The 54613-nt window shown below is 55.0% G+C and carries 52 protein-coding genes and 2 pseudogenes (1 of these 54 running past the window's edge); 19 read left to right on the top strand and 35 right to left on the bottom strand.

Going from position 1 to position 54613, the window contains the following annotated elements; translation table 11 throughout:
- Positions 1–71 precede the first annotated feature (71 nt).
- The gene (locus DDT52_RS04355; RefSeq protein WP_136155286.1) at positions 72–1079 is read right to left on the bottom strand and encodes a zinc-binding alcohol dehydrogenase family protein; all 1008 of its coding nucleotides are present in this window, start codon (positions 1077–1079) and stop codon (positions 72–74) included.
- Positions 1080–1405: 326 nt separating this feature from the next.
- Here DDT52_RS04355 and DDT52_RS04350 point away from each other — a divergent pair, with 326 nt between their 5' ends.
- The gene (locus tag DDT52_RS04350; protein ID WP_136155259.1) at positions 1406–2227 is read left to right on the top strand and encodes a shikimate 5-dehydrogenase; all 822 of its coding nucleotides are present in this window, start codon (positions 1406–1408) and stop codon (positions 2225–2227) included.
- A 52-nt stretch (positions 2228–2279) separates the two neighbouring features.
- On the opposite strand, the gene DDT52_RS04345 is transcribed toward DDT52_RS04350, so the two are convergent.
- The 4 genes from DDT52_RS04345 to nifL all read right to left on the bottom strand — a co-directional run bounded on the left by DDT52_RS04345 (position 2280) and on the right by nifL (position 7480).
- Positions 2280–2804, bottom strand: coding sequence for a nitrogen fixation protein NifQ (locus DDT52_RS04345; RefSeq protein WP_136155258.1), 525 nt, complete (start codon positions 2802–2804; stop codon positions 2280–2282).
- On the bottom strand, positions 2804–4201 hold the full coding sequence (nifB, locus tag DDT52_RS04340) for a nitrogenase cofactor biosynthesis protein NifB (protein ID WP_136155257.1): 1398 nt from the start codon (positions 4199–4201) through the stop codon (positions 2804–2806). The genes DDT52_RS04345 and nifB overlap by 1 nt, the downstream gene beginning before the upstream one ends.
- Positions 4202–4406: 205 nt before the next feature.
- Positions 4407–5996, bottom strand: a complete 1590-nt coding sequence (gene nifA, locus DDT52_RS04335; RefSeq protein ID WP_136155256.1) for a nif-specific transcriptional activator NifA — start codon at positions 5994–5996, stop codon at positions 4407–4409.
- A gap of 2 nt (positions 5997–5998) precedes the next feature.
- Positions 5999–7480 (bottom strand): nitrogen fixation negative regulator NifL, encoded by a 1482-nt coding sequence (nifL, locus tag DDT52_RS04330; protein WP_136155255.1) that lies wholly within the window; start codon positions 7478–7480, stop codon positions 5999–6001.
- A gap of 333 nt (positions 7481–7813) precedes the next feature.
- On the opposite strand from nifL, the gene rsxA reads away from it, so the two are divergent.
- From rsxA to DDT52_RS04290, 8 genes are read left to right on the top strand one after another with little or no spacing between them, the layout of a single operon-like run.
- The gene (rsxA, locus tag DDT52_RS04325; protein ID WP_136155254.1) at positions 7814–8392 is read left to right on the top strand and encodes an electron transport complex subunit RsxA; all 579 of its coding nucleotides are present in this window, start codon (positions 7814–7816) and stop codon (positions 8390–8392) included.
- A gap of 10 nt (positions 8393–8402) precedes the next feature.
- On the top strand, positions 8403–8945 hold the full coding sequence (locus DDT52_RS04320; protein WP_136155253.1) for an RnfABCDGE type electron transport complex subunit B: 543 nt from the start codon (positions 8403–8405) through the stop codon (positions 8943–8945).
- Positions 8938–10386, top strand: coding sequence for an electron transport complex subunit RsxC (gene rsxC, locus DDT52_RS04315; protein WP_136155252.1), 1449 nt, complete (start codon positions 8938–8940; stop codon positions 10384–10386). Before DDT52_RS04320 ends, rsxC begins: the two co-directional genes overlap by 8 nt.
- The gene (locus DDT52_RS04310; RefSeq protein WP_136155251.1) at positions 10380–11351 is read left to right on the top strand and encodes an RnfABCDGE type electron transport complex subunit D; all 972 of its coding nucleotides are present in this window, start codon (positions 10380–10382) and stop codon (positions 11349–11351) included. Before rsxC ends, DDT52_RS04310 begins: the two co-directional genes overlap by 7 nt.
- A gap of 2 nt (positions 11352–11353) precedes the next feature.
- Positions 11354–12004, top strand: coding sequence for an electron transport complex subunit RsxG (gene rsxG / locus DDT52_RS04305; RefSeq protein WP_136155250.1), 651 nt, complete (start codon positions 11354–11356; stop codon positions 12002–12004).
- Positions 11997–12737 carry an electron transport complex subunit E gene (locus DDT52_RS04300; protein WP_136155249.1) on the top strand — a complete coding sequence of 247 codons (741 nt, stop codon included), beginning with the start codon at positions 11997–11999 and terminating at the stop codon, positions 12735–12737. Before rsxG ends, DDT52_RS04300 begins: the two co-directional genes overlap by 8 nt.
- A complete protein-coding gene (locus tag DDT52_RS04295) occupies positions 12734–12994 on the top strand; it encodes an RnfH family protein (protein ID WP_136155248.1) in 261 nt (86 codons plus the stop codon). Before DDT52_RS04300 ends, DDT52_RS04295 begins: the two co-directional genes overlap by 4 nt.
- Before the next feature lie 44 nt (positions 12995–13038).
- The gene (locus DDT52_RS04290) at positions 13039–13566 is read left to right on the top strand and encodes a flavodoxin (protein ID WP_136155247.1); all 528 of its coding nucleotides are present in this window, start codon (positions 13039–13041) and stop codon (positions 13564–13566) included.
- A 58-nt stretch (positions 13567–13624) separates the two neighbouring features.
- Here the strand turns inward: DDT52_RS04290 and DDT52_RS04285 are convergent, their stop codons facing one another.
- Entirely contained in the window at positions 13625–14317 is a 693-nt protein-coding gene (locus tag DDT52_RS04285) for a UTRA domain-containing protein (RefSeq protein WP_136155285.1), read from the bottom strand.
- A 237-nt stretch (positions 14318–14554) separates the two neighbouring features.
- Here DDT52_RS04285 and DDT52_RS04280 point away from each other — a divergent pair, with 237 nt between their 5' ends.
- From DDT52_RS04280 to DDT52_RS04255, 6 genes are read left to right on the top strand one after another with little or no spacing between them, the layout of a single operon-like run.
- Positions 14555–15619 carry an ABC transporter substrate-binding protein gene (locus tag DDT52_RS04280; RefSeq protein ID WP_136155246.1) on the top strand — a complete coding sequence of 355 codons (1065 nt, stop codon included), beginning with the start codon at positions 14555–14557 and terminating at the stop codon, positions 15617–15619.
- 13 nt (positions 15620–15632) lie between these two features.
- On the top strand, positions 15633–16430 hold the full coding sequence (locus tag DDT52_RS04275) for an alkaline phosphatase family protein (protein ID WP_136155284.1): 798 nt from the start codon (positions 15633–15635) through the stop codon (positions 16428–16430).
- Complete coding sequence (locus DDT52_RS04270; protein ID WP_136155245.1) at positions 16427–17266, top strand: ABC transporter permease; 840 nt, start codon at positions 16427–16429, stop codon at positions 17264–17266. The genes DDT52_RS04275 and DDT52_RS04270 overlap by 4 nt, the downstream gene beginning before the upstream one ends.
- A gap of 39 nt (positions 17267–17305) precedes the next feature.
- Complete coding sequence (locus DDT52_RS04265; protein ID WP_136155244.1) at positions 17306–18091, top strand: ABC transporter permease; 786 nt, start codon at positions 17306–17308, stop codon at positions 18089–18091.
- A gap of 4 nt (positions 18092–18095) precedes the next feature.
- Complete coding sequence (locus tag DDT52_RS04260) at positions 18096–19088, top strand: ABC transporter ATP-binding protein (protein WP_136155243.1); 993 nt, start codon at positions 18096–18098, stop codon at positions 19086–19088.
- Entirely contained in the window at positions 19085–19735 is a 651-nt protein-coding gene (locus DDT52_RS04255) for an HAD family hydrolase (protein WP_136155242.1), read from the top strand. The genes DDT52_RS04260 and DDT52_RS04255 overlap by 4 nt, the downstream gene beginning before the upstream one ends.
- A gap of 14 nt (positions 19736–19749) precedes the next feature.
- On the opposite strand, the gene nifM is transcribed toward DDT52_RS04255, so the two are convergent.
- From nifM to nifE, 10 genes are all read right to left on the bottom strand, one after another.
- Positions 19750–20607 (bottom strand): nitrogen fixation protein NifM, encoded by an 858-nt coding sequence (gene nifM / locus DDT52_RS04250; RefSeq protein WP_168709725.1) that lies wholly within the window; start codon positions 20605–20607, stop codon positions 19750–19752.
- Complete coding sequence (locus tag DDT52_RS04245; protein WP_136155240.1) at positions 20594–21040, bottom strand: nitrogen fixation protein NifZ; 447 nt, start codon at positions 21038–21040, stop codon at positions 20594–20596. Before DDT52_RS04245 ends, nifM begins: the two co-directional genes overlap by 14 nt.
- Positions 21037–21387 carry a nitrogenase-stabilizing/protective protein NifW gene (locus tag DDT52_RS04240; protein WP_136155239.1) on the bottom strand — a complete coding sequence of 117 codons (351 nt, stop codon included), beginning with the start codon at positions 21385–21387 and terminating at the stop codon, positions 21037–21039. The genes DDT52_RS04245 and DDT52_RS04240 overlap by 4 nt, the downstream gene beginning before the upstream one ends.
- Before the next feature lie 61 nt (positions 21388–21448).
- A complete protein-coding gene (gene nifV / locus DDT52_RS04235; RefSeq protein WP_136155238.1) occupies positions 21449–22594 on the bottom strand; it encodes a homocitrate synthase in 1146 nt (381 codons plus the stop codon).
- A 17-nt stretch (positions 22595–22611) separates the two neighbouring features.
- Positions 22612–23802, bottom strand: a complete 1191-nt coding sequence (nifS, locus tag DDT52_RS04230) for a cysteine desulfurase NifS (RefSeq protein ID WP_136155237.1) — start codon at positions 23800–23802, stop codon at positions 22612–22614.
- 34 nt (positions 23803–23836) lie between these two features.
- On the bottom strand, positions 23837–24682 hold the full coding sequence (nifU, locus tag DDT52_RS04225) for a Fe-S cluster assembly protein NifU (protein WP_136155236.1): 846 nt from the start codon (positions 24680–24682) through the stop codon (positions 23837–23839).
- 26 nt (positions 24683–24708) lie between these two features.
- Complete coding sequence (locus tag DDT52_RS04220; protein WP_136155235.1) at positions 24709–25026, bottom strand: hypothetical protein; 318 nt, start codon at positions 25024–25026, stop codon at positions 24709–24711.
- 141 nt (positions 25027–25167) lie between these two features.
- The gene (locus tag DDT52_RS04215; protein WP_136155234.1) at positions 25168–25629 is read right to left on the bottom strand and encodes a NifB/NifX family molybdenum-iron cluster-binding protein; all 462 of its coding nucleotides are present in this window, start codon (positions 25627–25629) and stop codon (positions 25168–25170) included.
- Positions 25626–27014, bottom strand: a complete 1389-nt coding sequence (nifN, locus tag DDT52_RS04210; RefSeq protein WP_136155233.1) for a nitrogenase iron-molybdenum cofactor biosynthesis protein NifN — start codon at positions 27012–27014, stop codon at positions 25626–25628. Before nifN ends, DDT52_RS04215 begins: the two co-directional genes overlap by 4 nt.
- Before the next feature lie 15 nt (positions 27015–27029).
- The gene (gene nifE / locus DDT52_RS04205; protein ID WP_136155232.1) at positions 27030–28406 is read right to left on the bottom strand and encodes a nitrogenase iron-molybdenum cofactor biosynthesis protein NifE; all 1377 of its coding nucleotides are present in this window, start codon (positions 28404–28406) and stop codon (positions 27030–27032) included.
- Between the two features lie 225 nt (positions 28407–28631).
- Between nifE and dld the strand changes: the two genes are divergently transcribed.
- Entirely contained in the window at positions 28632–30377 is a 1746-nt protein-coding gene (gene dld / locus DDT52_RS04200; RefSeq protein WP_136155231.1) for a D-lactate dehydrogenase, read from the top strand.
- Positions 30378–30527: 150 nt separating this feature from the next.
- Here the strand turns inward: dld and DDT52_RS04195 are convergent, their stop codons facing one another.
- The 6 genes from DDT52_RS04195 to DDT52_RS04170 all read right to left on the bottom strand — a co-directional run bounded on the left by DDT52_RS04195 (position 30528) and on the right by DDT52_RS04170 (position 36105).
- Complete coding sequence (locus DDT52_RS04195) at positions 30528–31193, bottom strand: NifB/NifX family molybdenum-iron cluster-binding protein (protein WP_168709728.1); 666 nt, start codon at positions 31191–31193, stop codon at positions 30528–30530.
- A gap of 51 nt (positions 31194–31244) precedes the next feature.
- On the bottom strand, positions 31245–31460 hold the full coding sequence (gene nifT / locus DDT52_RS04190) for a putative nitrogen fixation protein NifT (RefSeq protein ID WP_136155229.1): 216 nt from the start codon (positions 31458–31460) through the stop codon (positions 31245–31247).
- A gap of 58 nt (positions 31461–31518) precedes the next feature.
- Complete coding sequence (gene nifK / locus DDT52_RS04185; protein ID WP_136155228.1) at positions 31519–33084, bottom strand: nitrogenase molybdenum-iron protein subunit beta; 1566 nt, start codon at positions 33082–33084, stop codon at positions 31519–31521.
- Positions 33085–33144: 60 nt separating this feature from the next.
- Entirely contained in the window at positions 33145–34593 is a 1449-nt protein-coding gene (gene nifD / locus DDT52_RS04180; RefSeq protein ID WP_136155227.1) for a nitrogenase molybdenum-iron protein alpha chain, read from the bottom strand.
- Positions 34594–34604: 11 nt separating this feature from the next.
- The gene (nifH, locus tag DDT52_RS04175) at positions 34605–35489 is read right to left on the bottom strand and encodes a nitrogenase iron protein (RefSeq protein ID WP_136155226.1); all 885 of its coding nucleotides are present in this window, start codon (positions 35487–35489) and stop codon (positions 34605–34607) included.
- Between the two features lie 451 nt (positions 35490–35940).
- Positions 35941–36105 carry a hypothetical protein gene (locus DDT52_RS04170; RefSeq protein WP_247595479.1) on the bottom strand — a complete coding sequence of 55 codons (165 nt, stop codon included), beginning with the start codon at positions 36103–36105 and terminating at the stop codon, positions 35941–35943.
- 207 nt (positions 36106–36312) lie between these two features.
- On the opposite strand from DDT52_RS04170, the gene DDT52_RS04165 reads away from it, so the two are divergent.
- Positions 36313–37539, top strand: a complete 1227-nt coding sequence (locus DDT52_RS04165) for a M20 peptidase aminoacylase family protein (RefSeq protein ID WP_136155225.1) — start codon at positions 36313–36315, stop codon at positions 37537–37539.
- A gap of 97 nt (positions 37540–37636) precedes the next feature.
- Here DDT52_RS04165 and DDT52_RS04160 read toward each other — a convergent pair whose 3' ends face one another.
- A complete protein-coding gene (locus DDT52_RS04160; protein WP_136155224.1) occupies positions 37637–39418 on the bottom strand; it encodes a type III effector HrpK domain-containing protein in 1782 nt (593 codons plus the stop codon).
- Between the two features lie 115 nt (positions 39419–39533).
- Entirely contained in the window at positions 39534–40451 is a 918-nt protein-coding gene (locus tag DDT52_RS04155; RefSeq protein ID WP_136155223.1) for a LysR family transcriptional regulator, read from the bottom strand.
- 142 nt (positions 40452–40593) lie between these two features.
- Here DDT52_RS04155 and DDT52_RS04150 point away from each other — a divergent pair, with 142 nt between their 5' ends.
- On the top strand, positions 40594–41772 hold the full coding sequence (locus DDT52_RS04150) for a serine hydrolase domain-containing protein (protein ID WP_136155283.1): 1179 nt from the start codon (positions 40594–40596) through the stop codon (positions 41770–41772).
- Positions 41769–41900 (top strand): hypothetical protein, encoded by a 132-nt coding sequence (locus DDT52_RS21365; protein WP_281728897.1) that lies wholly within the window; start codon positions 41769–41771, stop codon positions 41898–41900. The genes DDT52_RS04150 and DDT52_RS21365 overlap by 4 nt, the downstream gene beginning before the upstream one ends.
- Here DDT52_RS21365 and DDT52_RS04145 read toward each other — a convergent pair.
- The 11 genes and pseudogenes from DDT52_RS04145 to DDT52_RS21120 form a co-directional block, all read right to left on the bottom strand.
- On the bottom strand, positions 41897–42208 hold the full coding sequence (locus DDT52_RS04145) for a type II toxin-antitoxin system RelE/ParE family toxin (protein ID WP_136155222.1): 312 nt from the start codon (positions 42206–42208) through the stop codon (positions 41897–41899). The genes DDT52_RS21365 and DDT52_RS04145 overlap by 4 nt on opposite strands.
- Positions 42205–42468, bottom strand: coding sequence for a type II toxin-antitoxin system ParD family antitoxin (locus tag DDT52_RS04140; protein ID WP_136155221.1), 264 nt, complete (start codon positions 42466–42468; stop codon positions 42205–42207). Before DDT52_RS04140 ends, DDT52_RS04145 begins: the two co-directional genes overlap by 4 nt.
- 79 nt (positions 42469–42547) lie before the next feature.
- A complete protein-coding gene (locus DDT52_RS21130; protein WP_247595478.1) occupies positions 42548–42793 on the bottom strand; it encodes a hypothetical protein in 246 nt (81 codons plus the stop codon).
- The gene (locus tag DDT52_RS21410) at positions 42747–42965 is read right to left on the bottom strand and encodes a hypothetical protein (RefSeq protein WP_136155220.1); all 219 of its coding nucleotides are present in this window, start codon (positions 42963–42965) and stop codon (positions 42747–42749) included. Before DDT52_RS21410 ends, DDT52_RS21130 begins: the two co-directional genes overlap by 47 nt.
- Positions 42962–43678 carry a hypothetical protein gene (locus tag DDT52_RS04125; protein ID WP_136155219.1) on the bottom strand — a complete coding sequence of 239 codons (717 nt, stop codon included), beginning with the start codon at positions 43676–43678 and terminating at the stop codon, positions 42962–42964. The genes DDT52_RS21410 and DDT52_RS04125 overlap by 4 nt, the downstream gene beginning before the upstream one ends.
- Before the next feature lie 399 nt (positions 43679–44077).
- Positions 44078–44158: pseudogene (locus tag DDT52_RS04120) on the bottom strand (IS200/IS605 family transposase); the annotation flags it as partial.
- Between the two features lie 174 nt (positions 44159–44332).
- Positions 44333–44629 carry a hypothetical protein gene (locus DDT52_RS04115; RefSeq protein ID WP_121590335.1) on the bottom strand — a complete coding sequence of 99 codons (297 nt, stop codon included), beginning with the start codon at positions 44627–44629 and terminating at the stop codon, positions 44333–44335.
- A pseudogene (locus DDT52_RS21025) lies at positions 44626–45438 on the bottom strand (VENN motif pre-toxin domain-containing protein); the annotation flags it as partial. The pseudogene DDT52_RS21025 and the gene DDT52_RS04115, both read right to left, overlap by 4 nt.
- Positions 45439–45472: 34 nt before the next feature.
- On the bottom strand, positions 45473–45730 hold the full coding sequence (locus tag DDT52_RS04100) for a hypothetical protein (RefSeq protein ID WP_136155218.1): 258 nt from the start codon (positions 45728–45730) through the stop codon (positions 45473–45475).
- Complete coding sequence (locus DDT52_RS21125; RefSeq protein ID WP_247595476.1) at positions 45717–52553, bottom strand: hemagglutinin repeat-containing protein; 6837 nt, start codon at positions 52551–52553, stop codon at positions 45717–45719. Before DDT52_RS21125 ends, DDT52_RS04100 begins: the two co-directional genes overlap by 14 nt.
- Positions 52517–54613 carry the final stretch of a two-partner secretion domain-containing protein gene (locus DDT52_RS21120; RefSeq protein ID WP_247595475.1) on the bottom strand. The gene runs 3645 nt beyond the window's last position, so 2097 of the gene's 5742 nt are visible here — the last part of the coding sequence; the start codon falls outside the window, past its right edge; its stop codon occupies positions 52517–52519. Before DDT52_RS21120 ends, DDT52_RS21125 begins: the two co-directional genes overlap by 37 nt.

The following is a 54613-nucleotide window of genomic DNA, read 5'->3' as shown; positions in this document are numbered from 1 at the left end:
GCACTTACAGATATTCTTCCCCAAATTTGTGGGGATCCCTCAGACCTACCGGCCCCATAAATTATTGCAGACTAAAACCCTTCAAGAACAATCTTGCCCTGCGAGCGGCCGCTTTCAATCAGCTCATGCGCGCGTCGCAAATTTTCAGCATTAATGATTCCAAAATGGTTGCCCACGGTGGTGCGGAGCGTCCCGCTGTCAATCAGGGTACTCACGCGTTCCAGAATTTCGTGCTGACGAATCATATCCGGCGTCTGAAACAGAGAACGGGTAAACATCAGTTCCCAGTGCAGTGAGATGGCCTTCCGCTTCAGTGGAAGCGCATCGAGCGTCGCGGGATCGTCAATAATCCCGAATTTTCCCTGCGGCGCCAGAGCTTCAACAATCTGCGCATAATGTTTATCAGTTTGGGTCAGGCTGGCCACATAGCGCACCTGCGGAACCCCAATCCTGTTCAATTCTTCCGTCAGCGGGCGGGAATGGTCGATCACCTCGTGCGCGCCCAGAGTCCGTACCCATTCAGACGTAGAGGGCCGTGAAGCCGTACCAATCACCCGTAGCCCGGTCAATTGGCGAGCCAGTTGCGTCAGCATGGAGCCAACGCCTCCCGCCGCGCCAATAATCAGCAGCGCATCGCCTTCTCCAGCATCTTCTTCCACGCCTAACCGGTCGAACAATAGCTCCCAGGCAGTCAGGGAAGTCAGCGGCAGCGCCGCCGCGTCCGCATCGCTCAGCGAAGCCGGTTTGTGGCCGGCAATGCGCTCATCAACCAGACCATATTCCGCATAGGAACCCGGCCGATTGATTGACCCGGCGTAATACACCTCATCACCGGGCTTAAACAGCATGACGGCATCCCCCACCGCCTCGACCGACCCTACCGCATCCCATCCCAGAATACGCGGCTGGTCCGTTGGTGAATTGGTGCGAACTTTGGTATCCACCGGGTTGACTGCAATCGCCCGGATCTTCACCAGCAGGTCATGCGGGCCGGGTTCCGGTTTTGCTACCTCTGCGTCATACAGGGACTGAGAGTTTTGTATCGGTAAACCATGTTGGCTATAGACAACGGCTTTCATCACTGTTTTCTCCAGGCAATAATTTGAAAGATAAGGGGCTGTAACGTGGTGCTTGCTGCCTTGCGTCATGATATGACATGGTGATGCACAGCTTACGTTAGATGAATTTTCCTAATAATAGGTATATTAGATTAAGCCGTTAACGCCAGAAATGAAAACCTGCTTTCACGGCGAAACATAAAAAAGAGGAAGAAAAGAGGAAGCCATGCGTCTAAAGACAGCCGTTTTTCATTGGGCTGATTTATCCAATAATTACACATCAAGTTCGTATAATAGCGATGACCTGAAAAACGGCCGGTTGGATAATACACACAGGACCCGAAACGATGACCCGACACCTAAATAAAGACACCAAAGTTTGCATGTCCCTTGCCGCCCGTCCCAGTAACTTTGGCACGCGTTTCCATAATTATCTGTATGATGCGTTGGATCTGGATTATCTGTATAAGGCGTTTACCACGACGGATTTGGCCGGCGCCATCGGCGGCGTTCGTGCGCTGGGTATTCGCGGCTGCGCCATCTCCATGCCATTTAAAGAGGCCTGCATCCCGATGGTGGACGAGTTAGACGCCTCGGCGAAAGCCATCAACTCGGTCAATACTATCGTCAATACCGACGGTTATCTGAAAGCCTACAACACTGACTATATTGCGATTGCCAAACTGTTGGCGGATTACCGGGTGCCAAACGATCTCGTGTTCGCACTGCGCGGCAGCGGCGGCATGGCGAAAGCGGTGGCGTGCGCGCTGAAGGACGCCGGTTTCAGAAACGGGTATATCGTTGCCACCAACGAAAAAACCGGTAAATCGCTCGCGGCGCTGTACGATTACGAATGGCGTCCCAATACCGAGGGTCTGCGGGCCGATCTGCTGATCAACGCCACGCCGATCGGCATGGCCGGTGGCCCTGACGCCAACAAGCTTGCTTATAGCGAAAGCGAGGTTGACGCGGCCAGGGTGATTTTTGACGTGGTCGCGCTGCCGCCAGAGACGCCATTAATTCGCTATGCCCGCCAGCGAGGGAAAACGACGATCGCCGGTTCTGAAGTCTTCGCCATTCAGGCGGTAGAGCAATTCGCCCTTTATACCGGCATTCGTCCCGACGACGCATTATTCCAACAGGCGGCAGCCTATTCACGCCAGCAATAACCCCCTTTCATTGGGCGGGGATCAAATGCGAAAATTCTCTGGCAATCCGCTTTCATTTCTCCGGCGCGAAACAGAGCTCAACCTCACTACAGCTTTCACAGGATGGCGATCGGCAGATCAGTTCCCCATCCCGTGACAGGCACACCTGACGATAGAAAAACTTTTTCCAGCGCATGTTCTGCGTGTTCATTTCAACCAGCGGCGCAAAGCAGATGCTCATCAGCTCACGCAGTTCGGCCCGCGACGCCAGCCCCAAATCCTGCCATAGATGATTGAAACTCATTGATGCGCCAGCAATTAACCAGTGCATCGGCGCGGCGTCTTCATCCATATATTGCAAAAGCCAATTCGCCAGTTGTTCGCATTCCTGCCGGCGTGGCCGCAGTAACATACTCAGCAAGGCATCCTGCTGATCCAATGCGGCGGGACGTTCTGCCGCCTTCCGTCCCACTCGCCGCAGCAGCCGTTGCCAGTCGTCATCGTTCAGATTCATTTGCGCAGGAAAGCGTGCCAGACCGGCCAGATGATTGTCGACCAGATAGCGCAGCCATGCCAACGGTGTGGGTGGGATTGTCATTATGCCACCCCCTGCTGGTTGACCTCCAACCGGGTACGCTGCATCCGCCATTGTTCCAGCGTTTCGCGTACTGGCTGCCATGCGCCGCTCACACAAGGTTCGATACCTTCCGTTTCCAACCGCTGCCAGGGCGTCAGACCGATACGGGCACAAAATACCGCTTTGACATCCGCCAGCAGGGCAACGAGTTGATCCAGCCGCTCTTCCGGTTCACCTTCCTCGCAGTCCGTCGGGCTTTTGCAGTAGCGCTGAGTGAAGCGTTCGCCCAGCGGGATAATACCCGCGCGGGAAATACTGAAAATATGAAACCGATCCACATGACCAAAATGCCGATCGATGATCTCCCCTTGTCCGGTTGCGACCGCCACCAGACAGGCATCAGGCTCTTCCGATTCTCCCTGCGACGCGATGCTGGCCTGAATGCTCGCCCGGCGAAATAGCGCCGGCAGCCAGGACTCCTGCCGTTCAGGTAATGACGCCAGCGGAAACTCCTGACTACGGTCTTCCCCCAACATCCCTATCGCATCGGCGCGGCACTGTTGGCAATGCGCCATTTGCGGCATATGCCGTCCGCACTGACTGCGCACTTCCCCCAGCGTTTCCTCGTCCGGTTCACGCACGCCTTCCAGGCCAAACCGGGTGCCATGTTCGGGTTTGGCGATCAACGGCATCACGTTATGCAGCACCGCTCCCCACTGCCGCGCCTGCAAACTGACCTCACCAAGATGCGCGGCATTGATTTCCGGGATCAGTACGGAATTCACCTTCACCATAATACCGTGCTCTGCCAGTTTACGAATGCCCTCGCCCTGCCGTTCAATCAGCAGATCGGCGGCGATACGCCCGTTCAGCTTGTCGCCTTCGTACCACAGGCCGTCATAGATTTTTTCGGCAATCACCGAGTCAATGGCATTCACGGTAACGGTGACATGATCGACCCCGATATCCACCAGTCGATCGATGGCATCCGGCAGCATCAGGCCGTTGGTTGACAGACACAGTTTGATATCCGGCAGTTCCGCCCGCAATCCTTCCAGCGTCTTGAACGTGCGGGCCATATTGGCCAGCGGGTCGCCCGGCCCGGCGATACCAATCACCGACAGCTGCGGGATCTGCGACGCGACATATTTCGCTTTGGCAATCGCCTGTTCTGGCGACAGCAGCTCCGAGACAACGCCGGGGCGGGATTCATTACTGCAATCGAACTTACGGTTACAGTAGTTGCATTGCAGATTGCAGGCGGGCGCCACCGCCAAATGCATCCGGGCGTAGCGATGATGGGCCAGCGGAGAGTAACAAGGGTGACGGGACACTTTATCCGACTGTAAAGGAGTAAAATGTGCCGTATTCATCGGCCCGCATGACCGTTTACCTGAAAAAGATGCGTTGTCTGCCATATGCTTAACCTCGGTAATGAGCGACTTCACTTCTTTTTTGCAAACGGCATGCCGGGCGGAGAAAAATAAAAAGTGTTTATTAAATAACGTGTTATGCGTTTTATCCCTACCGCGCCATAACTGACATTGTCCGACAATGTATTGAATGCGACATTCCGTGATTCCCCCGGCGTAAATTACGCTGAGGGGAAAATAGCCGGATAGCTCACATCCTCTGCATATTGATATTCATAATCTGAATACGATACGCCACCTGACGCGGCGTCATCCCCAGCAGGCGGGCGGCTTTGGCCTGTACCCAGCCGGTGCGTTCCAGCGCCGCAATCAGGCGCTGCCGCTCATCCTGAATATTTTCAATGCTGGGTTCATGGTTCATATTCGTGACAACGTCACTGGCGATTTTGTTGCGATTGAACGGCGCCAGCGCGTTTTCTTTGTAATTAAACAAAATGACATCCCGGTCGATCAATCCGTCCTCTGCCATTACCGCCGCACGCTCCAGACAGTTTTCCAGTTCGCGCACATTACCCGGCCAGTCATAGTTCATCAGTAAACGTATTGCGCCTTCACTGATATGCAGTTCCCGTCCCTGCCGTTTACTGAGCTTGGCGATCAGAAACTGGGCCAGATCCTGTACATCCTCAAGCCGTTCGCGCAGCGGCGGTAAAAAAATCGGCATCACGTTCAGACGGTAATAGAGGTCTTCACGAAAATTCCCGGCTCTAACCTCATCCTCCAGATTCCGGTTGGTCGCCGCGATAATGCGCACATCCACACGCAGCGTTTCATCACCGCCGACGCGCTCCATTTCTCCTTCCTGCAAAATACGCAGCAGTTTGGTCTGAAACGATGCGCTGCTTTCGCCAATTTCATCCAGAAACAGCGTGCCGCCATCCGCCAGTTCAAAACGACCTTTACGCTGTTTGACCGCCCCGGTAAACGCCCCTTTTTCGTGGCCGAACAGTTCGCTTTCAAGCAGCGAATCGGGCAGGGCCGCGCAGTTGAATTTCACAAATGGCGTTCCGGCGCGTGGGGAGTTGTAATGAATGGCATTGGCGATCATCTCCTTACCCGTACCGCTTTCTCCCCGGATAAGCACCGTCGTATCCCAGCGCGACACCTGACGCATCAGATCGAAGATATGCCGCATCGGCTGGCTTTTACCGACGATATTGTCAAAACCATACTGCTGCTGAACTTTTCGGCGCAGGCTGTCGCGTTCACTGCGCAATGCCTCGTTCTCCCCTTTAGCATGACCGATTAACCGGACCGTTTGGGCGATCAGATTCGCCACCATTTCCAGAAAACGGGTGCTGGAAGGCAATCTGTCCTCATGCAGCTCCATGGGCTGGGCAGCCAATACCCCGAGCGGCATTTCATCCGGGCCGGGAATGGGCACGCAGATAAAAGGCAAAGCATAGTCATAGAGGTTAAGGCGATCCAAAAAGCGCGGATCGTCCGATACCCGGGGCAAAACCAGCGAAGTCCGCTGGCTCATCACGGCTCCCAGAATTCCCTCACCGACCCGATAGCGGACGCCCCGTCCCCCTTTGATCACCTGCGCCCCCGCCCCCTGCAACGCTTCGATAAACAGCGAGGCGCGGTCTTTATCAAACAGGCAGACCATGCCGTATTGCATAAACGCATGGTCGTGCAACGCCTGGATCATCTCTTCCAGCGTATGCTGCACATCCAGCGAATGGCTCAACGCCACGCTGATTTTATGTAGTGCCACAACCTGTTGCTGTAAATCCAAACGCCGGGAAAGCTGTTCTGTCGTCGGGAAATGTGCCATTTTTATCCTCCCAGGGCTTCGGCGGTGAGGTATAAACCATCAATCGGCAATATGAGCGTCATCAATGTGCTGCCGGATACCGTTTGTTCGGTGGTGACCGCCCCCCGCAGTTGCGACATGATCATCTGTATCAGGCGTAGCTCCATGCATTGTCCGGTTGCCAATATTTCCATCATCGGGCGAGCCGCTTCCTGCACAAAAGGCGGGAGATTATCCGTGACGCTAAAGTACAATCGCTGGCATTGCTGCCTGACCTGGATCGCGATCGTCACGTCATCGTGTATTTTTCCCGTTAACGCCAGACAGCGATCGAGCCACAGACTCAGGGCGGTCAGAATCAGCGTTCGCTGGCTGCGCAGGGTTAAATCGGGCGCGGAACAAGACCATTCCAGCTTGCCGGTCCGCCCCATTCGATACCGGTAAATATCGGCCAGATCCGTCATCATGGCGGTGAGCGAAATGCTGTCCTGCGATTCCTGATGCAAGGTCGGACGACAGGCGGTCAGACGCGAGATAGCGTCTTTCCCTTCGTTCCAGGCCGTGCGCAACGCGACATTATCGACGTCGGGATTCAGCCGCAACGCGGCGGACAGCATGTTTAACGGACAGCTGAGCTGAATTAACGCGGCATCCAGCGTTTCACGGATCGCCGCCATCATTTTGTTGACGCTAATCTGACGCTCAAGCTGGGACCGCCGCTCCTGCGTCATTTGTCGCTGCTGTTCGGTGCAATCGACAATCACCACCAACTGGCGCGGCGGCGCGCTATCGGTAAAGTAGAGACTGGCTTCTTCATTGACGGCGTGCAGCGGCCAGCAGCTCACCGAGAACCACCGCTGGACGCCGCGAATAACCAGCGGCGTCATGGCCGAAGGCTCGGTACGATTCAGGCAATCCAGCAACACCAGCGGCTCCTGTCCGTCACAATCGGCGCTGAGCGTTTTATACGCCAGATTGTCCATCACGATGCTTTGCGGCCCTTCCACCACGACAACGGCCGCCGGAATGTTATTCAGGACGGCGGAAATCAGCGTCATCTGATTACGAACCCGCTGCGCCAGCGCGTAACGTTCACTGATGTCTTTATGCATCCCCAGATAATGCTCAATTTCCCCCTGCGCATTGAAGATAGGGGAAATCGTGATTTCGGCCAGATACAGCGACATATCCTTGCGCTGGTTGATAATCTGACCGCTCCACGAATGGCCCCCTGAAATCGTCTCCCACAGAGACTGATATACTGAAACGGGCGTCTGATGGCTGGAGAGCAGATTATGATTGGCGCCCATTAATGTATGCAGCGAGTAGCCGCTCAGTTCACAAAAAGCGGGGTTGGCATACACAATATTTGCCCGGGGATCGGTAATAGAAATCGCCACTGAAGACTGTTCAACGGCCGTATGAAAGAGCGCCGCGTGCAGCCCCTTTCCTCCCAGCGATGATGTAATCAGGTGCACATCATCCAAGACTAACGATGAACTCATCCCGGCCCCTCCGGTTTGCATAACGCGTTCTGTCGGCTTCATGACAAATTGTCAGATTGCGGAACAGACATCGAACGACATGAAATACCCCTATGGAAAGTGCAAGATTTATTCCCTTCTGCAAAGAAATCGCAAAAACATTGATCATGGTATGGGTTTTTACCGCTATTGCCCTTTTTCTCGTTGCCTGTGATCGGTATCACGCTATTACACGCCCCCGCGTTGCTCACTTTTGGCGCAGCTTCTTGCACCTTGATTGCCCATTTATTGACCAGAACAAGCTGGCACGCCTTTCGCAATACCCCTCTGGGAATCTCGACCTGTGGGGGATCAATGAAAGAGATACTGTTAATCATGCTGGCCAATATTCTGGTCAACAATGTCGTACTGGCGCGCTTTTTGGGACTCTGTTCCTTTATGGGCGTAACGAATCAGGTCAAGGCTGCGGTGGGGATATCCATTGCGACCACGGTGGTCATCACGCTGGGTTCCGCATTAGGCTGGGTGATTGAATTCTGGATCCTGGCTCCGCTCGATCTGGTTTACCTGCGTTTGCTGTCCGTCATTCTGGTCATTGCGTCGCTGGTACAGTTGATTGAGATGGTGATTGCAAAACACAGCCCGACCCTCTACCGCTCACTGGGCATTTTTCTTCCGCTGATTACCACCAACTGCGCCGTGCTCGGTGTGGCGCTGCTGGTTCTTCAGGATCAACCGAGCTTTACGCACAGCGTACTCTTTGGTTTCAGCGCTTCGCTGGGCTATTCGCTGGTCATGATTATTTTTGCCGGGCTGAGAGAACGCCAGGCCAGCGCCCTCCCACCGCTGTTGTTCAAAGGCACGCCGCTCAATTTTATTACCGCCAGTATTCTGGCGCTGGCCTTTACCGGCTTTGCCGGATTGTCATCATAAGGAGACGGAGATGTTGCTACTGACTTTACTCGCTATTCCGCTCATCTCCGCGATGATCGGCGCATTGCTGGGTTATGCCGCAATCTACCTGAAAATAGAAAGTGACCCGATGGTTGATAGCATTGTGGCGTTACTACCAAGCGGCCAGTGTGGTCAGTGCGGCTATCCCGGCTGTCGTCAGGCCGCGGTCGCCATGGCCAGCGGCGAAGCGGCCGTTACCATCTGCTCGCCCGGCGGCAACGTTGTCGCGCAGCGCATTGCCGCCCTGATGGGCGTCAGTCTGGATGAGGACGGCGTTAAAGGGCCGATGGTGGCGATGATCACCCCCCAGGACTGTGACGGCTGCGGCCGTTGCGCAAAACAGTGCGCCTTCGATGCGATTATTGGCGCCACGCGTCAAGTACATGGCGTACTCAGTGAAGACTGTACCGGTTGCGGCACCTGCATAGACATTTGTCCGCAAAACGGCATTCACCTTTACGCCGATCCGCATCTTACCCCCATTGTCGCCAAACCCGGTTTCGCGCCGCGACAGGAGCCCAGCTATGCTTAAAGCCCTCACGACGCCCCACGGCGGCATCCGTCCTTATAGCCATAAATCCTTAACCCGCGAACGGGCTATTCGCCCGCTTCCCATGCCGGAGAAACTGATGCTGCCGCTGCGCCAGCACACCGGCGCGCCCGCTATTCCGGTGGTAAATATTGGTGACACCGTCACGTCAGGTCAGTGTCTGGCCCAGCCGTTTGGCCGAATGTCCGCACCGGTGCACAGTCCGGCAGAGGCGCTGGTGACGGAAATCGTGACCGGGGATACCGGATATATCCAACTGCGAACGCTGCCGGCCACCTCAAACGTCAGCCGGCTGGCAACCACGGAAGACAGCAGCGCCGATAGAATGCTCTCGCTCATCGCGCAGGCCGGTATTGTCGGTATGGGCGGAGCCATGTTTCCGGCGGCGGATAAAATCCGGCTGGCGATGCGTCACGAAATCAAATACCTGATCATCAACGGCGGCGAATGTGAACCTTATATCACCGCCGACGAACGCATGATGCAGGAGCAGGCAGAATTTTTGCTTGGCGGGATCCGCTATCTCCAGCAGTTGACCAGGGCCCGCCGGGTCTATATCGGCATTGAAGATAACAAACGCGAGGCCATTCTGCGCCTCGATCGCCTGTGTCAGGATGAACCCGATATCGATGTGGTTGCGCTGCCGTCCCTCTATCCCATGGGTTCCGCCAAGCAGCTGATAGAAGCGGTAACCGGGCAGCAGATCCCCCATAACAAACGCTCGCCGGAAATGGGCGTACTGGTTCAGAACGTCGGCACCTGTATCGCCATCTTCCATGCTATCCGCTTCCGTCAGCCGTTGACCCATCGGGTCATTACCGTCAGCGGCCGGGCGATTGAAGAACCCGGCAACCTGCTGGTGCCGATCGGCACGCCGATCAACACCATTATTGCCGCCTGCGGCGGGCTGAAAAGCACGCCGGCCCGGATGATCCTGGGAGGACCGATGATGGGGCGGGCGACAACCGACCTCAATGCCCCCATCACCAAAGGCACCAGCGGTTTGCTGTTGCTGACCGAAGATGAAATTCCCCAGCCGCACAGCAGCGCCTGTTTACGCTGCGGTCGCTGTGTGGATGCCTGTCCGATGGGGTTGCCGCCGCTGGCGATGCTGGCCGAACTGAAGATCGACGAACTGAATAACGCCCGCGATCTGGGGCTGAACAGCTGTTTACTTTGCGGCTCCTGCTCGTGGGTTTGCCCTGCTGTCCTGCCGCTGACCCAGTTTTTCGACTGGGGACAACAACAATTACGGCTGGAACAGCGCCGGGAGAATAAACTCCAGCGCGCCAGCGCCAACAGCCTGCGGCGGCAGGAACGCCTTGCCCGCGAAGCCGCCGAAAAAGCAGCGGCGAAAGCGGCCAGACCGTCCCGGCGCCGCAGCGCGACACCCGATGCGCCGATGGAGGGCTCCGCATGTTGACGTCACCTCATGTTCATCAGGGACTCAGTACCCAGAATCTGATGCATAAAGTCAATCTGGCGTTGATGCCGGTGGTTTTGCTGGGAATTATCCAGTTTGGCGCGCCCGCGTTGATGCTGATGTTCACCAGCATTGTCGCGGCATTGCTGTGTGAAGCAGCGTGTCTGCGGGCCAACCCGGCGTCGCTCGGCCATGTATTTGACGGCAGCGCGCTGCTCACCGCCCTGCTGTTTACCCTCAGCCTGCCCCCTCATGCACCGCTGTGGCTGGGCGCGTTCGGCTCTGCAATCGCCATCCTGCTGGGTAAGCATATTTATGGCGGGCTGGGGCAAAACCTGTTCAATCCGGCCATGCTGGCGCGCGTCGTGGTGCTGATTGCCTTTCCGGTACAAATGACGCACTGGGTCGTGCCTACCGAGTTCTGGAACGGCGCGGTCTATTCCCTGCATACCGACGGCACCACCAGCGCCACCTTGCTCGGTGCGTTCCGTGAACACACATCGGCCGCGTTCTCATGGGAAAACGCCCTGATAGGCACCCATAACGGCAGCTTCGGCGAAACCTCCACCCTCTTGTTGGCACTGAGCGGCCTGTGGTTATTGCAACAGCGGGTGTTCAGCTGGCATGCCCCTGTCGCCATGCTGATCGGCTGTCTGCTGCCGGGGCTGATCCAGTGGTTTATCGCCCCGCAATCTATTTTGCCGCCGCTGGCGCAGCTCACCACTGGCGGGTTGATGCTGGGCGCCGTCTTTATCATCACCGATCCGGTCACTGGCCCCGGTAGTCCACTTGGCCGCCTGTATTACGGCGCGCTGGCAGGCTTTCTGGTCTGGGCCATTCGCAGCTTTGGCAATTATCCCGAAGGCGTCGCCTTTGCCATCCTGCTGGTGAACGCCATTACCCCGCTGATTGATAGCTGGACCCGTCCACGGGCCTATGGCTATCGGACACAGAAGGAGAAATAACCATGGCCTCCGCTTTAGACTCCGGGCTGCGCTGGCCGCCGCGCAGCCATCCCATCAATCTGAGTCTGTTGCTCGGGACCTTTACCCTGCTAATCAGCCTGATGATTGCCGGGGCCTGGTGGGCGACCTATACCGAGATTGAACTGCGCCATCAGGAGGATACCCAGCGCCAGCTCGCGGCGGTCTTCCCCAACGCGCTGCATGACAACCCACTCAGCGGCAGCGAAGTCACATTGACGCTGGACGGCGCGCCGGTGCGCGTTTACCGGGCCACCCGGCAAGGCAATCCCAGCGGCGTCGTGATGTTCGGCGGCGAGAAAGGCTACAGCGGCATCATCAGTCTGCTGATCGGGATCGATGCCAACGGTGAACTGACTGGCGTGCGAGTGATCTCCCACACGGAAACGCCAGGGTTGGGCGACAAAATCGAATTGAGCCACGGTAACTGGATCCTGGGGTTTAATGGCAAATCGCTGCAAAACACCACTGAAAAACAGTGGCACGTCAAAAAAGACGGCGGCGATTTCGATGCGTTCACTGGCGCCACCATTACCCCGCGCGCCGTGGTGAAGGGCGTACACCAGACGCTGCAACTGTTCCAGCGCCATCGTGCTGAATTGCTTGGCTTGAGCGAGGAAAAATCCCATGAGTGAAATAACGGCAACACCGCCGGCGGAACGTCCGGCCTACCGCGACATTCTCGTCAGCGGCATCTGGACCAATAACATCACCTACGTACAGCTCCTCGGTCTGTGCCCGTTGATGGCCGTGACCACCACCGCCACCAACGGTTTCGGGATGGGCATCATAACCACCGCGGTATTGGTGGGGGCCAATCTGCTGGTGTCGCTGCTCCGGCATCTGACGCCGCATCAGATCCGTATTCCGGTTTATATCCTGATCATCTCCAGCCTGGTGACCGTGCTCGATCTGTTGATGAACGCCTGGATGCATGACCTGCATAAAATTCTTGGGCTGTTTATTCCGCTGATCGTGGCGAACTGCGCGCTGCTGGGCCGGGCGGAATCCTTTGCCGCCCACAATCCGCCGTTCGCCGCCACGCTGGACGGCATGGCGACGGGATTAGGCTTTACCCTTGGGGTGACGTCAATGGGGGCAATTCGCGAGATTATCGGCAGCGGAACGCTGTTTAGCGGCGCGGATCTGCTGCTCGGTCCGCAATTTCATTTTCTGGAAATGCATCTGCTGCCCGATTATGACGGTTTTCTGCTGATGCTATTGCCCCCCGGCGGTTTTGTCGTGATGGGATTTGTGCTGGCAGGCATTCGCGGCGTCAGGGTATGGCGCTACGGCACTGACGTACTGAAGAAAGACGGCGGCGCCAGTCCGGGTTGCGGCGCCGGATGCGGAGGCTGCCACGGATGAAATTCACCATCGCGCATGCCAACGGCTACCAAAGCCGCTGTATCGACATGGATCTGCCCGCGCCCGTCACCTTGCGCGAGGCGTTTCTGGCCTCTCCCTTGCCGGCGCTGTTTCCCTGGCTCGATCCGGATGTGCATCGCATGGGCGTTTTTGGACGCCTGTGCCCCGCCAACAGTGAAGTACATGAAGGCGATCGGGTAGAAATCTACCTGCCGATTGAACGTGCCGCCCAGGAGGCGGACGACGATGAAACGTAATTTAACCGCCCTTTTCTGGAATCCTTTTAAGGAGAATATAAACCATGAGCACTATCGGCATTTTCTTCGGTACTGATACCGGCAAAACCCGTAAGATCGCAAAACTGATCAAACAAAAACTGGGGGAACAGGCCGCTGAACCCGTGAACATCAACCGAGCCTCCGTTGACGATCTGCTGGCTTATGATGTACTGATCCTTGGCACCCCTACGCTGGGCGACGGTCAGCTTCCCGGTCTGGACGCCGAGTGTATGAGTGAGTCCTGGGCCGAATTTGCGGACGATCTGGCCAATGCCGATCTCAGCGGTAAAACCGTGGCGCTATTCGGACTCGGCGATCAGGTCGCCTACCCCGATGCCTTTGTCAACGCGCTCGGTGAGCTCTATGACATCGTCAGTGAAGCCGGCGCCAACATCATCGGCACATGGCCAGCCGAAGGTTACACGTTTAGCGACTCCTCCGCGCTGGAAAACGGCAGTTTCGTCGGTCTGGTTCTGGATCAGGATAATCAGCAGGATCTGACGGAGGCGCGGGTTACACAATGGGTCAGTCAGCTTCAGACCGCATTCTGATTTTTATCTCCCCGAACGTGCCTGCCCGGGCAGGCATCCCACTGTTATTTACAGCGATTCACTGGGCCTCGACGCTGATATGCAGCGTATCGTAGCGCCAATACTCCAGATCGCAATCAATGATGTGGTCATGCTGATCGCGGTTGATGCGGGTGATGAACAACGCGGGGCTGTTTTCGCTGGTTTTAAGCGCTGACGCGGCACATGGCGGAAAGATCGTAGGCAGCATGCCAAACCAGACCTTGCCATAGTGGATGCCATAACGTTGCAGATACAGTTCCGTCAGCGACTGCGTTAGATCTTCCTCCAGAATGCCGGGGAAAAAGGAGGGGTTCAGATAGTGCTCCACGTACAGCACCGCCCTGCCGTCGATACGCCTGACCCGACGTATACAATAGACGCGCTCGCCGGGCGTCAGTCCGAGATGGCGGCTTACCACCGCGGGGGCGCCAATTTCACTCACGTCCAGCACCCGGGTGTCGGGACGGCGGCCCTGTTCGCGCACGATAGCGTGAAAGTGGCTGCGGTTGAGCGGATTATAGTTAAGCCGCGGCGGGCTGACGAACCAGCCGCGGCGCTCCTCGCGGTAAATCTTTCCCTGAGCCTCAAGCTGGCTGAGCGCCTCGCGCAGCGTAATACGGGTGGTGGCGAAACGGGCGCTGAGAATACGCTCGGCGGGCAAACGCTCGTTGTGTGCCAGCTCCCCTTCATCCAGCCAGTTGGCAATCGCCTGACAGATCGCCGTGACCATTGTTCCGCGCGCAATTTGCCCGGCAGGCGTTGCATTGTCGTAGGGCAGGTTGTTCATGATATGCATTGTCATAGTGCGCCAGTTTACGGTAACTCAAGAGATTTTCTACAGACCTTAACAAAAAAACGCGCTCAGATTATATCGCCATAAAAGATTCATATTCTTTCGATAGATTGGTGCGGATCTTGCTGGACTAGACCAGCAATTATTTTTCCTCTCTTACCGGAGTGTGCATATATGAAACGATTGTTTGTCTCTGTGCTGACCACTGCGCTGGCGTTGGCCGGTCAGTCGGCTCTGGCCGCCACCGATGCCGATCTGACGCAACTGGAACAGGCCGCCCGCCAGGAAGGTCAGGTCAACAGCGTGGGAATGCCCGATAGCTGGGCCAACTGGAAGGATACATGGCGCGATCTGTCGGAAAAATACGGTCTGAAACACAGCGATACCGATATGAGTTCAGCGCAGGAAATCGCCAAATTTCAGGCGGAAAAAAACAATGCCAGCGCGGATATTGGCGATGTGGGCGCTTCGTTCGGTCCTGTCGCCGTTGCACAAGGCGTCACCCAGCCCTACAAACCCACCACCTGGGAACAGGTGCCGGATTGGGCTAAAGACAAAGACGGCCACTGGGCGCTGGCTTATACCGGCACCATCGCCTTTATCGTTAACAAGGATATCGTAAAAGACATCCCGCACAGTTGGGCGGACCTGCTCAACGGCAGTTATCGGGTGAACGTCGGCGACGTGGGAACGGCCGCTCAGGCCGTCAACGGCGTACTGGCCGCCACTTATGCCCTGGGCGGTGACGAAAAAAACCTCAAGCCCGGTCTGGATTTCTTCCAAAAACTGGCGGCGGCCGGTCGGCTGGGCTTGAACAACCCGACCATCGCCACGTTGGAAAAGGGAGAGATCGAAGTGGGTATCGTCTGGGATTTCAACGGTCTTAACTACCGCGACCAGATTGATCCGAATCGCTTTGAAGTATTAATCCCCGCCGATGGTTCCATCACCTCGGGCTACACCACCATCATCAACAAATACGCCAAACATCCCAATGCCGCCAAGCTGGCGCGTGAATACATCTTTTCCGACGCCGGGCAGCTCAATCTGGCGCGTGGCTACGCCCGTCCGATTCGCGTGGAAAATCTGACGCTGCCAGAAGATGTGAAAGCCAAACTGCTGCCGATCGAACAGTATAAGAACGCTCACCCGATCGCCGATCCCGCCGCCTGGGAGAACAGCGCCAAACAGCTGCCGCGCCAGTGGCAGGAAAACGTGATGATGGCAATGAAACAATAAAATAGGAAGTATGATGAAAACGGTGCTGGTGGTGCTGGACGGATTGAGTTTCCAGGTAGCCGAAATCGCGATGGGATATTTGCTGGGTGAATGTGCAGAAGGCCGAGGCCGGATGTATTCGTTGGAATGCGAACTGCCTTCGCTGTCCCGTCCGTTGTATGAATGTATTCTCACCGGTACGCCGCCGGTGCGCAGCGGTATTGTGCACAATGGCGTCAGCCGGTTATCCAACCAGCGCAGCATCTTTCATTATGCCCGCGCCGCCGATCTGACCACCGCGGCAGCGGCCTATTATTGGGTTTCCGAGCTTTATAACCGCACGCCGTTCGAACCGATCCGGGATCGCCACACCGAGGCGCCGGACCTGCCGATTCAATACGGCCATTTTTACCACGCCGACCACTACCCCGATTCGCATCTGTTCGAGGATGCGGAAAGTCTGAGGCGGCGCCATCAGCCGGACTTCCTGCTGATCCATCCGATGAATATTGATGACGCGGGACACCGTTGGGGGCTTTCGTCCCGCGAATACCGCAACGGCGCCCGCATCTCGGACGGACTGCTGTCCCACTATGTGCCGGACTGGCTGGCGGAAGGGTTGCAGGTGCTGGTTACCGCCGATCACGGCATGAACGACGATCGCAGCCACGGTGGCGCGCTCAGAGAAGAGCGGCAGGTGCCGTTATTCGTTTTCGGTCAGGAATTCAGTCTGGAGCCCGCCGCGCCGAAACAGACCGAGCTGTGCGGAACGATATGCGAGCTGCTGGGCGTGGCGCATGACAAATCAGTATGCCGGGATCTGTTGAAATGAAAAGGAAAGTCGTAGCCGCGCTGGTGATGCTGCCGTTCGCGCTGGTTTTTATCGCCTTCCAGGTGGCGCCGCTGTTGTGGATGGGCGTTTATAGCTTTAACCATGAGATGGAAGGATGGGGAATCGGCAATTATCGTGAAATCCTGACCTCGCCGTTCTACCTTCAGGCCATCGAATTTTCACTGCATATCACCTTCTGGTCCAGTCTGTTCGGCCTGCTGATCGCCTTGATTTGCAGTTACTCGCTGCATCGTCTTGGCAAAGGACGATTGCACGATCTGGTCCTGTCGTTTACCAACATGAGCAGTAATTTTACCGGTGTGCCGCTGGCCTTCGCCTTCATTATTCTGTTGGGGGCCAACGGTTGCGTCACGCTGTTGCTACGTCAGGCGGGTCTGCTGGGGGATTTTTCCCTGTATTCAAAAAACGGTCTGGTGCTGATCTATACCTATTTTCAGATCCCGCTCGGCGTGATGCTGCTCTACCCCGCTTTCGATACCCTGCGGGAGGACTGGCGTGAATCTGCCGCCCTGCTGGGAGCCAACACCGCCCGCTACTGGCGGTATATCGGTTTACCGGTGCTGATGCCCGCGCTGCTCGGCACCTTTGTGATCCTGCTGGCTAACGCGCTTGGTGCCTATGCCACGCTTTACGCGCTGACCGGCGGTAATTTCAATGCGGTTCCCATTCGGATTTCATCGCTGGTGGCGGGCGATCTGTTCCTCAATCCCAATATGGCCAGCGCTCTGGGGATGCTGCTGGTGGTGTTGATGACGCTGATTACCGTGATACATCAGTGGCTGATCCGCCGCGGCTATCGCCATGCCCGCTCATAACGCCAGGCGATTAACCGAAACCAGAGAGGAAAATCCCCGATGACACGTACCGAACACCGTTATCATCAGTTGATGGTCAGCCTATTGTGGCTGATTTTGATACTGCCGCTGGCGGCCACGCTGGTATATGCTTTTTCCAGCCAGTGGGGAGCCACGATTCTGCCCGATGGCTTCAGCCTGCAATGGATGATACGGCTTTGGCAGGATGAACGTTTCCTGTCCGCCCTCGCCCGGTCACTGCTGATTTGCGCAGGTGCGCTGCTGTTGTCGCTGCTGCTGGTGCTGCCGCTGATCTTCGTCATCGCTTACTACTTTCCCCGCCTCGACGCCATAATGAATATCCTGATCCTCCTGCCGTTTGCCGTACCGCCTATTGTCTCCTCGGTCGGCCTGTTGCAGATTTATGCCGACGGCCCCCTGCCGCTGGCGGGTACGCCCTGGATCCTGATCGGCTGTTACTTCACCATTGCCCTGCCTTTTATTTACCGGGCCGTGACCAACAATATGCATGCCATCCAACTGCGCGATCTGATGGATGCCGCCCAGCTTCTGGGCGCCAGTCCCCTCCGGGCGGCGTTGTGCGTAGTGCTGCCCAATCTGCGCAAAGGCTGTATGGTGGCGCTGCTGCTGTCGTTCTCCTTCCTGATCGGCGAATTTGTATTCGCCAATATGCTGGTGGGAAGCCGTTTCGAAACCTTGCAGGTCTATCTCTACAACATGCGCAACGAGAGCGGCCATTTCACCAGCGCGCTGGTGATTTCCTATTTCGTCGTGGTGTTGGTGCTGACGCTGGTCGCCAACGCCCTTAACCGGGACAAAGAGTAACAACATGTCTTATCTGAACGTTCAACAGTTGAATAAACATTACGGTCCGACGCAGGTGTTCGAAAACATTAATTTCACTGCGGAGGAAGGCGAGTTTGTTACGCTGCTCGGCCCAAGCGGCTGCGGCAAGTCAACGCTGCTGCGCTGTCTGGCCGGCCTCACGGAAGTGGATAGCGGACAGATTCTGTTGCATGGCAAGGATCTGACCCCCTTGCCGCCCCAGAAGCGCGACATTGGCATGGTTTTCCAGAGCTATGCCTTGTTTCCCAATATGACGGTGGCGGACAACGTGGCTTTCGGTATGAAGATGCAAAAGATCCCGGCGCAAGAAATGCTGACGCGCCGGGATCAGATACTGGAACTGGTGGAACTGAGCGCCTTCGCTCACCGCTATCCCCATCAACTGTCGGGCGGCCAGTGCCAGCGGGTGGCGCTGGCCCGTTCGCTGGTGACCCGTCCGCGCTTGCTGTTGCTGGACGAACCGCTGTCGGCGCTGGATGCCCGCATTCGTAAACATTTGCGTGAGCAGATCCGCAGCATTCAGCGTGAACTGAAGCTAACCGCCATTTTTGTGACCCACGATCAGGAGGAAGCGCTGACGCTCTCGGATCGGGTCGTACTGATGAATCAGGGCAAGATCGTACAGAACGGTCCGGCCGAAACCCTTTATGTCAGCCCGGTGAATGCCTTCGCCGCCGGATTCATCGGTAGCTATAATCTGCTGAGCGCCGAGCAGGCCGCGTTGCTCACGGGGGGACGATATCGCAGTCAGGTGGCGGTGCGCCCCGAGTCGATTACTCTGCTGCCGGAGGGACAAGGCGTGGCGGCCACCATTATCAGCCACAGTCTGCTGGGCAATGTGATCCGTTACCGGGTGCAGGCACAGGACGTGGAATTGCGGGTGGATGTGCTGAACCGCTCAGTGGCCGACCTCCGGCCTGACGGTAGCCGGATTGGGCTACAGCTTGATATGACGACATTGTGTGAGGTCGCATGAGTCTGGCGCTGTTTGATTTGGACGAGACACTGATTGACGGCGACTGTGCCAGCTTATGGAGTCAGTACATGTTCGAGCTCGGCTGGGTGAGCGATCCCGCGTTTATCCACACCGAACAGGCGATGATGCAACAGTACGCCGTCGGCGCACTGTCCATGGATGATTACATGCGCTTTACGCTGGCGCCACTGGCCGGACGCACGGTCGAAGAAGTGGCGAACAGCGTGGCCCGGTTTATTGAGGAAGTGATCCGCCCAACGCTGCGGCCCGCCGCTTTTCGCTGCGTGCAAGCGCATCGCGAACGAGGCGATCGCCTGGTTATCATTTCCGCCTCCGGGGCGCATCTGGTAGAACCCATAGCCCGATGCGTTGATATCCGTGAAACACTGAGCATCGATCTTGAAGTGCGGGATGGCCGCTATACCGGCCGCACTCAGGGCATTCTGACCTTCGGCGAAGGGAAAGTGACTCGCCTGTATCATCTGCTGGGAGGAGACGCACAAGCATTGACCGATGCCAGTTTTTATTCCGATTCCATCAACGATCTCCCGCTGCTGCAACAAGTGGGAGTCCCTTATGTCGTGAATCCTGACGACGCACTGCGACAGCAGGCGCAGCAGGCAGGATGGACGATACTGCACTGGTGAATATGCCGGCGCATTTACCGTGCGCCGATCGTCGCCAGCCATTGACGCAGGTACTGCTGACGCCGGGTTTCCTGCCACTGTTCGCGGATTTGCGCCAGTGCCTGCGCTTTGGGGATTTCGCTCGCAGGTTGAATAGCTTCACACCATAGAATATGCAGTCCCATTGCCGTTTCCACGATCGGGCTGAGCGTATCCGTCTGCATGGAAAAAAGCATGGCGTCCAATTCCGGGTATAGCATACCGCGCTTTATCCACCCCAGTTTGCCGCCTTCCAGCGCCGTCGGACACTCGGAAAAACGTGCCGCCAGGCGAGCGAAACGGCGGGGGTCCATCTGTAACCGATGTTGCAGCGCCGCCATGCGGTCGGCCACCGCCACCCGCGTTGAATCAGCCGGTGCGTCGTCAATCACCAGCAGCAAGTGATGCGCCAGACGTTTCTCCGGTTGCTGAAAGCGATGCGCATTCTGCTGATACCATGTTTCAACCTCACCGTCGCTGACCGGCGGCGCCTGCCCGGCGACCGCATCCAACACGGCGGTTAATGTCGCTTCATGCGTCAGCGCCTGTAGCAGCCCGGCGTCATCAATACCGGCATGTCGCAACGCCGCCAGCCAGGACGGTTCATCATCGAAAAACGTGCGCAGAACATATTGCGCGGTCATGATGCCGTGTTCGTCCGCCCGGATACCCTGCTGCTCCGCCCGTTCGCTGATGGCGCGTTCCAGTTTCCACTGGCGCGCCAACTGGATGACGAATAAACGCCGCTGTTCTTCCGTTTGTTGCCACGGCAGGCACTGATGCAGCGATAAGGAAAGCTTCAGACGGGAATAACGCTGCCACATGGAAAGCGTTTCAGCATTACAGGCCGTCATGATCAATGGCCTCCAGTGCATGTTCCGGTACCTGCAATAATGTCCCGCCAAACAGGACGATGAACTGCATCGGCCGTGTGCCGTGTTCAACGCCCATGACCTGACCGACATCCCCGGCCTGCACGCGGATATGATGATCGGTTGCCAGAATCATCGAGGCGGAAACCCAGTCGCCATATTGAAACGCGCCCTCAACCCACGGCGCACTGGCCGGAATCAACTCCTGTTCGCGACACCCGACGATACGGTCATCATCAATAAAATGGACCTGATAGATGATGTTATCCTGCAAAAACGTCCCCCATTCGCGCACATAGCCGATGGTGCCGCGACGCACCAACAGCTCGCCGCGCGCTTTGTTCGGGAACGTCCCGTCGTTACGTACGCTTCTGATCACCCGCACCGCCTCACCAAACGCAAATCGGGGTTTCATGTTACGTCTCCTTCATCATCCAGTAATAGCCAGGGAATGAAACAGCGGACGGTACGTTGATAGACTTTCAACTCTGAACGTTCACGCAATTCACCGCTGACGACGAACAGATAACTTTCCCGCAACATGGTCCGCACCTGATCCAAGCGAAACTGTTGGCGTTGTTGCGGGGGCATCAGCGGTTCTTCCGCGGGATGGTATTGCCGCAAACGGCGGCTGAAGGCATGCAGGATATGCAAATGCCGGACCTGCACCTGTTGCGCATCAAAGGGGATCGCAAAAAAATGCAGAAAATCCTCGGCGCTTTCCAACTGACTCACGCCGGGCAGTTCATCAAACCAATCCATAACGCTACCTCTTACCACTCGCTTGCCCTACCGCGATACATCACTGACGCATTATCGGCGCTCAGACTACGTTAAGCGCCCGCGCCGGTATCTCCGACAGCCCCTGATAAAGATGGCATAGCTCATCCGCGGTAGGACTCCGCTTACCGGTTTCAGCGAACGTCCGTAGCGCCTGCTGGATCAGCGGGATCTGCGTGTCATTCACCGCCAGACCAAGCTGCGAGAAAATCGCTTCCAGCGCCCGCCGCCCGGAGTGTTTCCCCAGCACCAGTTGATGCTGGCGCCCCAGTATCTGCGGGGCGATGCTTTGGTAACTTTCGACATCTTTCAGCAGGCTGGCGACATGGACCCCGGATTCATGAGTAAATACCCGTTCGCCGACCAGCGGCTGCCGATAAGGGATGGTTTCGCCCGCCGCCCGGGCCACCTGCTCGCAAAGCGCAGGCAGCCGTGTGGTATCAATGTGCGTATCGCCCAGCTGCGTGTGTGACAGCGCCAGCACTACCTGCTCCAGGGCAGCGTTACCCGCCCGCTCTCCCAACCCTAAAACGGTAGTGCTGACGTGTGTCGCGCCTGCCCGCACCGCGGCCAGCGTATTCGCCGTCGCCATGCCAAAATCGTTATGCGCATGAATTTCCAGTTCGCCCGACCAGTAGCGCCGCAGCTGTTGAATTTGCTGAAAGGCGGAGAACGGATCGAGTAACCCCAGCGTGTCGGCAAAACGCATTCGCTGCGCTCCCGATAAACGGGCCGTCTGCGCAACGGCCGCCAAATCTTTCTCACTGGCGCGCGAGGCATCTTCGCCCCCGATACACACGCTCAGCCCCAGCGATGATGCAAACCGGGTCAGTTCCCCCAATTGCCGCAGCATATCCGGCCATGACAAACCGACCTTGTACTGCCGTAAACAGGCAGAAACGGGCAGCGAGATATCCACCCAGTTCACCCCCAATGCCGCCGCCTGCCGAATGTCGCCCTCATTCAACCGGCACCAGGCCATCAGGGTGACATCGGGTAGCGTCTGGCGAATGCGATAAATGCGCGCGCACTCCTCTTCTCCCATGGCCGGGGTGCCGACTTCCAGCTCCGGCACTCCCGCGCTGACCAATGAGGCGGCAATAGCCAGCTTTTCATCCGCGCTGAACGCGACGCCGGGACTTTGTTCGCCATCGCGCAGCGTAGTGTCGTTAATGACGATGGGTTGCATGAGCGAAACCTCCCTGATTAGCCCCAGGCCGGCATGAACGCGCCGGGTTTATCCTGCTGCCAGTACGGGGACAGGGCGCGCAACCGATCAACGATCGCAGGCAACTGTTCCAGGACATAGTCGATTTCCCGCTCGCGCGTATAGCGCGACAGTGAAAAGCGAATGCTGCCGTGCGCGGCGGTATACGGAATGTCCATGGCCCGCATCACATGGGACGGCTCTAATGAACCCGAGGTACAGGCGCTGCCGCTGGATGCGGCGATACCGACCTGATTGAGCATCAGCAAAATGGCTTCGCCTTCAATAAACTCAAAGGCAATATTAAGCGTATTCGGCGTGCGCGGTTGTTCACCGCCCATCACGCGGGTACCGGCGATAGACTGCAACCCCGCCTCCAGCCGATCGCGCAGCGGCGCAATGCTGCTCATCATCATTGGCAGGTGCAGCGCGGCTAATTCGCTCGCCATGCCCATCCCGACAATACCGGCAATATTTTCCGTTCCTGCCCGCCGGCCGCGCTCCTGATGCCCGCCGCGCAACAGCGGACGGAAACGAGTACCGCGCCGCAGCCACAAACAGCCGGTGCCTTTCGGACCGTGGATTTTATGCGCCGAACAGGAAAGCATATCGATCCCGGAATCCGCGATGGCAATCGGTACTTTCCCGACGGCCTGCACCGCATCGCAGTGAAACAGAATGCCGTGCTCATGGGCGAGTCGCGCCATCTGCTCAATCGGGAACAATACGCCCGTTTCGTTGTTTGCCCACATGGCCGTCACCAGCGCCACGCCGTCATGCAGCAAGGCTCGATACGCATCCAGATCGAGCGCGCCCTGTTCGTTCACGCCCAGCCGATGAATCTTATATCCCTGACGTTCCAGATGTTCGCACACCGCCAGCGTCGCCGGATGTTCGACCGCGGTGGTAACGATCTCGCGACGGGACGGAAAAGCCTCCGCGGCCGAAAGGATCGCGGTAGAGGTGGCTTCCGTCGCGCAAGAGGTAAAAATCACTTCGCTGTCATAGCGGGCGCCCAACAGGCTGGCGACCTGTTCACGGGCACGGGCCAGCGCCCGGCGGGAAGGTTCACCGAAATCGTGGATGGATGACGGGTTGCCATATTGATCCTGCAAAAATGGCAACATGGCTTCCAGTACCATCGGGTCAATCCGGGTAGTGGCGTTGTTATCCAGATAAATGGGTTTCATTGTGCGCATTCCTTGAAGGCTGAAGAATGAATAATTATCCGGCGACAACCGGATCATCGGCGATAACACGGATGAAGCTGCCCAGCCGCTCCAGCAGTTTCTGCTGGAGCCAGCCCAACGTCATATCCGTCATCATGCAGCCATGGCAACTTCCCGACAGAGCAACCCGCACTTCGTTTTCCGTCACGTCCAATAGCGTGATATCACCGCCATCCATCAGGATATGCGGGCGCAGCCCGGCAATAACGTCCTCGACCGCCAGCCACTGCTGACTCTTTTCTGTTACGCTCTCAACAACCGGCTGGCCGTCGGCCGCGGCCAGAATATCGCTCAGCGTCTGTTCGATTTTTTCGTGACAGGCGGTACATCCCCCGCCCGCCTTGGTGTACTGGATCACCTCCTCCAGCGACGTCAGCCCGTTGGTCAGCACCGCACGTTTGATTTGTCCTTCATCAACGGCAAAGCATTTGCAGATCAATGCGCCTTCCTCATGATCGTCATCCAGCGTTTCGCCACGGTAGTTGGCAATCGCGACGCGCAGGGCCTCCTGTCCCATGACCGAACAGTGCATTTTTTCCGGCGGCAGGCCGTCAAGATAATCGGCAATGTCTTTGTTGGTGACCTGCGCGGCCTCCTCCAGCGTTTTGCCGATTATCAATTCGGTCAATGCGGATGACGAGGCAATGGCGCTGCCGCAGCCGAAGGTCTGGAATCCGGCCTCCTGGATCACCTCGCTATCGGGATCGACCCGCAACATCAGTCGCAGAGCATCACCACAGCTGAGAGAACCGACATCGCCTACCGCATTGGCCTGCTCGACTACACGGGCGTTGCGCGGATTAAAGAAATGTTCTTTTACCTTCTCAGAATAATTCCACATGCTCACTACTCCCGTTCATAAACGACTTATGCTGTTGATACTTCGCATGAACCACTATCACATCGGCATCCCAGAGGTTGAAATTCGACCCAGATGCCCTGCGTATCCGAACTGATACGGGCCTGCGCCAACTGTTGCCAATGCGGTGCGGAAGCCAATAACCGCAACCCTGCGATTTCCCGGCATTCTTCATCGGGTAACGCCTGGGAACGCCATATCATCTGCAATGACCAGCCCCGGCAGGCATCCCCTCTGACGACCAGCGCCAGCCCGGCGATGGTTTGTCCGTGCTGCTGCTGACGCAGACGGAGTTGATTTAGCGTCATTGCATCGATATGCATCATGGTTTTGCTCCTGTAGCTGTCATTTATCATTCTGCAAATGTGATACCAGTCACAAAAATGTTTTTTATCAGCAAGATAGCGTTTAACTCGGTTGTTGAGCTGCGACATAAACAACGGTAATTGTCGGTTTTGTCGCACTGCTTACAAGTCCCCCTCATACCACCCGCTTTCCTGCATCATGACGTTAAAACGGTTGCGGTCTTTCTGCCGCGGGGATTTTCTAATTCGTCCGTCGTCGCATAGCGCCTGCGCATCCGCCAGCAGCATGGCAATCGGCGTATTCATCTGTACATTGACCGCGCGCACGCCGATGCCCAGCAGTTGGCGGAAAGCCGTTTCCCCCACGGCGGTGCAGTACAACGAAAAACAGCCTTCCACCGCGTTGATGCGACTGATGAGCTTATCTTCGTTGTGTCCCTGACAAACGGTGAAATCGGCGACTTCCAGCAATTGCACTTCATCGCTGCGAACACCGTAAATCGCCAGCCGGGGCGAAGAGCCAAAATGTTGATCGACCACGCGGAGATCGACGCTGGCAAATGCAATGCGAATGATCCAGCTATCGGCGCAGGGAATGGCTAATTGACGGGCTAAATGCCTCATGGCCGGTCCTCCATGACGGGGTCCTGAACCGGGGTCAGTGAAAAATCCTGCTTCAGCGGCGAATGATAAACGGGCATTTCGCGGTGCGCCTGACGCATGGCATTAGCCAGCTCGAACAACGTGTCGCGAATACCGCTGTATCCTTGTCGCAAACGGCGAAACTCACCGATGCGGTCAAACAACGGAAAACCGATGCGAATCAGCGGCAGGTGGTATTTTTCCGCCAGTAGCGCCCCATGAGAATTGGCGCACAGTAAATCAATCCGCTGAGCACGCAGTCTGTCTTCCATATCCTCCAGATCGCCAATCTGGACTTCCGGGACCGGCAGTGACGATAAGCCCGGCTGATTCGCCGGGGCGACCACGCACTGCGGCCGGATCCCCTGACTGATGGCAAAATCCAGCCAGGCCGCCAGCAGATCGCCCTCTGCCGCAATCGCCAGCCGTTTATCCTGCAACCAGACATGCGTATCGATCATCGCATCCTGCAACTGACCGCGCTGGCGCTCGATCCAGGCTGGAACCTCCCGCCCTGAGATCATTTGCAGATGCTGGATAAAGCGATCGCATTGATCCATCGTCATCAGATGCGGCATCCAGAATGACGGCGTCTGACAACGGTTCTCCAACAGACGGGCCGCCCGCTGGAGCGAAACGCCAATGGCAATCGTGGAAACGCTCTGCCCCATCTGTTCCAGTTCACGTACCGACGTTCCGCCCTGGGTGAGCGCCAGGAAATCCCCTTCCGCCAGATGCCCATCCAGCGATCCGGCCAAGTCCGGCAACACGATCGGTTGCAGGCCAAAGGCTTCCACATAGCTGCGAATCTGTTCATGATCGCCGGGCGTCAGCATATGCCCCAGCAGCAGATTCACTCGCTTTTTGCGTATCCCTTTCGGCATCGTCGCCGGCACACACTGTTCAATAACGCTTTCCAACACCGCGGCATAGCCATTCTCCATCGAACCATAAAAATCCGGCGAACTGGCGGTGACAATAGCGACAGACTGGTATTTGGGATGCTCGGTACGGAACTGGCGTAACGCAAACGCGAGGTCGGCGCCCTGCGCTTCAGACAAGCCGGTGCTCAATATCACGATAAGCCGCGGATTGTGGCGCTCACACAGCACTGACAACGCCGTCAATACGTTATTGTTCGCCCCCATGATGGTCGTAATGGGGTCCATCGCCGTCGTTTGCAGCGGAATAGGTTCATGGAAATGCTGAATAAAAAACACTTTTGCAAAGGCGCTGCATCCCTGTGCGCCGTGGACCAGTGGAATGCAGCCATCCAGTCCCATGCTGGCTAAAATGGCGCCCAGCGGCTGCCCGCTTTTAATCGGACTGGTCGCAAGAGGTTTGACTGACTTGAGGATCTGAGCCATTGAATTTCTCCTTACTCAGTGTTGCCAGGGGGCCCGGCGACTGACCTGCGACCAGATGGGGCTTTCCAGCGTGAGACAGAGCTGGCGGGCGAGCGTCACGATGCCCTGATACCCGGCAAAGGCGTGTTCCCGTTCCTGATTGATGTCCAGAAACGGCAGGCGAGCCTTGTAGGCGGTGTACATATTGCGGCCACCGGCAATCATAATGTCGGCGTTGTAACGGTAGGCGGTATCCAGCAACAGGCGGGCATTGCCGTCATCCAGCATGACCGCGTTCTCTCCCATCAGTTCGCGAATGCGGAATTTATCCTCTTCGGTCGATTTTTTCGTGCCGGTAGCGACCACATCCAGCCCCAAATCCTGTAGCGCCGACACCACCGACCAGGATTTCACCCCGCCGGTATACAACAGCGCGCGTTTACCTTTCAGACGCTGACGGTAAGGAGCCAGCGCCTGATTGGCCGCCCGCTCTTCTTGTTGGATCAGCGTTTCGGCGCGGGCCTGTAAATCATCGTCCCCGAGCAGCCCAACCAGCGTACGCAATGAGGCGGACATTTCTCTGACGCCATAAAAACTGCCCTCAAACCAGGGCGTGCCATAGTGCAGTTCAAGATAGCGGGCGACGTTAATCAGCGCCCGCGAGCACACCAGCATGTTGGCTTCGGTGCGATGCAAGGTCTGAAGTTCGGCAAAGCGGGCATCACCGGACAAACTACCCAGTACGCGAATGCCCAGTTGATCCAGTAACGGCAGGACATGCCAGAATTCTCCGGCAATATTGAACTCGCCGATTAAACCAATGCTGTGACCTTTTTCTTCCGGGATAGCGAAATCTGCCGGCCAGGGCGCCGGCTCCCGTTGACCAACCACCCTCTTCGCCACGATATCGCCCGCGATGCGGTTACCCAGATTCTTGCTGCCGTAAAACCCGGCGGCATCAATCGCGATGACGGGAATATGATTGACCTGTTCCGCCGCACGGCACACGGCTTCGATATCATCGCCCTCCATCGCCGGCACACAGGTGTTGTAAATAAACACCGCCGCCGGGCTGTAGCGTTCAACAATATGCCGGATAGCGTGGAACAAGCGGCGTTCACCGTGTCCCATAATCACGTTCTGCTCGCTCATATCGGTAGTGAATCCCAGACGGTTAATCTGTGGTCCGGAACTATGGCTGCCGCGGTTATCCCAGGAACTGCCCGCGCACCCGATTGGGCCATGAACCAGATGGGCCACATCGGTAATCGGCAACAATGTGATCTGCGCACCGTCAAACGCACAGCCGCCCGCCGCCGTCCCCGGTTTGGGGGTGCTACAGCCAGATTTCTGACCGCCATTATGATCGCAGGCCGGCTGATCCATTAACGCCACGATTTCGCTATTTCTCATTACTTACCTCGGCACGGTTAGTGTGACTGCGTGAAGAACATTGCAATTGGCGCGCCATAGGATATTTCATTGATTTTTAATAAATTATCATTGTAGGTTGTGCGACAAAACCCACAATGATTGTCAATCCCCTTCACCCGCGGAGAAAGAACGGGCAAGCAAGATTCACAGTAAACGCTATGCTTTTTATCGCATCTATTGGATTTATTAACAGGACAAACAGTCATGCAGGACTATGCTTCCCCCGTCACCTCTTCCGTCAGTGCCCAAACACTCATCCACACGCTGACCGACATTGTCGGTAAATCTCATATCCTTACCGATAAACATAAAACGGAGCGTTACCGTAAAGGTTTTCGTTCGGGTCAGGGCGAGGCGCTGGCAGTGGTATTCCCCGCCTCGCTGCTCGAACAGTGGAACGTATTCAAAGCCGCCATTGAAGCAGGCCGCATCGTGCTGATGCAGGCGGCCAATACCGGCCTGACAGAGGGTTCCACGCCGAGTGGTGAGGGATACGACCGTGAAATTGTGATCATCAATACCCTGCGGCTGGATAAAATTCAGTTGCTGGATAAGGGACAACAGGTGGTGGCGCTGCCGGGCAGTACGCTATGGCATCTGGAGCGGATATTGAAGCCGCTGGGCCGCGAACCACATTCAGTGATCGGCTCTTCCTGCATCGGCGCGTCCGTGATCGGCGGTATTTGTAACAACTCCGGCGGCTCGCTGGTGCATCGTGGCCCGGCCTATACCGAAATGGCGCTCTACGGGCGGGTTAATGAACAGGGACAGGTAGAACTGATCAATCATCTGGGGATCGATCTGGGCAACACGCCGGAAGAGATTCTGACCCGTCTGGAGTCACAGCAATACCGCGAGCAGGATGTGATCCACGACGAACGTCAGGCATCCGACCATGAATATGCCGAGCGTATCCGTGATATCGATGCGGATACGCCATCGCGCTTTAATGCCGATGAACGACGCTTGTTTGAAGCCGCCGGCTGTGCCGGAAAATTGTCGGTTTTTGCCGTCCGTCTGGATACGTTCCCGGCGGAAAAATCCCAGCAGGTGTTCTATATCGGCACCAATCAACCCCAGGTGTTGACCGAACTGCGCCGCCATATCCTTTCCCGCTTTAAAAACCTGCCGGTGGCGGGTGAATATATGCATCGCGATATTTTCGATATTGCCGAAAAATACGGTAAAGACACGTTTGTCATGATCGACAAGCTGGGTACCGATAAAATGCCCCTGTTTTTTAATCTGAAAGGAAGGATGGACGCCCTCTTTGGCAAAGTGCCCTTGCTGCCGTCGCATCTGGTGGATCGCACCATGCAGAGCCTCTGCCATCTGCTGCCTTCCCATCTGCCTGAGCGCCTGAAAACCTATCGCGATCGTTTTGAACACCATCTGATGCTGAAAATGGCCGGTAACGGCATTGAAGAGGCTCGCCAGTGGCTGGAGCAGTATTTTCGCGACGCCGACGGTGAATTTTTTGTCTGCACGCAGGAAGAAGGCGCCAAAGCCTTTCTGCACCGGTTTGCCGCGGCGGGCGCCGCGATTCGCTACCATGCGGTACATAGCGACGAGGTGGAAAACATCCTGCCGCTGGATATCGCCCTGAAACGTAACGATCAAGAATGGTTTGAGCACTTGCCGGCGGAATTCGACGATATGCTGGTACACCGTCTGTATTACGGCCACTTCATGTGCTATGTCTTCCATCAGGATTACATTGTGAAGAAAGGCGTTGACGTGCATAAGCTGAAAGAGAAAATGCTGGCCCTGCTCGACCAACGTGGCGCAGAGTACCCCGCCGAGCATAACGTCGGGCATTTGTATCAGGCCAAGCCTCAGTTAAAGGCGTTCTACCAGCATAATGATCCAACCAATAGCTTAAATCCGGGAATTGGTAAAACCTCCAGGCTGAAAAACTGGGGCGGCGGCGACGGCGATAGCCATCACTAACCACCGGCCGGAACAGATCTTCACCCTCAGGGAAGAAACACCGGACAAAAGGCGGTTTCCCGCCGGCCTCTTCTGAATGAGCCGTATGGATACCGCAAAAGCCGATGATATGCTTCCGGCATATCATCGGCGGGCGCTTCATCTCCCGGGTTACAACCCAAACTGCCGCTGTCGCAGCGGGTTATCTTTCCCCAAACGTTTCGCCAGCCACGGTGGCATACGTTCCGCGATCATGTTCTGTAATGCCTGAAGCTGTTCATCAATAGTCGTATCGACGGGAACTTTGATCGGATGGATATTGCGCCGAATCACTTTCGCCGCGGCCGGTCCGCCAATCGATTCACAAAACAACAGGTGGCAATCCGTCAGTAGCTGTAAACGCCCTTCGTTGCCATCTTCTTCCTCTTTCGGCTGGTAACGGCGTAAGGCGCTCAGAAACGGGCCTTGCCGATCCCAGGCGTAAATGAAAAACAGACGGCACTGCCCGAAATGACCGTTTACCGTCAGTCCGTTACTGGAAGCAAACGCCACCTGTAACTGCTGACCGTGACAGCGTTCCGACTGTTCCGTCAAATGCGGGGGCAGATTGCCATTCAGGCAGTCCATAATTTGCTGCCAGCGCGTCACACTCAGGGCGGCATGGCCCAATGGCGCATGGCGGGAAAGTTCATCCAGCGACAGCGACGACAGACGTTCCAGCGTTAACGCTTCATTGCAGGTTGTTTCCAGCCATTTAATCAATGTGGCGGGGGTAATTTCTGGCAACAATTGGGCCAGAGCAAACAGCCGCCAGAAAAGTAAATCATCCCGAGTCAGGCTCATGCGCATCTCCGGTAGTAGTCATAATCAAAAAATCGTGGTCGACAGTCAGTTTTCACATTTTTTCGCCCGTAGCGTGACAGGAAACGCAGGTTTTGCCGTTAATGGCGCGATAAACCAGTCCTGCCCCCCTTCCAGCGCAATGCGACCGCCCCAGTAATCTGGCCGATCGAACTCCAGAAACGTGACTCTGGCCTCCAGATCTTTTTTGGCAATGTAGCAGTGCAGACCGTCAGCGCCCTGACGGAGAATGATGTTGGCCATGCGTCCTCCTGTGGATCGGCGAAAGCCCCCTGTATGAATAGGCAGAGGGCTTTTGTCGTTAGCGGATCAGGTCATAACCGTAATCGGTTTTACCCAGCTCCATCGTGTCGCTGTCCAGTTTTTCCAGTATGGCGTTCACCAGCGTGGTCAGCATCGTCATCGCCCCCTCATAGCCCCAGGTGGTTGCCCGGTGCAAGTGGTGACGGTCGAAGATCGGGAACCCGATGCGAATCAGCGGAACTTCAAATCGATCGCCTTTGGCTTTCGTATCACGCTGGATAAATTTGCCGTACGAGTTACCAATCATAAAGTCCGGCTGGCGGGTAAACATCAGCGACCGGAAATGCCACAGATCGCAGTTGATGAACACCTCGCTGTCTTTGCCATAGGGCGACGTCTCCAATACTTTACTCATGGCCTTCTTCCAGCGCTTGTTCCCGTTATGGCAGAGGATCACCGCAGGTTCACAACCAAGTTCCAGCAGGAATCTGGTGAGTCCCATAAGGAAATCGGGGTCGCCATAAATGCCAAAGCGTTTGCCGTGCAGCCAGGTATGGGAATCCAGCATCATATCAACCAGTCGCCCGCGTTCGAGCGCCAGCGATTCCGGAATCGGTTTTCCCGTCAGTTGACTGATGGTCATCAGAAATTCGTCCGTGGCCGCTAACCCCATCGGTACGCTGACTTCCGTTCCCGGCTGTCCCCAGTCTTCTTTCACCACTTTTTTAGTTTTGATTAAATGCCAGGGTTGCAACAACAGCGTATCAATCGCGTTAGGGGCGTCGCGCATTTCATCCTGCGTCGTCCCGCCGGCATAGAGACGGTAATGTCCGTCAGCCGGGGTATCCAGTACCTCTGACGGATCGGAAAGCAGCGAACACTCCACCGCCATCTGCGCCATCATCCGTTTCAGAACCCGATAGTTACCAAGATAGGTTTCAAATCCCGTCACCAGATTAATCTTGCCGTTGCTGCCAACCTGATAGCTTTCCGCGCTCTGGGTAAAGGTACGGGCAAACCCTTCAAACATATTGTCCCAGCCGGTAATGTGGCTGCCGATAAAGCTCGGGGTATGGGCGTAAGGCACCGGGGTGGACTCATCCACAAAGCCATCTTTTTTGGCATTGCTGATGAAGGCCTGCAAATCATCCCCGATCACTTCCGCCATGCAGGTGGTGGAAACGGCGATCACGTCCGGTTTATACAGCGCGCTGGCGTTCTGTAACCCCTGATTCAGGTTGTTATTGCCACCAAATACCGCCGCATCTTCGGTCATTGAGTCAGAGACACAGGCTACCGGCTCTTTAAAATGACGGTTAAAATAGGTGCGAAAATAGGCCACGCACCCTTGAGAACCATGCACATAAGGCAATGTTTTCTCAAAACCCAGGGAGCACAGCACGGCGCCCAAAGGTTGACAGGCTTTCGCCGGATCAATCGTCAGGGCCTCACGCTGAAAATTCAGCGCTTCATATTCCGGCGTCGTGCTCCATGCAAAGACTTCCTGTACGCGCTCCTTGCTGTGTGACTCTTCCCGCTCGCTTTTGCTGGCGAACAGCGCCTGATATTCCGGCTGCTCAAACAGCGGATAACAGGGTTTTACCTTCTCTGTATTCTGGCTCATCGTATTACTCCTCCCGCGCCACGAATCGGTGAACTAACGGGATAAACGGGTCGTCAGGCCTCAGGCGGATTTCAGCCAGGGCGCATTCAGCTGTTTCCAGCACGGGTTATTCAGCGTCATATCCATATCGCGGGCGAAGATGGCAAAACCGTCGTAGCCGTGATAGGGGCCGGAGTAATCCCAGGAGTGTATTTGCCGAAACGGCATCCCCATCTTCTGGAATACGTACTTTTCCTTGATCCCCGATCCCACCAGATCGGGTTTCAGGCGTTTGACAAACTCTTCCAGCTCATAGGTGCTGAGGTCATCAAACAGCAATGTGCCCTGTTTCAGTTCCGGCAAGGTACGGTCATAGTCGTCGTTATGGGCAAACTCATAGCCGGCGGCCATAATTTCCATGCCAAGATCGTCATAAGCGCCAATCACATGACGGGGACGCAACCCACCGACGTACAGCAACACCTTTTTCCCTTCCAGACGCGGACGGTATTTCGCAATAATCGCATCCGTTTGCGCCTGATAGCGGGCGATAACGGCTTCCGCATTCGCCTGGATCGTGCTGTCGAACAGCGCCGCAATTTTGCGCAGCGAAGCCGCGATCTGCGTCGGCCCGAAGAAGTTGTACTCCAGCCAGGGAATGCCGTATTTCTCTTCCATATGACGAGAGATATAGTTCATGGAGCGATAGCAATGCACCAGATTGAGTTTAACTTTTGGGGTGTTTTCCATCTCCACTAACGTTCCGTCTCCCGACCACTGGGCCACCACGCGCAGCCCCATCTCCTCCAGCAAAATACGGGAAGACCAGGCATCGCCGCCGATGTTGTAATCACCGATAATGGCGACGTCATACGGCGTGGCGACAAATTCCTGACCGTCACGGGCCGGCAAGACCCAATCACGGATGACATCGTTGGCGATATGGTGCCCCAGCGATTGCGATACCCCGCGGAAACCTTCACAGCGCACCGGGACGACCGGCTTACCGATCGCCTCTTTCGCTGAACGCGCGACGGCTTCAATATCGTCGCCGATCAGCCCCACCGGACATTCCGATTGCACGCTGATCCCTTTGGTCAGCGGAAACAGCAGTTCAAGTTCATCGATCAGCTTACGCAGCTTTTTATCGCCGCCGAACACAATGTCTTTCTCCTGAAAATCAGAGGTGAAGTTGATAGTGCCGAAACTGTCGATACCGCTCATACCGGTGTAATAATTGCGCCGTCCGGCGCGGGAATATTGCCCACAGCCAATCGGCCCGTGAGAGATATGCGCCATATCTTTGATCGGCCCGAAAACCACCCCTTTGGAACCGGCATAGGCGCAGCCGCGTACCGTCATGACCCCGGGCTGGGATTTGCGGTTGGAAGTGATGCATTTCCCTACCGATTCCATCCCGGCCTCTACCGTCATGATATGTCTGGCGCGTTCTTTCCGGGCCTTATCCGGAAAAACCTCCAGCACTTCCTGAATCAGCGCCTGATTTTGTTGCGTAATGGTGTCTGTCATATGATGACTCCTCAGATGGACGCCGCTTCTTCTGCCGCGGTTTTACCGATAATGGCTTCGTTTTCTTCATCCAGAATCCCGAACTCCATCAACAGGGCTTCCAGTTCATCCATGGTGACGGGCGTCGGCACGACCATCCTAGTGTTGTTGACGATTTTGCCCGCCAGCGTGCGATACTCATCAGCCTGCTTGCAGGTCGGATCGTATTCGATCACCGTCATACGGCGAATTTCGGCGCGTTGAACGATGTTGTCGCGCGGCACAAAATGGATCATCTGCGTACCCAGCTTATCGGCCAGCGCGATGATTAACTCATCTTCGCGGTCGGTCTGACGGGAATTACAAATCAACCCGCCCAGACGGACCTTGCCGGATTTCGCATATTTCACGATCCCCTTGCTGATGTTGTTAGCCGCATACATCGCCATCATTTCTCCGGAACACACGATGTAGATTTCCTGCGCCTTGTTTTCACGGATCGGCATGGCGAAACCGCCGCAGACCACATCGCCCAGCACGTCGTAAAACACGAAATCCAGATCGTCTTCATACGCGCCCTCCTCTTCCAGAAAGTTGATGGCGGTAATCACCCCACGCCCCGCACAGCCTACGCCGGGTTCAGGACCGCCAGACTCGGCGCAGCGCACGCCGCCATATCCGGTTTGCAGCACGTCCTCCAGTTCCAGATCCTCAACGGAGCCGACTTCCGCGGCCATTTCCATAATGGTGTTCTGTGCTTTGGCATGGAGAATTAAACGCGTTGAATCCGCTTTCGGATCGCAACCGATAATCATCACTTTCTTACCCAGTTCGGCGAGCGCCGCCACCAGATTCTGCGTGGTGGTGGACTTACCGATCCCACCTTTGCCGTAAATTGCACACTGACGGATTGCCATGGTGTCTTCCTCTTGTACAGTAAATGTCCCTGTTTATATTGCAGGGGACATACCACACTCAAAGAACAAACCAACCAATTGATTATTAATGATAAAAAACAAAAAATGCCTTACGATTCACGAGTGGTTAGGAACAATAACGTGACCAATTGTTGTAAAAGAGACAAAAGCGACAGGGGAAATCAGGCGGATGTTATGAATACCAACACACTTTCGTCACGTTGGCAGGTCATCAGATAGTGGGATTTTTAACCGGGGTTGGCGGCAGGATTGATTGCGTTCAAACCCTATCAGTCAGAGGTGAACGCAGGAATCCCCCGTCAGGCAATCTTTTTCGCCCGGAGCTGTGCGGAAATAGCCAGCTCCGCGGCCTTAAAAACGTGAGATTGCGCTATCGCCGTTTCGGTTCGATGCAGGCAGTCGTGGATTAGCGCATTAAAGAACGAACGCTCTAAACAATGCGGACATCAGGAAACTTCGCGACAAAAATATCCAGCCTGGCAGGATCGGGATCGAAAACCGAAACCAGCTCCGCCCCGGCGTCCACCAACTGACGGCACATATCATAGATATGGTTGTGTTCCAGCATGATCGCTGCAAATCGAATCGTCTTCACGCGTATTCCGGTTTCTAGATCTCAAGTCAATCAACATATCATACTGATGATAGACAGAAATGCAGAATATTGCGTTCATGATAATCCGCTATGAAATATAACCAGACGGTATTTATCCTCTGAACCACTCTCCACTACCTTTAAGCATATTCGTTACCCCGTTCTTCACGCCGCAGGGGTATTTTAATATTAAGAAGGTTGGGTGATATGGTTGATATCCAGGTCTGTAGTGACGATTCATTCGAGCAGCAGCTCATTGAGTGGCGACGAGAATTACATCAATACCCCGAACTTTCCAATCAGGAACATCAAACCACCACCCGCATTACCAACTGGCTGCAAGATAAAGGCATTCCCCTGTTGCCGCTGCCGTTAACGTCCGGCGTTGTCGCTGAGCTGGGCAACGGGCCCGGCCCGATTATCGCGTTGCGAGCCGATATTGACGCCCTGCCGATTGAAGAACTGACCGGCCTCCCTTTTCGCTCGAAAAACCCCGGGGTCATGCACGCCTGCGGACATGACTTTCATACGGCGGTGATGTTAGGCGCGGCCTGTTTACTGAAGAAATACGAAACCCGGCTCCCCGGCAGGGTACGCATCCTCTTTCAACCAGCCGAGGAAGTTTCAACCGGCGCGAAACATTTAATTCAGGCAGGCGCATTGCAGGACGTTTCTGCCATCTTCGGCTTACATAATGCCCCGGATTTACCCGCAGGTACGTTTGCCACCCGGGGCGGTCCGTTTTATGCCAATGTCGACCGTTTTTCTATCCACGTAACCGGCAAAGGCGCACATGCCGCCAAACCGGAGGAAGGGATTGATAGCATTGTGGCGGCCTGCAACATTGTTAATGCGTTACAGACATTACCAAGCCGCAGCTTCAGCTCTCTCGAATCGCTGGTCATCAGCGTTACGCGAATTAACGGCGGGAACACCTGGAATGTACTGCCGCAAACCGTGGAACTCGAAGGCACCGTGCGAACCTATAACACCCAGATCCGGGAACAGATTCCAGCCCGAATCAGGCAATTGATCCAGGGGATCACGCTTGCATTGGGCGCCCGGGCCGAGCTGCACTGGCAACCGGGCCCGCCATCGGTGGTCAATACCGATTTCTGGGCCGATTTTAGCAAAAAAATTGCTCAGGATGCGGGCTATCGGGTAGAAAATGCCGAGTTGCAGATGAGCGGGGAAGACTTCGCCCTCTATCTTCAGCAGATCCCGGGGACGTTTGTCAGTATTGGTTCAGGTAGCGAGTTTGGGTTGCACCATCCACAGTTCAACCCGGATGAGCACGCCATCGCACCGGCAGCACGCTACTTTGCACAACTGGCCGAAGCGGCGCTGCATCAGCAGCGCGTGCAAAGCGACGCATCAAAACACCCAATCCCCCTGCGGACTGCGCCTTCCTCACTGAAAGTGCAACAAAATTAATCAAAGAAGCGCCCAATAGCGTCCGGCGGCGAACACCCTCCTGAGTCTTCCTCGCACTCAGGATAGTTTCTCATCGCGGCACTACCACAGGATGATGTCAACGCGGTTTGGCGATATTGAATTGTTCCAGTGTCGGATTAACCGTTTTGGCAAAATCCGCTCGTCGATTTTTGAGTTTGCTTTTCGCATTGAAAAAACTGACCAACTCGGCAATACCCATACCAAGACTCAACGCTCCGCTGACGGCCCAGCCGACAGGCCCTGCCGCCGCGCCGACGGCGGAGGCCGCCGCAGCCCCGGCCGCTTCACCCGCCACCGCCCCCACCACACGTCCGGCTATCGCAGATCCCATTTTCCCCGCCAGCCCGATGGCGACTTTGCCGCCTGCGGATTGAGCCAGATTATCGGCATGCAGCGAGGCTTTGCTGAAATCCATAACGTGACGCGCAGTATCTTTAACCAGTTGATTTTCACTTTTCATCCCCGTGCCGCCAACGCCTTGCGACATCAGCATGGGCGGTTCAAGCCCCGCCGCTCTCCCCTGCGCCGGTGATGAAGAATGACGGGGCTGATTGATGTACGTTTGCGCCAAAACCGGATCGGATAACATGATGCGCTGTATTTCATATGGCACATCCTGCCCGAAATATTGAATGACGCCGCGGTCTTGTTGCAATTGATCAATACGCTGATTCAGCGCCCGTTCCGTCGCTGAAGTATCACGATACTGACGACCAGCAATGACCTGCTCAAGCGTCTGTTGCAACTTCACCAGTGTGGCGGCTTTCTGTGCAGCGCTGTATGACTCGGGTGAAGCAAAAACATCTTCATCCAGCTTGCTGATATCCGTTTTTTCCGCCAGCCCTAACGTCGCGGCATTATGCAGCGTATCGTCCACTTCCGCACGGCTGGCTGGCGCCTGTTCGTTAATCCAGCTGATCATATCTTTCATCATCAGCTTGCCATCATGCGCGACTCGGGCCAACTTCTCGCCCTTCACATCGGCATGCTCCAATAAACCGAATAAACCGGGATGCGACCACAGTTTAGCGGCGGCCTTAAGCTGTGGGGAAAGCGTGTGATTATCCTTTACCACCGCGTTAAGGTCGGTAAGCGTCGCGGTTCGATCCGTTTTGATCGGAGAAGAGTGCGTCGCCGATTTCGCGGGATCGGCCGCCCGAAGCAAAGGCTCATTCGCCAATAGCAGAGCGGAGGATCGCACCAGACGTAAAGCCTGGGGATCGGCGTCAGGATGACGGCGTACATATTCACTGACGGTTTTCGCCGCATCCTCCGCCCGGTGCGTCATATTTTTTACAAATGAAGAGATATCTCTGTTTGAGATAAAGCCATCTGCGACGCCACCATCCCTGCTGGTATCCATTGCCGTGTACAGCGCCGGATTTTCACGAATATAAGCCAGGGCGTTTTCCGCGTTTTTCCCACCGTCCCGCAGCATTTTGGCCGCCGCTAGCGGACGATTTAATTCTTTTGCGGCACTTTCCCTTTCCTTTTCCGGCAAATCGCTCAGCAATCCCGCCCATTTTTCCAACGCCTCAGGATTACTGTATTTGGACTGATCTATCGCATGAAGATTGGCAACCGGCGCTTTGCTGATGGCCACCGGCGTTGCCGCTGTCGGCAACCCTCCTGTCGGCGACAATGGCATCGAGGAACCCACGGAAACACGCTGATTCAGCTTCCCGGTGGACGCGTCTTCGGGGCTGGGCGGAGAAAACGTGCTACCAAAATCGATGGTCCGCGAACCGGCGGCCTTTCCCTGCGCCATCGTCGCCGGCTCGCGCCGCACGGCGTTGGCAACATCATGAGAAACGGTTCCCAACCAATTGCTCCCCCTTCCTTCTATACGATTCACCATTCTGTTTTCCACCCTGCTGCACCATTCATCAGAGATTACGTGGCAGAATGCGAACATAAGTTCCTTTTACGGCGAATAAAACGGGGATTGATTGAATGAATCAGGCCTCTGGTTATCACCTCACGTTATTGCTGCGTCCGGGGCAGTGGTTTTCAGTCGTCGCAAAAACGTGTTCACTGAGGAAATCGATAAACGTTCTGAGCTTCGGCGTGATATAACGCCCCGATGGCCAGACGACATGTAATCCTACCGTGCGTGCAACATGGTTATCGAGCACGGTACGTAACGATCCTGCCCGCAATTCGTTCTGTACGGAAAAATCGGGCAAACAGGCAATGCCCAGCCCCTGTAATGCAAAGCACACTCTGGTCTCGATATTATTGCAAACCATTGAAATGGGAATAGACAGGTCAGGCTCATTACGCAGCGGCCAGATTTCCAGCTTTCCGCTGTTTGGAAAACGATAGTGGAGACAAACATGCTGTGCCAAATCGGTCGGTTCCTGCGGCGTGCCGCGTTGTTCAAGATAGGCAGGTGATGCCACTAACAGCAGATTAAACTCGCCCAGCTTACGGGCTGACAAACGGGAATCCGTCAATTCTCCCGTACGCACTACGGCATCAAATCCTTCTTCCACCACATCAACCAGACGCTCGCTGAAATCAAGATCCATCTCAATCGCCGGATACTGACGCATAAACTCACCCAATGTCGGCAGCACCAACGCGCTCACCGGCGGCAGACTGACCCGCAAACGTCCACTTGGCATTTCTGTCGCCTGCGACAGTTCCTGCTCGGCGGCTTCAATCTCGGCCAGAATGCGCCGACTACGTTCAAGAAAGAGTATCCCTTCAGCGGTCAGCGTCATGCTGCGGGTACTGCGATGAAACAACCTTACCCCCAGTCTGGCCTCCAGTCGCGACACACTTTTCCCCACCGCCGATGCCGATACGCCCAGAATGCGTCCTGCCATCACAAAATTGCGCGTTTCCGCTACGTGTACAAATACGGTAAGACTGTTCAGACTATCCATATAGCTCTCATTGCGGACAAAAAAGTCCATAGATAATGGAAATCTACCCCGCTTTTTCCTGATTGCCTAGTCCTCTACATTGTCAATCATCTGCTGTTGAGTGAATAAGGAATCGGGTATGCCGAATACAACATCATCATTAATGCCGTCAGATGCCATTGACGAACGGTGGTCAGCCGGTCTGGATAAGGTCATTGAACAAGCGTTAAGCGAGCAGCGGCTTGTCGGTGCCGTAGTGAAAATAAATCGTCATGGGAAAAACGTATATCGCCGGGCGGCGGGTTTTTCCGATCGCGAGGCAGGACAGGCTATGCGCGAGAATGCATTATTTCGGTTCGCCTCCGTCAGTAAACTGATTGTCGCGACGGCGGCAATGGCATTGGTTGCGCAAGGCAGGCTGGCACTGGATGAAGATATCCGCCAATGGCTGCCCTATTTTCAGCCTCGTCTGGCGGATGGCGCCATTCCCGCCATTACCCCACGACAGTTACTCAGCCATACCGCCGGACTAGGCTATCGATTTTTAGAGAGCGACAGCGAAGGGCCTTACGCGCTTGCTGGCGTCTCTGACGGTATGGATGCGGCGGGTATTACGCTGGAAGAAAATCTGCGCCGGCTGGCGAGCGTCCCTTTACTCTACGCCCCGGGCTATTTCTGGGGCTATTCACTGGCAATTGACGTACTGGGGGCGGTTATTGAGCAAGCCAGCGGGTTGACATTGGACAAAGCGGTTCGCAAGCTGGTTACTGCGCCACTAAACATGAACGATACGGCCTTTTATACCCGTGATAGCGAGCGTCTGGCTACCGCTTATGTCAACGACATACCACGTCCTCACCGCTTGCAGGAAGGTGAGCGGGTTTCTTCCTTTGAAGGCACGATTGGCACCAACTTCTCGCCCGCACGCGCACTGGATCAGCAGGCATTCCCCTCTGGCGGGGCGGGAATGGTCGGCAGTGCCGATGACCTGCTGATACTGCTGGAAACGCTGCGATCGGGCGGCGCACCGCTCCTTCCCGCTACGCTGGTGGAAGAGATGGGGAGCGATCAAATTCAAGGGCTGATGCTGCCCGATGCGCCGGGTTTGGGCTTCGGTCTTGGCTTTTCCGTCCTGCGCGATCCGCAGGCGGCCAACTCACCCGAATCCGTTGGCACCTGGCGCTGGGGCGGTGTCTACGGTCACTCATGGTTTGTTGATCGGGCACAAGGATTCAGCGTCGTGGCGTTGACCAACACCCTGTATGAAGGGATGTCCGGCCGCTTTGTTTCCGATCTGCGCGATGCCGTCTACGGTATCAATACACCGGAAGGTTGGGTATGACCCGGACGTTCGCATCTTTTCCCCCGTCCGGCTTGCTGGCGCTGGCCGGGTGGTATTTATCGCCGGAGCGCTTCACCCGAACAAGGCAAGAGACAACGTCCCCTGCGGCCTTGCATGAAGAGTACTAACTTTTATGACCCTCCGGTGACTCTGAGAACAGACTGTTGATATCACGCGCACCGTGCAAGACACGCTCTATCCTCACTTCCGTATCTGTCGTGCCGTACAGGATAAGATAACGACCATAAGCACAACTTCTGATAGATAGCCCCAATTCCGGGCGTTCACGGTAAAACCAGGGATTGTCGCCTATCAAACAACACTGTTGGTACAGGTTTTCGGTAAAGCTAAGTGCTCGTACTGGGTTATCTTGCGCAATATAGTCACCTATCTCCTCGATATCCCGTTCTGCCAGCGGCGATACGGTCAATTTCATTCCGCTTTCTCACCTTCAGCCATGCGCCGGTATTTCTGCGACAGACGCCCGAACACCGCTTCAGCATCCTTACCCTTTCCGCTGTTCATACCCAACGCTACCGCTGTCCGTAACGCATCAAGCTTTATCTGCTGCTCTCGCTCTTCCAGTGCCCGCAACCCCGCCCGGATGACTTCGCTTACATTGTTGTAACGACCACTTTCGATTTGTTCACGGATAAATTGCTCGAAGTAAGGACTTAACGCGATACTGGTTGCCATCATTGCCTCCAACCATACGGAATACTATCTATTAGTATCTGTAAGTATTTTCTTCCTTTCCAGCGCCGTCAACCCCTTCTTACTGATGCGCATCTTCATCCGATGTCAGGTCGGCCAGTACGAAACTTAAGCTCAGCGGCAAGTGGCTGGAAGAACTCGGTTTTAATACCGGCCAACCGGTTATCGTCATCGTTGAGCGGGGAAAGCTGGTGATTGAGGCTGAACTGAGGTTCTGACGGGTAAAAATAACGATCCCGGCCAAGTGACCGGGATCGTTATTAAGTGATATTTCGCTCTGCTTGTTCAATAAGGGAGCGAAATTCATTAAAATTAAAACTCCAGCTCCCCCCATCAGGACAAGTAAAAATCTCTATTCGCAGACCAAGATCAGGCTCATTTGAGATCTCTGCAACTTGGTTAGCGCCATAATAGATCTCATAAACAACGTTATCTCGGTCTGGCAAACTTGCTATTTGTGCAGTTAATTTACTCGTCATTTTGGCGGTTCCAAGAAGCCTATAAGTTTACCTTGTGCATCATAACGTAACCCACGTCCACTAGAAGAAATTACGTCAGTTACTTGCCCATAACGCCCTGTATTACTCTGAACAACGGACTTATTCGGATCGTTCAGAATGCGATCTACAATTTTTTGGCCTTGATCATTTATTGACGATGGATTGCCCTTTGCTGAGGGGAAGGCACTTCCTTCACGACTTCCATGTTTTTGAAGAGCACGTCCAGCAAGAGTTAGATCGCCTTTTTTAGAGGCTGGATCGATATGTTTAGCGCCATCAGATAGTTCATCAATCGACCATTTCCCAATTTGATTGCTATCTTTATTCCTTGCATTCTCTTCATCCTGCGGCTCCCAACCGCCCGGTGTGCCTGACCCCGTTCCGCCAAGCTCGACTTTTTGCTCGTTGGTCAGATCCTTACCGAGATTCGGATTAGATGAAGTATCCGGCGCATACTTATCCTGCAACGCGCCCAGATATTTCCCGGTGATCTCATCATTGCCCATCATTTGCAATGTGACAAGATGCTCCAATTCCTCCGACGAGAGCTTGTCCGCGATTTCTTTCGCTACAACACCGGTAATGCCCGCTTTCACGCCGATTTCAAGTAACTGTTCTGCTATCTTGGTTCGGCATGGTGACGCTACTGCACATCCTTCAACCAGCGCCTTGCCGAAGAAGTTATTCTCCACAACAACTTCTTCTGTTGCGGACTCAGCCAGCGAACAGAACTTTTCCCTGTGCAGTCAGCCAGTTACAGCCGGTTTTTCCTGATACGTTTCGATGCCCGGACACCCAAGCCCCGATACGCACTTTTTCACCCCGGCACGCTACCGCCCCGCCGTGACTTTGCCGCCTGCAACCGCCACATCATAGCAGCGGCGCGAGCCGTTCCACAGCTTGCCTGTGGGACGGTGAAGCGTCTGCCGGGTGCGGGCTGGCGAAGCCCGCAGGTGAACGCATTCGCGGTGAGGCCCCCGGCGGGGGCCGCACGGGGCGGAGATGGCGAGCACGGCAACGAGCAAGGAGCCTGCGACTGCGAGCCGGGCACAGCCAGTGCAGCGGGGTTGGGGCGGGGACGAGGTGAAGCCCTTCATTCGGTACTTCGGTGCAAAAACTATATGATATTTACAGTTCCATCGGGTATGCGCTAAGCTCTTTTCGTCCCCCATTGGGACCCCCTTTCGATTTCTTGTTTAACTTTTGCAGTTGCCAGACCGCAAGGTGTTTTAACAAATCAAAAGGGGTTTTTATAACCGGCTTATAGCCGAAAGCTTTACGGAACCCCCAGCCTAGCTGGGGGTTTTCTGTGCACAAATAAATCCCGGCCAGTTGGCCGGGATTTATTAATACTCAGAGTGGTAAATAATATTATAGGTATCTCCAAGTTCTTCCTGAAGAAGATGCGCCAGTTTATAACCATCATCAATAAACCGTTTTTCTTCCTCTTTATTTTTAAAACCAGACGATGCCGGATCATCCATATTAAGTATGGCATCATACCGTTCAGCCCATTCTCTGAGACTATATTTCAATTCCGATGATATCGGCAGTTCCTCAGGAGATATATCTCCAAAATCTTCTGGGGTTGTCCCCCATAATGGATGACAATGATAGTCAGCCATCAATTTTATTTTCTTCATTTGACTGAACCTCGCAAGTTAGCACCTACGATATACCCGTTATTTCCTACAGTGACGGCAATATTGTATTTCTTACCGTTTATTATAGTTTCATATATTGGCCGACCAGTACCAGATCCTTGATAACCAACTATTTTACCATCGGTGACAGCTTTCATTACCACATCAGGAATACGCGCCTCTGATACACCTATTTGTGCAAATTGACTACCATGTTCTTCGACAATATGCTGTAGTCCTGCTGTAGAATTACCCTTCTCAAGGAAAATGATCTTCCCGCTATTATCCTTTGCAGCACTCACAACATTTTCAGGTGTAAATTTAATACCCTGAGTTGTCATTTCCTTAAATAATGATTTAGTTGTAAAACTATTTTTTGCTATCAGAACAAGATCTTTACCCAGTATTCCCAGTGATGCCACTGCTGCTTGGTTCTCCGGATCTGATGCAAACGCTGCAAATTTTGTCCAGCCGGGGCTGTTTACATCAATATTCGCCAGATCCTGTCCGTTCCACTGCTGAACGTAAGCTTTGGCTTCCTCGCTAGACATCACATCGACACCGGGAAGATTCGCCAGCCAACCCGGACGATCCGCCATATCCGAACCACCTTGAGCGACATCCTTATCAACAACCTGTGCTTCCAGTGGATTATCTTTCAGTTTCTGATCGGTTTCGGCGCTTTGTTTGTCGCTGACCTGTTTCCACTTATCAATAACAGCCTGGCAGTCGCCACCGGATTTCCGGCAATCTGACAGCTCTTTATCAAAACTCAGTGCCTGACTGGCGCTCAACGAGTTATTCTCAACAACACCCTAACGACCAGGGTTGGGATTTGCCAGCTTACTGATTTGTTTTTTTACTACTCTTACGCTCTTGTAGCCTTGCTTTTATCCATAGCCCCAATCCAAGAGCTAAACCGATCCCCCCCCCTTTTTCAAGGGAAAGCAAAATAGTTTCTTTCCAGTTAAATTCAAAATAACCAGTCTTAAAAAAAACCAGCAATGAACCCAAACTACTTGCTATAAAACAAATGAAAAAAAACACAAAAAAGCAACGGTAAATTAGGGCAACAAGCTCATATAGTTTATTTTTTCTCATCTTTATGCTCCGCTTTATCAAGAGCATTTTTTGCAGCATCACTGACTATCTCACTTGCGGTAGAACCGCCAACAGCGCCAACCACCTCAGCAGTACCCTCTTTAACTGCTGTCGATAGTCCACCAGTAATATATTTTTCCGCTTTACTCCCCGCAACGGAACCTAGTCCAGCCCCAATAACCGAATTAGTAGGATCTTCCCCTTTAATGCCACTGCCGACCGCAGCTCCCGCCATATTTATAGCTGCTGATGATCCAATACCTTTTCCTGTTGTCGCCGCTGATGTTATCCCTGCCATTATTGCATCGACATAACTGAACGGTTCTTTTCCAGACAACTGAGATACTGTATTAACTCCAACACCAATAGCCGCATTAAGCGCCATTCCTTCTTTTATCGTAGTACCAAGCACACTGCTGCCAAATATCAGGGGCGCATCACCAATACTGGCATTCGATTTGTGATAGCCCCAAGTGTTCATGATTGCCTGAGCCTTAGACATTGCTTCAGAGTCAGGATTACGTTTTATGTAATCCTGTCCAGAGAGCAAACCTTTGACCAGTTCCTGCGAAACAGCAGAACCGTACTCCTTCTCCATCTCAGACGCATAAACACGCAGATAGCCCGCCAGTTCAGCTTGCTCTGATTCACCCATTTTTGAAGGGTCTCTGGTAAATTTATCCACCAGTGCATCACTGCGTTTATCGGCGTTTTCCAGCTTAATCAGCTCATTAGCGGTCGCTAATGTCTTATCACCGTTCTTAATTTTCTCAACAGCCTTGTCGAGTTTGTCTGAAGATGTTGCGCCGAGGAAGTTATTCTCAACCGCATTCCGCCCAGCCTGTGCACCACTGGCGGCAGAAGCGGTATCACCCGTCGCCAGACCCGATGCCAACCCGGCGGCAAGCGTCGATAACGCGCTGACAGACTGTTTTTCCTCTTCCGTCAGGTCTTCCACTTTCTTGCCCGGATACTGGGTTTCCATTATCACACGGGCAAGCAGCTCTCCACCCGCGGCACCGATGGCGCCCGCCGCCGCATCCTGCCCGGAGAGTTGCGCGACGACTGCGCCAACCACCGCGTGGGCCATCGCATTGGCTGCAATATCCGAAGCCGTTGCCCCGCTCTCGCCCTGAGGCATCGTGATATCTTTCACCATCTGCGCCAGATACGGTGACGCGCCACTGGCTATCGCTTTCTGGATATCGCCGCCCGCCAACGCCTGTATCGCTGCCGTCGCCGCCTGAGCCGCCCGCTGGTAAGTCCCCCCGGTACCATACTCTTCCATTGCGGTTTTGTAGCTCGCTGTCTCCGTCAGCGCTTTTTTATAAGCGTCCCATTCGTCTGCCGGTGCATTATCATCCGGCCGTGAAACCTTCGACTCTCCTGATGCTTCCGCCGCCTTTTGCGCCCGCAGCTCGCCTTCGGTACGCACGATATCCATCACCTGCGCGCCCAGTTCACCGATAAGTTGAGCCTGCTTCAGCCGTTTCTGCTCTTTCTCTTTGTTAAAGATCGGACTTAACGCGTTATTCGCGTGCTCCACATCGCGGCTTAACGTCGTGATATCTTGTTGCTGATTCGCATTATCCCGGATCAGCAGGCTACCATCACTCACCGCCGCATAGGTAGTGCTGGATGCATTACCGTTGTTACCTAACGACATTAATGCGGACGGTACGTTCATCGCCAGCGTTGACAGCAGGTTTCCGTTCATTGAGGGGCTGGCGCTCATGCCGAACCCGCTGTGTTCTACCTTGAATTCGGCCTTATTGTCCACTCCGCTCCAGCCCAGCGTACCCGTATCCAGCGTGTTTTTATCCGCACTGGCGGTGGAGGCAATCACCGCCGCGTCAAGCTGGGTATGGTTGCCGGTTTTGATGTCAAATCCTTCTTTGCCCGCGAAGAAACCGGTTTGCTGTTGCACGCTGTCGTAGTTGCTGTGCATTTTGTCCTGGCTGACGCTGAAGTAACCACTGCCGCTCATCGACCCCCAGGTGAAACTGCCGCCTGCAGACCCACTGACCTGTTTCGAGTCATAGCGATCGCTGTCCTGCTGGCTTTGCAGCAGCAAATCCCGACCGGTTTGTACGTCGATATGCTCACCCGTTACCTGAGCGCCAATCAGACGGGTATCACGCTGGCTTTCCAGTTTGACTTCGCTGCCCGCGTCAACCGTGGTTTCCGACCAACTGTTACCCACGCCCGTCTCGCGGCCTTTTGAGCCATTCACATTGGCAAAAATACTCAGTCCGGCGCTGCCGTTGCTTATCCCTAAACTGACGCCAATATTGCCGCCGCTGCTGCTGTTTTTACCGCTGAGCGTTTCACTGTTGCGAGAAGAAAGCAGGTTGATATCCTGCGCGGCGTTCATCACCACGTCATTAGCCGCCTTAAGCTGGCTGCCCGTTACCGTGATGTCTCCCTGACGGGATTCAATCGCGATATCGTGTCCTGCGTTCAGCGTCGAGCCAAAGCTCTGCTGTTGCTCCGTCGTCTGGCTGGAACGCGATGTTTGCGCCCCCAATGAAATGCTGACGCCAACAAATGACGCAGATCCCTGATCGTTCAAGTCAGACTGGCTGGCCTGATAAGCCTGGAAGCCGGATAATCCCGCTTTCATTCCCTGAAGCAGCGCCAGCCTGCCGTCGCTTTCGCTTTGCGCCGCCTGAATATTTTGTACCGCACTGTTCAGCGCGGAACCCACCACGCCCGACAACGCGACCGTAAGGCCACTGCTTTTTTGCTCAAACTGCTGCTGTTGCGTGCGCAGATCGTAGCCGGGATCGATCGTGACGTTGTTGCCTGTTAACGTGATATCTTGCCCGGCAACCATATCCGTGCCGCTGATATTGACGTCGTTACCCGCATTAATCGTAACCGACTGGCCGGTGCTGCCAAGGGTGCTCACGCTTTGGCTTTGCGTGACGGCCTGATCTTGCAGTTTCTGGCTGGTCGAAGTGGAACCAATAGTGAAACCGATACCGCCACTGCTGAAAAGTCCGCTCTTTTTCTTTGTATACTCTTCGTAGTGCTGATAGTTCTCCACGCTGGCCGCGGTGTTGACGTCATTATCCGCCAGCAGCACGACCTGATTATCTCCCACCACGGACGAACCTTGCAGATTGATATCATGACTGGCCGCCATAGTGACACTGTCACCGGAAAGCAGACTGCCTTTCTCATCCGTCTGTAACGTTTCGTTCAGGGTATGCGTCACCGTTTTCGAGAAGGTTTTCTTCTTGACCTTGGTTTCTTCAAAGAAAGTGTGCTGTGTTTCCGTCGCAGACAGCAGATTGATGTCGTTACCGGCTTGCGCCGTCAACGCGCCTCCGGCAATTCCTTGCGCGGCTTGGAGGTTGATGTCTCTTCCGGCTTGCAGGATTAATCCTTCTCCGGCAGTCAGTTCGGTACTTTGCTGCGTGATGTTTTGCTGCCAGTCAGCGTGGCGCTTCCACCAGTTGCCGCTGTAGCTTTCCTCTTCCTCCGATAGCAGATTGAGATCGCGACCAGCCGCCAACGTGGCATCGCCTTTGGCATTCAGACTGGCCGCTTCTGCTAACACATCGCGTCCCGCCAGCAGCTCAAGGTCGCCGCCACTCAGCAATTGCGTCGACGCGATCTCCTGGGTACGGCGCTGCGCCGTGTTGCCGCCGTTGTGATTCAGCGTTTCCTGAAGGGTTTGCTGTGCCGTCAGTTGGATATCGTTCGCGGCGGTCAGCGATAACCCTGCGCCGCCGGAAATCATGCCGGCATCAATCTGAATGTTATTGCCCGCATTGGCTTGCAACGTACCGTCCGCAGTCAGTTGACTTCCCTGAACCGCCGTATTCAGTGACAATTGACTGCGGTTCCGGCCTTGATCCAGCCGATCATTGGTCAACGTCAGCGCTTCAATCGACACATCGTTAGCGGCATTCAGCGTCATATCCTGCCCGGCGCTCAGCGTTGCGGCTACGTTGCGAATATCATGACCTGCCGTCATCGTCAGGCTATTGGCCGCAGTGATTTCCGCTGTTTTACCCAGTTCGGTAAAGGTGAGGTAGCCCATTCCACTACCCGAGGCGGCAGACGCTGATGTCTGCCACTCGCGGGATTCGGTTTTGTTGATGATATCGCCGTTAATGCTGGCAAGTTGCAGCGTGTTGCCTTCGATTTGGCTACCGCTGTTGGTGATATTATTCAACGCAACCAGATTCAGACTACCGTCCGATTTAAGCAACCCGCCTTCCTGATTATCAATCTTGTCGCCGCTGGCGATAGCCAGTAATTCAACCGCGCTAATCGTACCGCTGTTGGTGACGCTGCCTCCCGCGCTCAGACTGACCTGATTGGCGACGATGGCGCTGCCCTGCACGTTATTCTTATCGGCCTGCGCCAGATACAATTTCGGCGCCAGTACGGTTTGTCCGTTGACCTCAATATTTTCCCACCAGACGATGCTCTGGCTGAGGTTGGCGACCTGATCCGGCGTTAAACTGACCCCCAATTGCAGGTTCAAGCCTTTTTGCGCGGTAGCCGCGTTATCCAGCAACATTTGCATTTGCGACAAGTCGGAACCGGTACCGTCAAGATAGCGTTTCCCGCTCTGACTCAACACGGCATTGCTGATGTAGCGGGTGTCGAATTCGGCATCGCCCAGAAAACGGTAATCATGGTCGGCATCCAGATTCAGCTTGTCCAGCAGATAGGACGAACCCAATACCTTGTCCGTTTGCGTCCATTGCGAACTGGTTTCCACCTTCACCGTGGTCGCGGGCTGTTGCCCCAGCATGCTTTGCAACTCATTGAACAGACTGTTATCCACCTGCCCTAGCTGCTCCAGTTTGGGATTGGTGTGGATCAGATAACGGCTATCGCTGCTCGGATCGACGACCAGCAGACCATTGTTGCCCGCAGGCAGCGGATAATCCGCCAGTGGATTACTGCTTAATGCCTGCAAACCATTACCGATGGCGCTCATCAGTTCAGAAGCCGAGAGATGGCTTGTCGCCGACGCTTCGACGCTGACGGGCGTCGAAGCGCCATCCGCAATCGCGCCCGGTTTTTCCAGTGTGACCGCCGTTCCGGCGGTAATCTGCTCTGCCTGCACACCGGACTGTAACGTGGGTTCAGTCACCTTACTTAAGGTCACATTTTTAGCCGCCGGGCTGACCGCACTGGCATTGCTCCCCAACGCAGCGGCGTCCACGCCGGTATTGCTCAGATCAACGGTGTCCGCGTTGAGCGACGCATCGTTATCCACCAGTTGGCGCGTGGTTTGTTTCTGCAACGGTGACAGCGCCTGGGTGGAGGCTAATACCGGCGTTACCGTGCCGGGCATAAAACCGCCGCTGCCCGGTTGCAGCGTGGTATTGCTGATATCTTCGGCGAAATCGGCGGTAATGGTGCCGCCTGCCTGAATTAAGGCGTTATAACTTTCGTCGATGGTTTGTTCGTAGGTTGGGGTGCCTGATAGTACATAAGGTATATACCTTTTTAGAATATATATGGCAGAAGTATCTAAACCTTCGGATGGACGGTATAGGGCATATCTTTGCTCAAAACCCACTTTGATTGGTTGCCCTTGATATTCATAAATTAAAACCTCATTAACCCCCCCTGAAATATATGATTGATTATTTATTTCACCTCCCTTTAAGAGAATATTTTCTACTGAAAAAATTTGCGACGCTTGATTATTTAATTCTCCTGCATTAACAAAAAGATCATTCCCGGCACTGATTCTTGCAGCATCACCTTGTACGTGCACATCCACGAATTTACTACCAGCAATTATTTTCTGAATATCCGCCTTTTCATAAGGAGCATAAATAAAGTCATAGCGTATGCTCTCACTAGAACCATTATTGCCACCGCCTTTAACAGTTGTTTCTTTTCGGAACATACCTACTTCACCGGCTTTAAACCAATCAATCGGTATATTTGCCGTTGTTCCCCCTGCCCAAGAGGGCATCTGACCAACATCAAGTTGAGTCTCCGTCACCACCAGCCCTTCACGCTGGTTAGTCAACGTGCCGGTAGTAATCGTGATATCCCCAGACTGAGTTTCGATAGTGCCGGAACTATTTAATACCGCGCTACTGGCATTACCCTGTGCATCGCGCTGGAGCCACAGATTATTTCCCGCCAGAATATTGCCGAATACATTGCTGAGCGAATCGGAAAATAACCGCATATTACCTGCGGCATACAGCAGGCTGGTATTATTCAGTAGCCCGCCCGCCTGCATCAATAAATCACCGGCGACGCCAATCAGCCCTTGATTGTGAATATCATTTGCACTCACCAGTGATAAATTCCCCCCCGCCTGAATACTGCCCGCTTCCTGTTGGACAATATCCTGCGCGGTAATACGGGAATCGCCGTCACCGGCCAGAATATTGCCCTGATTGGTCAATTTCCCGGCGCTGGCGAGCGCCACAGATTGCCCCTGAAGCGTACCGCTCAGATCGAGATCGCCCGCGACATTAAGCGTTAACCGGTTTCCGGCAGCCAATAGCCGCGAAAACGCCAGCGGCCCGCTGATATCGGCCGTCAGATTACCTAACGCCAGCAGTTGTCCGTCTTGTTGCAGTTCATCGGTTTTGAGGATTAAATCCTGCGCGCTGTAGATTTTGCCGTCCTGCTGATTGATCAGACGATGGGTTTGCAATGCCAGCTGCGTCAGGCCGAGTAAGGTGCCTTGATTTTCCAGCACGTCGGCGATGATTTCCGCCTGCTGCGCCTGAATCAGCCCTTGATTGACCCACTGTGGAATGCGCAACGTCATTTTATCCTGCGCAATCAGGCTGCCTTGTTGCGTAAACTGCTGCGTTTGCACATCCAGACCCGACCCTGTAGCCAGCCGGCATTATCCAGTGCCGCCGCTTTCAGCGTCGCGGTGCCATCCGACAGTATTTGCCCGGCCTGCTGGTTGGTTAGCTGCCCGGCGCTTTCCAGTCGTAGTGATGCCGCCCCCTGTAATACGCCGTTATTATTCAGTGAGTTATCACCATGCAGCGTAAGATTGGCGGCTTTAACCGTACCCTGATTATCAATATGGTTCGCCTGAACGCTCAGCGCGCCGTCGCTGACCAACCGGGCATCTTGTGCATTATCCAGTTGATGTTTCACTGTCGCGTTAAGATTCTGATTACCGCTCAGCATTCCCTGATTGGTTAACGAATCGGCGGTTACATCCAGCGACTGCGCCTGAATTTGCCCGCGGTTATTGATATTCGCCGCCGTCAGCGTCGCATAACCGCCGCTGACCAGTTGGCTGCCTGAGGCCCCCTGATAATCACCGCTCAGTTGCAACGCGGCCTGCGTAACCCCCAACATCTGTCCCTGATTGTCCAATTCGCGCGCGATAAGATACAGATTGTCAGACTGCCACAGCCCCCGATTGATCAGCCTGTCGGTGTTAATGCTACCGACGCCGCCGTTCAGTAAGCGTCCCGGCGATTGATTAAGCAGGGAATCGGTGAATTGCAGATCAAAACCGCCAATGCCGGTGACGGTTCCAGCGTTATCGAAGGTTGCGCCACTCAAGGCTAGCGCGCCCTGAGAAAAGATATCGCCCTGATTGCTAATCTGTTCACCCATGAATGACAGACTGTTCAACCCCGCCAGCGTGCCGCCATTGACCAGCGAGCCTATTTGTACCGTCAGATTATCCGCCTGCCACAGGCCCAGATTGTCGGCCCGTTTGGACTGAATGGTTGCGGCGCCGCTGCTTAACAACTGACTGGTTTTATCGCCAGTATAATCGGTAAGATCCAGCAGCCACAGCGCGGAAGTGCCCTGAATACGTCCCTGATTTTCTACCCGCTCAACGCCGAGTCGCAGTTCGTTCGCTTGCACGCTGCCGCTGTTGCTCAACCGGGTACTGTTAATCACCCCGTCGCCATTGGTCAGTATTTCACCGTCTTTCCGGTTGGTTATCTCCCCCTGGTTGGTTATTTGCAGGTGATTCAGGCCCAACACGCGACCAGCGTTATCCAGCGTAGCGGTATTCAATTGCAGGTTATTGGCCGCGATCTCTCCGCTCTGGATTACACGGTTTGCCGTCAGGGTGGCATCGCCGTCGCTAAGCAGTTGAGAACGGTCATTACCCTGATAGCTATTTTGTAACGCCAGTTGCAGCGAGTTCTGTCCAACCAGCGTGCCATCGTTGAGGAACGCGTTCGCGGTCAACGACAGCAGTTTCCCCTGCCAGAATCCCTGATTGCTGACGCTTCCCACATTCGCCAGCAGTTCACCGTCGGTCAGTAACTGTCCGGCGGCGCCGACGGTAAGTTCATCGGCCAGATCCAGTTCCAGCCCGCGCTCACCAACGATCGTTCCCTGATTGTCAAACGACTGCCCGGTCAATTGCAGAACGCGGCTTTCCCAACGACCGGTATTGCCGAGGCGATCGCCATACAGCGCTAATACTCCCGCCGTATACAGCAAACCGCTACCTTGATACTCACCGTTCAGCGACAGTCCATCGGTGGCGATCACATTGCCGTCATTGCGGATAGCCGCACTGCTGATGGTTGAATATCCGTTGCCGGACAGCGTTCCCCAATTATCCAACTGTCCGGCGGAAATCTGGCTGTCGCCGCCGGAAATTAATGTCCCGTTGTTCAGCAGCGTCCCCGCAGGCACTGACGCACTGAGCTGCTGCGCATCATCGGCCAGCGCTAGCGCCATTGTCAGTAAAGACGATTGATTGATGGCGGGTGAGGTAACCGCAATTTTCAGTGAGCGATTGCCCTGTACCCAGCCTTCGTTGGTGAAACGATGAGTCTCAAGCAACAGATTCCCCGCCTGCCACTCGCCGTCATTCAGGGTGTCTGCCGCCTGTAGCGTGGCGACGCCCTGCGTCAGCAATTTACCGCTTTGCAGATTTTGCAA

Source organism: Brenneria roseae subsp. roseae, from assembly GCF_003115845.1.
GTDB classification, from domain to species: domain Bacteria; phylum Pseudomonadota; class Gammaproteobacteria; order Enterobacterales; family Enterobacteriaceae; genus Brenneria; species Brenneria roseae.
This window is presented reverse-complemented; position numbering and strand designations above follow the sequence as displayed.

What these genes read in the sequence shown, in the direction of transcription:
- DDT52_RS04355 (WP_136155286.1), bottom strand. Translation starts at nt 1,079, where the DNA reads ATGAAAGCCGTTGTCTATAGCCAACATGGTTTACCGATACAAAACTCT.
- DDT52_RS04350 (WP_136155259.1), top strand. Translation starts at nt 1,406, where the DNA reads ATGACCCGACACCTAAATAAAGACACCAAAGTTTGCATGTCCCTTGCC.
- DDT52_RS04345 (WP_136155258.1), bottom strand. Translation starts at nt 2,804, where the DNA reads ATGACAATCCCACCCACACCGTTGGCATGGCTGCGCTATCTGGTCGAC.
- nifB (WP_136155257.1), bottom strand. Translation starts at nt 4,201, where the DNA reads ATGGCAGACAACGCATCTTTTTCAGGTAAACGGTCATGCGGGCCGATG.
- nifA (WP_136155256.1), bottom strand. Translation starts at nt 5,996, where the DNA reads ATGGCACATTTCCCGACGACAGAACAGCTTTCCCGGCGTTTGGATTTA.
- nifL (WP_136155255.1), bottom strand. Translation starts at nt 7,480, where the DNA reads ATGAGTTCATCGTTAGTCTTGGATGATGTGCACCTGATTACATCATCG.
- rsxA (WP_136155254.1), top strand. Translation starts at nt 7,814, where the DNA reads ATGAAAGAGATACTGTTAATCATGCTGGCCAATATTCTGGTCAACAAT.
- DDT52_RS04320 (WP_136155253.1), top strand. Translation starts at nt 8,403, where the DNA reads ATGTTGCTACTGACTTTACTCGCTATTCCGCTCATCTCCGCGATGATC.
- rsxC (WP_136155252.1), top strand. Translation starts at nt 8,938, where the DNA reads ATGCTTAAAGCCCTCACGACGCCCCACGGCGGCATCCGTCCTTATAGC.
- DDT52_RS04310 (WP_136155251.1), top strand. Translation starts at nt 10,380, where the DNA reads ATGTTGACGTCACCTCATGTTCATCAGGGACTCAGTACCCAGAATCTG.
- rsxG (WP_136155250.1), top strand. Translation starts at nt 11,354, where the DNA reads ATGGCCTCCGCTTTAGACTCCGGGCTGCGCTGGCCGCCGCGCAGCCAT.
- DDT52_RS04300 (WP_136155249.1), top strand. Translation starts at nt 11,997, where the DNA reads ATGAGTGAAATAACGGCAACACCGCCGGCGGAACGTCCGGCCTACCGC.
- DDT52_RS04295 (WP_136155248.1), top strand. Translation starts at nt 12,734, where the DNA reads ATGAAATTCACCATCGCGCATGCCAACGGCTACCAAAGCCGCTGTATC.
- DDT52_RS04290 (WP_136155247.1), top strand. Translation starts at nt 13,039, where the DNA reads ATGAGCACTATCGGCATTTTCTTCGGTACTGATACCGGCAAAACCCGT.
- DDT52_RS04285 (WP_136155285.1), bottom strand. Translation starts at nt 14,317, where the DNA reads ATGGTCACGGCGATCTGTCAGGCGATTGCCAACTGGCTGGATGAAGGG.
- DDT52_RS04280 (WP_136155246.1), top strand. Translation starts at nt 14,555, where the DNA reads ATGAAACGATTGTTTGTCTCTGTGCTGACCACTGCGCTGGCGTTGGCC.
- DDT52_RS04275 (WP_136155284.1), top strand. Translation starts at nt 15,633, where the DNA reads ATGAAAACGGTGCTGGTGGTGCTGGACGGATTGAGTTTCCAGGTAGCC.
- DDT52_RS04270 (WP_136155245.1), top strand. Translation starts at nt 16,427, where the DNA reads ATGAAAAGGAAAGTCGTAGCCGCGCTGGTGATGCTGCCGTTCGCGCTG.
- DDT52_RS04265 (WP_136155244.1), top strand. Translation starts at nt 17,306, where the DNA reads ATGACACGTACCGAACACCGTTATCATCAGTTGATGGTCAGCCTATTG.
- DDT52_RS04260 (WP_136155243.1), top strand. Translation starts at nt 18,096, where the DNA reads ATGTCTTATCTGAACGTTCAACAGTTGAATAAACATTACGGTCCGACG.
- DDT52_RS04255 (WP_136155242.1), top strand. Translation starts at nt 19,085, where the DNA reads ATGAGTCTGGCGCTGTTTGATTTGGACGAGACACTGATTGACGGCGAC.
- nifM (WP_168709725.1), bottom strand. Translation starts at nt 20,607, where the DNA reads ATGACGGCCTGTAATGCTGAAACGCTTTCCATGTGGCAGCGTTATTCC.
- DDT52_RS04245 (WP_136155240.1), bottom strand. Translation starts at nt 21,040, where the DNA reads ATGAAACCCCGATTTGCGTTTGGTGAGGCGGTGCGGGTGATCAGAAGC.
- DDT52_RS04240 (WP_136155239.1), bottom strand. Translation starts at nt 21,387, where the DNA reads ATGGATTGGTTTGATGAACTGCCCGGCGTGAGTCAGTTGGAAAGCGCC.
- nifV (WP_136155238.1), bottom strand. Translation starts at nt 22,594, where the DNA reads ATGCAACCCATCGTCATTAACGACACTACGCTGCGCGATGGCGAACAA.
- nifS (WP_136155237.1), bottom strand. Translation starts at nt 23,802, where the DNA reads ATGAAACCCATTTATCTGGATAACAACGCCACTACCCGGATTGACCCG.
- nifU (WP_136155236.1), bottom strand. Translation starts at nt 24,682, where the DNA reads ATGTGGAATTATTCTGAGAAGGTAAAAGAACATTTCTTTAATCCGCGC.
- DDT52_RS04220 (WP_136155235.1), bottom strand. Translation starts at nt 25,026, where the DNA reads ATGATGCATATCGATGCAATGACGCTAAATCAACTCCGTCTGCGTCAG.
- DDT52_RS04215 (WP_136155234.1), bottom strand. Translation starts at nt 25,629, where the DNA reads ATGAGGCATTTAGCCCGTCAATTAGCCATTCCCTGCGCCGATAGCTGG.
- nifN (WP_136155233.1), bottom strand. Translation starts at nt 27,014, where the DNA reads ATGGCTCAGATCCTCAAGTCAGTCAAACCTCTTGCGACCAGTCCGATT.
- nifE (WP_136155232.1), bottom strand. Translation starts at nt 28,406, where the DNA reads ATGAGAAATAGCGAAATCGTGGCGTTAATGGATCAGCCGGCCTGCGAT.
- dld (WP_136155231.1), top strand. Translation starts at nt 28,632, where the DNA reads ATGCAGGACTATGCTTCCCCCGTCACCTCTTCCGTCAGTGCCCAAACA.
- nifT (WP_136155229.1), bottom strand. Translation starts at nt 31,460, where the DNA reads ATGGCCAACATCATTCTCCGTCAGGGCGCTGACGGTCTGCACTGCTAC.
- nifK (WP_136155228.1), bottom strand. Translation starts at nt 33,084, where the DNA reads ATGAGCCAGAATACAGAGAAGGTAAAACCCTGTTATCCGCTGTTTGAG.
- nifD (WP_136155227.1), bottom strand. Translation starts at nt 34,593, where the DNA reads ATGACAGACACCATTACGCAACAAAATCAGGCGCTGATTCAGGAAGTG.
- nifH (WP_136155226.1), bottom strand. Translation starts at nt 35,489, where the DNA reads ATGGCAATCCGTCAGTGTGCAATTTACGGCAAAGGTGGGATCGGTAAG.
- DDT52_RS04165 (WP_136155225.1), top strand. Translation starts at nt 36,313, where the DNA reads ATGGTTGATATCCAGGTCTGTAGTGACGATTCATTCGAGCAGCAGCTC.
- DDT52_RS04160 (WP_136155224.1), bottom strand. Translation starts at nt 39,418, where the DNA reads ATGGTGAATCGTATAGAAGGAAGGGGGAGCAATTGGTTGGGAACCGTT.
- DDT52_RS04155 (WP_136155223.1), bottom strand. Translation starts at nt 40,451, where the DNA reads ATGGATAGTCTGAACAGTCTTACCGTATTTGTACACGTAGCGGAAACG.
- DDT52_RS04150 (WP_136155283.1), top strand. Translation starts at nt 40,594, where the DNA reads ATGCCGTCAGATGCCATTGACGAACGGTGGTCAGCCGGTCTGGATAAG.
- DDT52_RS21365 (WP_281728897.1), top strand. Translation starts at nt 41,769, where the DNA reads ATGACCCGGACGTTCGCATCTTTTCCCCCGTCCGGCTTGCTGGCGCTG.
- DDT52_RS04145 (WP_136155222.1), bottom strand. Translation starts at nt 42,208, where the DNA reads ATGAAATTGACCGTATCGCCGCTGGCAGAACGGGATATCGAGGAGATA.
- DDT52_RS04140 (WP_136155221.1), bottom strand. Translation starts at nt 42,468, where the DNA reads ATGGCAACCAGTATCGCGTTAAGTCCTTACTTCGAGCAATTTATCCGT.
- DDT52_RS21130 (WP_247595478.1), bottom strand. Translation starts at nt 42,793, where the DNA reads ATGAATTTCGCTCCCTTATTGAACAAGCAGAGCGAAATATCACTTAAT.
- DDT52_RS21410 (WP_136155220.1), bottom strand. Translation starts at nt 42,965, where the DNA reads ATGACGAGTAAATTAACTGCACAAATAGCAAGTTTGCCAGACCGAGAT.
- DDT52_RS04115 (WP_121590335.1), bottom strand. Translation starts at nt 44,629, where the DNA reads ATGAAGAAAATAAAATTGATGGCTGACTATCATTGTCATCCATTATGG.
- DDT52_RS04100 (WP_136155218.1), bottom strand. Translation starts at nt 45,730, where the DNA reads ATGAGAAAAAATAAACTATATGAGCTTGTTGCCCTAATTTACCGTTGC.